We start from the raw sequence: 57,671 nt of genomic DNA on the forward strand, positions 1-57,671 counted from the left end.
TACCCTCTCTTTTAACAAGTTATCCATTATTTGCTTTAGTACCCTTGGTTCACGTAGTTCTTCATTATCAAATTTCACAAGGTCATTCACCTTAATCCATCTACTGTCTAAAATTTCATCTTCTTCAAGATTTAATGAACCACCATTAACCTCACCAGTAAAATGAAATAGAATAACTTGATTGTTTGTACTACTGATAAAATTATATACACCCGTTGTACCATTAAGTTTTACATCAAAGCCAGTTTCCTCTTTTACCTCCCTACGAGCTGAATAGAGAATGTCTTCACCATATTCAATGCGTCCACTCGGAAAGTTCCACTTATCAATAGCAGTTGGTTTATTTTCTCTAATTATTAAGACTTCATCATCTCTGAATATTGATACACTAACTACTAAAACTATCCCATTATGAGCCATTCTTTTCGCCTCAGTTATTTAATTTTATATTTATTGCTATCTTTTTCTCTACTTAACACCTGATTACCTTCTTCTACCACTAACCTGCCCCGTTAGTTGCATAAAGAAAAAGCTGCCTTAAAGACAGCTCCGATCTTTAGCTAACCCACCCGATAGTTCTTTAAGAAAAGCGATTCTTAATAAAAAATCTCGCCCTTTAACGGAAAGGTCTGTGGCTTATGGAATTATTTTTGAACAAGATGGAGGTAACTAAAAATTTTCTTTTCACATGTTCTTATTATCTAAAATTGTTTGTACAATTTCTTTTTGTTCCAATAAGTTCATTCTCATAATTACATTCTCCATAACCCCAATTGACACCATAAGCAGTAGCAGTGACGATCCTCCGTAACTTATAAAAGGCAGTGTTATCCCGGTAATAGGAAGAAGCCCGGTAGCGCCCCCGAGATTGATCACTACTTGAATACCAATCATCGAGGAAATACCAAACAATAGTAAGCTTCCAAAAGGATCCTTGCATTTAGCCGATAGTATTAAGCCCCTCAATACAATAAACCCGAGAGTACCCAGTACAAACAAAACTCCGAAAGTGCCAAGTTCCTCGGCGATGATGGCCATGATAAAGTCTGTGTGAGGTTCCGGAAGATAACCGTACTTTTGGACGCTGTCACCGAGCCCGACCCCAGTTATTCCTCCTGAACCTATTGCAAGCAACGAATTGGCTAGCTGATAACCTTCATCCCCATTGTCAAACGGATTGGAAAGTCCGGTAAAACGAGAAATTCGTTCCTCCGAAAAAACATTGGAGAAATTTCCTGTTACGACAATACCAATAAAGAAAATTCCGACCACCAGTAAAAATATCATCAATAATTTCCCCAAGCTTCTCAGGTTCATTCCTGAACAAAGGATAATGGAAGCCGCGATTAACAGAATGATAGCAGCACTTCCATAGTCAGGCTGGAGGACGATTAAAAAACAAATGCCCACCAAAAAGATGATGGGAGGTACGACGGCTTTATCGATATCATTGATGCGGTCCTGCTTTTTTCCGTACATCGCAGACAAATATATGATGATGGCCAGCTTGGAAAATTCAGCAGGCTGGAGGCTCCGTGTACCTATCTGAAACCAGCTTGTTGCATTATTGGCTGTGTGGCCAATGATAGACACAATTATAAGGAGGAGGGCGATCCCCCCCATCATGACCATTAGAAAGGTTTTATGTTTATATAGTTTATACGGCAATATCATTGCGATCACCATCATAATAAATGACAGGATCAGCGCACTTTTTTGATTTTGGAAGAAATAATCTATCGGATATCGGTAATGGGATACTGCCGTAATCATACTTGCACTGTAAACCATAACTAATCCAAATAGGGAAAGTAGTACAACAGCTATGAATATGGGAGAATCATAAGCTTTAAGTATTTTTTTCAAATGGAAAATCACCTCTAAGTAAATACCAAAATTTTCTATAAGACTTTCTTATATATAATAACGGAAAAACATCTCTAATGTAATAAGAATTTCTTTTAATCTAAACTGTTTATTTTAAAAAATTACCTATCAGGAACTTTTTAATATTTAAACAAATCTTAAATGAACTAACCTGCCCCGTTAGTTTCATAAAGAAAGAGCTGTCTTAAAGACAGCCCTGATCTTCACCTAACGCACCTGTTAGTTCATTAAGAAATTCAGTTTATAAGTCCTTTTAAATATGTTTTATGATATTTTTTTAAGAATCCCCAAACAATAATTAGAACCCCAAACACTACAAAGAACAAAATCGGCAGCTGAAAAATATCCATGTAATCTCCTAATGCCCATGAATTATTTGCTTCAATAACATTCTGGTAGGTATCCTTATATTCATATTGAACAATCCAATTATCCTTTGTACTCGCCACTGTTCCTAAATCATAATCATCGCTAACAATTCCTTCTTTATTAAAAATTTCATACGGATCTTCTATCATAAATGTTGCATACTGATATTCAATGGGGTAAGTGGTAGAAGGTTTTTGTGTTATATTAAATTCTTTCAACCAATCTTTTAATTGAGCGTTCTCTTCTGTGTTAAATATTGCAAGATAATTCAAATGATCCTTATGTTCGTCGAAAAGAGTTTGAATATCCTCTTTTTTGGAGTCAGAAATCACATCATCATCACCTACAATGGTTAACACATCGTTCATGATGATGCTTCTTTCTTCCTTGAAATTATATATCTCTAAGGAGGTATTTACAAAAATGATAGCTCCTAGCACAAGTGAAACCAATGAAAATAATAAGATATAACGAGCAAATCTCTTTTGAACACTAAAAAATTCTGATAATCCTTTAATCATGTGTTTTTTATCTCCAAAGTTTTCAATAGCCATTCTGCTCGCTTCTTCTTCTGATACTCCCTTTTCTTTTAACTCATGGGCAGCCTCTAATAAATGCGATTGCATTTCCTCTTTTAATTCCTGAATTTCTTCTTTATCTCCATCAACATTTCGGTAAACCGAATGAACGTATTCTTCAATTTGTTTCATTTTTTATCCCCTTTCCAATAAAACGGAAAAACAGATACCCTACAACATTTAATAAAGCAAAAGCAATAACCCAACCAGCATTCAATCGTCTATGATGATAAGCGTTAATGATTGCCCAAATTGCAAACAGTACCCAATAAATACATACACTTAGGAACAATGCAGTATATGCTGTTTCTACATAACCTTTTGATTCAACCATGACATCCCAATTTTCGTTACCTGTACCATCAGCACGATAAGTAATAAAGTGGTTAAATATTGGTTTTTCTCTAAAACTATATTCTGGTTCTTCGCTTACAGTAGTATAAAATGTCTCATTACCATAATTGGTAACCTCAACAGCACTAATGGTTACTCCTGTAATGTTTTCATTTTCTTGTACAATTTTTTGAATATCCGTTTTAGCTTGCTCGGTTATTGTATTACCTAAACTATCAAGGATTTGTGAACTAAATTGATAACTCTCATTTTGTTGATTCCTTTCAAGTGGAATAAGAATACCATATCCGATAAAACTAATTAAAAGGAATGTTAATGCTGTATAAAGTACCCATTTTGCAAATGTTCTTTGTGCTTTAAACAACTGACCAACAATAGAACGCATTTCTTTTTCTCCGCCGAAACGTTCAATGGAAATTTCAATTGCTTCTTGTTCAGACTTTCCTTCTAATTTCAACTCGTGAACAGCCTCTAATAAATGACCTTTCATTTCATCTTTTAATTCTTGTATTTCTTTTTTATTTCCGCCAACATTTTGATAAACCGAATCAACAAATGCTTCAATTTCTTTCATTTTTTCTCCCCCAATCCAAAAACGAATCAATCACATCTCTTACAAATTCCCATTCCAAACGCTTATCTTTAAATCCTTCTTCACCCATTGATGTAAGTTTGTAATATTTTCTTCTTCCTCCTGGTCCTTTCTCATCCCCCCAGTAAGAAGAAATCCATTCATTCTTTTCTAATCTCTTTAAAGACAGATAAAGCGTACCCTCTTTTAATTCAAATTGGTCATCACTCTTTTCTCGAACAATTTTGGCTAATTCATAGCCGTACATATCCCTCTTATGTAAAAGAGAAAGGATGAGAGTGTCTATATGCCCTTTTAAGACTTCTTTATTAATTTCCAAATTATCCACCTCTTGGTATAAATATATTTTATATTACTATATAATGCAAGGTATTCATCAAAAATTAAACGGGTAGTTCTTAATGAACTATCCTGCCCCTTTAGTTCCATAAGAAAAAGCCGCCTTAGAGACAGCTCCGATCTTCAGCTAACGCACCCGTTAGTTCATTAGCGAAATTTCTTTAAGAATCGCGCCCTTTAGTAGAAGTTACATGACATTCTCTATTTCTTTTTTCTTAAATATGCCTACCAGTAGCATAATAAGTCCTATGATGAAACCGATTGGGAACAAGTACCACATAACCAAAGTTGCCCAAGGATCCTCAACAATAAATGCGTATGATAAACCAATCGCAAAAGATAAGAATGGTGAAATTGCCAACATAAGAGCGATGCCCCAAACAATACATTTTCTTTTTTTCGACTTGCCTTTGCTAAGTTGATAAGCTACAAGTACTCCTATAAATGCAATTCCATACCCTATGGCAAATTCCATCTTTTGTTACTCCCCTTCCTAAATTTCACAGCTGATTTAGATTAATGTATACCCCCCCTTATTTTAACATAAATTCCCAAGCGTCTTTAAGAAGTATCTTTAACAAACTGGCCCAATTGTTGAATAAAAATCAACAGCACTCTTCAACTAAACTGCCCCGATAGTTGCATAAAGAAAAAGCTGCCTTATAGACAGCTCCGATCTTCAGCTAACGCACCCGTTAGTTCATTAAGAAAAAGGTTGCCGCAGCAACCTTTTGTTGAAAAGCACCTGTTAATTGAAGGTCTCATATTCTTGCTTAGTTTCTCAAATATACGACACTGTCGCTTCTTTCTACTTGAAAATTTAAATCATCCTTACTATTAAGCATATAACCAGCATCTTTGTAATTCTCAGATTCAAAAGATATACCATATCCATTATTCTCAGGATAACCATATAAATAGCAGACCACTTTTCTATCGTTCAAAAATACAATCTGATTCATTCCTTCATTTACAGTTTCGCTAATAGTATCCCATTTATAACCTACCGTTTCATATATATCATCTTTCGGAGTATATGGTCCAAAGGAATATACTACATCCCAGTCAAACGGTGTTACATCTAATAAATTTATTGTTTCAACGGAATGTCCAATTGATAACACTTCTTCTTTTAACAACTCTTCGTTCACATCCCATAATTCCTTCTTTAATAGATTTATAACGATAGCTATACATATTATACCGAAAGCAATAATCACTACTGTCTTTTTAGATTTTATATGTAACCAACTTGAACAGCAACCTTCCTAACGAAATTATCCCCTTCATTATAACAATAATTCCCAAAATAAGTATGAACTCTTAATGAACTAAACTGCCCCGTTAGTTCCGGAAGAAAAGGTTTACACAGCAACCTTAAATAAAGCGCTTGTTAGTTTAATATCTATCTCCAAGTAACTTGTTTAACACAGAATTTCAATGCTCAATCCTCCAGGCACTTCTACGTGGGGTCCTACCAACAATACGCTAAGAAAATTTAGACATACGAAAGCAGATTTTCCTGCTAAATCACTGAGTTAAAATTTCGTTAAATTCTTTCTTACAATTCTAGTGGAAAAATAATCTTACATTTGGTACCAAGTTGAGGTTTACTATCTATTTCAATATAACCATCATGAGCTATAACAATTTGTCTTGCAATTGCCATCCCTAAACCAGTACCTGAAATATTAGAGGAAGCACTTATTCCTCTAAAATAACGGTCGAATAAGCGTTCAACTGTTTCATGGTCCATTCCTACCCCATCGTCCTCAATTGTAAGTTGAATTTCTCTTTCAAGCGAATCCTCATGTAATATGATTCTAACTTTAGTATTTGGAGGGTTGTGTTTAATACTATTCGCAATTAAATTTTCAACAGCTCGCTTCAAATATCTTTCATCCATGTTAAAAAGAATTGTATTATTGTTAGGTTCAAAAAAGAAAATCTTATTTTCTGATTCTGGCAATCTTTTCAGTTGTTCCAAAACGTTGTTGATGACTTCTACTAAATTTTTTTCTTCACGTTGTATAGGAAGAGCCTCATTTTTTAATTGAAAAGTTAAGCTAAAGTCTTCAATCAGTTCCTCCATATACTCCACACGTTCTTCCATTGTTTTAGCAAAATGCCGTACTTTTTCTTGTTCCCAATCATATTCAGTTGAAGATAATAGTACAGAATATCCCTTAATAACAGATAGAGGAGTTTTTAAGTCGTGTGAGACACCTGTCATCCATTCTTCCCGTGTCTTTTCTAATAACTCTCTTTCTTCTGTGTTTTTCTGAAGGGTTGATGTAAGTTTAGAAAGAGCCTGCATCAATTCTCGATATGTTTTATATTCGGCTTTATTGAGTCGGCGTTTTTTTGAATGAAACTTCCAATAGTAAAAGGGTTCTTCATATTTTCCTTTAGATAGATTTTCAATCCAGGAAACCATATACAGTAAAGGAGCACCTAATTGTTTCCCGAAAAATAAGGCAATTAGAATTCCTATTACAATGATGGAAAAAATCCACAGATTATTCATCCAATAAAGAAAAGGATTATTGCTTTTCATTGGTTTCCCTAACACCCATGTTAAATCCTGATTGTTTTTGGTTTCATACCATGTAGATAATTGATAACCTTTTTTGGCAGGATATAGGTAATCTGATACTAGTTCCCCAGGAATATAATGATTCGGTATGGTTTTTGGTTTATTAAAGAAGAAAATCTCATTTCCCTGTTCATCTAATACCTGAACCCACATCTGGTTCTTTAATAAATCTTCCTTTGTTTTCGAGTTGATTGAAAGTTGTTGATCCATAACAACCGTATCGGCAACAATTTTGCTAATTGATAAGCGTGGAGTTTCGATTTTGTTATGCCCCAGAAAGAAGCTGAACAAAAGCGTACTAATCACGATGAGTGAACCCCAAATAAGCATGAGCCAAAAAAGTCGTGATACAAAGTAAAATGCCACTCGATTTCTTAATTTCACATTAAATCCTCGCTTGTTGCTGCTTCAAATATATATCCTAATCCCCGAACCGTTTTAATCCATTTAGGTCGGCTTGGATCTGCCTCTAGTTTTTCACGTAATCGGCGCACATGTACCATTACCGTGCTATCCCCGCCATAAAATCCCCCCCAAACATCCTTATAGAGTTGATGTTTGCTCAAAATTTGATTAGGGTGTTTACAAAAATAGAGCAAAAGTTTCATCTCTTGGGTAGGGCACTCTATCCTTTTTCCATTAACAATAAGTCTTCCCATATTGGGATCTATTTTGAAATAGCCATAATCAAACACCTGTTTTCGAGAAGAAGATGAGGAAATTTGAGGAGTTCGCTTTAATTGGGCTTTTACACGAGCTACAACCTCTAATGGGTTAAAGGGTTTCGTAATATAGTCATCTCCACCAAAACTAAACCCTTGCAATTTATCTAAATCTGTTGCTTTTGCTGTTAAAAACAGTATGGGTGCATTTGTATGCGAGCGAATTTTGCTGCATAGAGTAAAGCCATCAATGTCTGGCAGCATAACATCCAACAATATAATGTCCGGATTTTCTTGTGTTGTTTTTAAGAGGGCCTCGGTTCCTGTAATGGCTGTTAAGATATTATGAAACACTTCCTTCTCAAATACAGTTATTAATAAATCTAGGATATGCTGATCGTCATCAACCATCAGGATTTTATGCTCTTCGAGCTTTAAAGTCATATGTATCCTCCCCTTCTATCTTATTATTTTACATGAAAGGGTAGGTTGCAAAGCAGTAAAGAAAAGAATTAAAACTCTGTTTAATATTCTTAATATTCAGATTGTTTTTATCCTTGTGGTTATTGGGGCTCAACATATTAGATATAAATATTCCTAGAAAGTTGTTAAACAAATGTTTAGGAAGAGTTTCGTTCGTGTTTAAAAACTTTCGTTTACGATAGAAGTGAGGTGAGGAGCATATGAATGATCAAATCGTTGTTACGAACGAACTGACCAAAAAGTATAAGAAGCACAAATCCGTAGATGGGTTAAATTTAAGGGTCGAACGTGGGCAAATTTACGGCTTTCTCGGACCAAACGGTGCTGGAAAAACAACAACAATCCGAATGTTACTAGGTTTGATTAAACCAACAAAAGGAAGTATCGAAATCTTTGGCCAGAACCTAATCAAGAATCGTTTGCAAATTTTACAACGAATCGGGTCACTAGTTGAGTCTCCAACGTATTATGGCAACTTAACTGGTTATGAAAACTTAGATGCCGTTCGTAGGTTACGGGATATTCCCGAAAAACGAGTCAATGAAGTTCTGGAAATTGTCAGATTAACTAAAGTAGCTAACCGGCTAACAAAAGAGTATTCCCTTGGAATGAAGCAGCGTCTGGGGATTGCTGCAGCTCTGTTAAGCAGTCCAGATTTATTGATTTTGGATGAACCCACAAACGGTTTGGATCCGTCTGGCATCCAAGAAATGAGAGAGCTGATCAAAGAATTACCTAAGTCAGGAATGAGTGTTCTTGTATCCAGTCATTTGTTGAGTGAAATAGATCAAATGGCTACACAAGTAGGAATCATTAATAACGGAAAAATGATTTTCCAAGATTCGATAGAACGATTACGACAAAAACGTAAACCATTATTAAAAGTCGGGGTAAGCAACGTAATCGAAGCAAAGACAATATTAAAAGGGAAAGGATTAAAGGTTGATATGCAAAAAGACTTTTTGTGGTTGGCCCAAACAGAACCAGAGTTTGTTTCAGAGATCAACTCCATTCTTGTGCATTCGGGAGTATCTGTGTATCGGCTTGAAGAAGTGAAACGGTCGCTCGAAGATATTTTCTTGGAATTAACCGGAACCGAGGGAAGTCTATGAAAAAGATATTATGGGCGGATCAAATAAAGCTAAAACGATCTTCGTTATTTATTGTAGTCTTATTGGTCCCCTTACTGATCTTGGCATATGAATTGGTGAATCTCACATACCGAGTTGAGTATGTGGAAAAACAAGCTGAGATGTTCCATGCCGGCTCTATGTGGATGTATTTATTGTATGATAATAGTTTATTATTCGGCCTTGGTTTTCCGTTAGCCGCCACACTTGCTGCGTCAATAATAGCGAATATCGAACATCAGGCGAACGGTTGGAAACAAACGCTGTCATTACCCATTTCAAGAGTTCGAATTTATTTAAGTAAATTTGTTTGGTTAGTGGTTAGTTTATTCCTTTCCCTTACTATTTTTCTAGTTGGCATGGTGTTTTTAGGAAAGATGTTAGGGTTTGAAGGAAGTTTGCCATGGGTGCTGTTGCTCGGCGATTGTTACGGCATGTTGATTACAGTATTACCTATATTGGCTTTCCAGCTATGGCTATCCATGAATTTTAAAAACCAGGCATTCTCGATTCTTATAGGATCCGTATCAGCAATGATGGGCCTGTTTTTGGCTGCTTCTCAAACGACGAGATGGTTTCCACTTGCTTATCCTAGTCAGTCTTCAACGGTAATTTTACAGTATGAAGGCATAGCGTATAATACCGATTTTTCAGCCTACCTTGTCATCAGTCTTTTGGTAGGAACAATCATTTTGTTTATAGGATCTATTCATTTTGCTAAACGAGATGTTTTGTAAAAAGGGAGGGGAAATACTTGAAAAACATCTTATATGTTGAACGGTTAAAACTGAAGCGCTCAAAGTTATGGATACTTTATTTAATAGGCCCCTTACTAGGTGTTCTCCTAGCCTATACTAATTTCTTTAAAAACTATGATCTTTTTATGAGCCCTGGAGAAAACCCATGGGTAGAAGCTTGGACACAAGTTGCCATATTTATGGGCCCTTTTGTATTGCCAATTATGGTAGGCATTTATGCAGCACTTGTTTGTCGAGGAGAACATGCCGGAGGTGGATGGAAACAACTTTTAGCTTTACCGATCAAACACTCAGACATCTTTTTAGGGAAGTTTTTAACGGTGGTCCGCATGGTAGTCATTACGATGTTAATTTTAATTATCTTATTTGTTGGATTTGGTTATATGAAAGGAATGGAAGGTAGTCTTCCTATCTTTACAATATTGGGGTTCATGATCAGGGGGATTTTAGCTTGTTTGCCTTTGATCTTGCTGCAACTCATTATATCCATCCGAGCTAAAACATTTGGTATACCACTTGCTGTAAGCATTGTTTTTACGCTTCCTGCCATCATTATTGCCAGTACACCACTTGGACAGATATATCCATGGACGCAACCTATGTTAGCCATGTCACCGGAAGATGAATCGCCTATTCAATCTTATTTCTTATTTTACACACTTTTAATTGGATCCTTCATCGTTCTCCTACTTTACGGTGTGAAAAGTTTTACTAAACGTGACACAATTTAATTGTTTCTAGCCGATTTATTGAGATGTAGCTTTGAAATAAAGTTTAATCAAATTAATACTATTAACCTTGATAAACAAAAGAAAAGAGCATGTTTTGAGCAAAGATTAATCAAAACATGCCCTTATAATATTTAATTGGATTATTCTTTTATAAAAAAGATTGATCATTTTTGTGTTCCTTAATCAACTAACGCACCCGTTAGTTCATTAAGAAAAGATGGTAGTTAGGATTCAATAGTTGCCATTGATGTAATTCGTATATAATATCCATCTGGGTCAATTAATCTAAAATCCTCTAATCCCCACGATCTTTTTGTTATCTTAGTCTGTATAGAGTACCCTTTTTCAACTACTTTGTTATAAATATCGTTTATATCTTCAACTTCTAATACTATTTCAACCCCTAATCCTGTTTGTTGACTACTATTAGAAACTTTAAGAGGATGGCTTTCAGGTAAATTTTTCATTTCTCCCAACCCTAATGTAACACTTCCTTTTTTAACTGGAACGTAAGTATGTATAATCTCTTTTGGTGCATTAAATTCTAGTATATCTCTATAAAATCCCACTGATTTTTCTATACTTTCAACAAATAATTCAAGTCTTAAATTCACTTGTACATCTCTCCTTTTAAGAATTATTACATAGATAATTCTTGTTTCTTATTCAACTATCCTGCTCCTATAGTCCCATGCAAAAAGGCTGCCTTAAAGATTGCTCCAATCTTCAGCTAACACACTTGTTTGTTGAATAAACAGTTTAAAATCCATTACCCTGGAATACTATTCTCATTAATTCGACGGCTATAAAGTAAACGAAACCAACGAATATACTAAGACCTAAAGCAAATTTTCTCCAAAGTCCTTTCTCACTAAGAAAAGAAAAAGAGAAAGATATAATGATTCCAAATATCATTAATATACGAAAAGTTGTTACTCCAGGATCAATTACTCGTGTTATATTCGCAGCAAAGAAACAAATAACCAAGATAATTAAAGTAAACGAAATAATCCCTAAATATTTTTTCATGATTCCCCACCCTTCCCTCCAATCAATTTTACCAAAATATAGTAAATATGTATTTTTTATTTGGGTATCTTGTCCTTTAGACCCATAAGAAAAGGGCTGCCGAAGCAACCCCTGTTAATGAACTAAACCAGCTAATAGGATGTCAATATCTTTCTCTAAAATTTTCATTTCCCTTATGATATACTATTTTTGTTCATGACAAATAACCCTCCAAAACCCTTTTGGAAGGATTTTTCTCTGTTTCATAAAACCGTTAATCAGGATAAATCTAGGAATGCTTCTTTTCTCTTTAATAAAGCGTAAACCCAATGAAGAAGCTTATTCATACAGGCAACGATCGCCACTTTGGCTGGCTTTCCTTCCGTTTTTTTCTTATCAAAGAAAGCTTTAAGCTTTTTGTTCCTTGAACTCCTTATGCCGCATAGTACGGCAAGATACAGAGAATGACGTAGTCTGCTCGAACCTCTTTTAGTAATACGATTAATGGTTGCCGTAAACTTACCTGATGAGTGAACACTTGGATCTACTCCAGCGAAGGCAACTAGTTTTTTCGGGTGATTAAACCGATCGATTTCACCAATTTCAGAGATAATCGTGGCTGCGATTTTTTCTCCTATACCGGGAATCGATTGGATGATTTTATATTCTTCCATTTCATTTGCCAGGGACACTATACGATCTTCCAAATCAGAGAGGTGTCCCTGGTAATGAAAAAGCAACTCAATATACATACGAATATTGATTACGTGACTTTGATACACGTTTATTTGAAATGGATTTCGAGACGCGGAGTCCATTATTTTTTTTGCTTTTTCCCATGCCCATTGACCCGATCGGCTAGGACAGAACTCTATAACACTCTCTGCTAGTTTACTTTCCCCGGCTGCTAATACCGCCTCTGAAGTGGGATATTCCTTTAATATCAATAAAGAAACCCTTGAATATAGATCCCCAAAAACCTTTCGGTATTCAGGAAACACTTGATCTAAAATGGTGTGAAACTGAAGTTTAGCTTCCACATACATATTCGTTACGATTTCCTGTTGTCTGGACAAATTCCGAAGGTCTAATAGCTGAATTCCTCTAATTTTATGAGGTTCTAAATCCTCTTTGTAATACAGCACACACAACTGGTACGCATCGATAGCGTCCGTTTTCACCTTCCGTAAGCTGGACTTCTTTGCCTGATAAGAAATAATCGGATTTAGTAAGATATATGGAATCCCTTGTTCCTCCAGGTATTGAATAACAGGAGAATGGTAATGCCCTGTAGATTCTAAAATGACCATAGGCATTTGCCCTGTCACCTCTTCAATTTCTTTTAGAAATTCTAAAAAGTGATCTAACTCCTCTTTGATATGCTTCATTGAAAAGCTCTTCCCATACGGTTTAGATTGATCTAAAAATGCCTGAACTTGGCTCTCTCCTTTTGCCACATCCAGACCAACAACTGGATTCATTGTTTTTTCCTCCTCTACTTACTAACCAGTACCCCTAGTCCTCCATGTAGTGTCATAGCTTCGCTTGTTATACGAGATCTGTGTCCCAACCAGCCTCAAACATGTTTCTACAAGTAGGGGGCGGACAGTTTAGTTCACGGGATCAAGTCCCACGCACCCGTACGTCCTACCCTGGCTACTGATATAATAGATTCTATTAAAAAAAGGTCAACCAGTAAAAACTGGCTAACCTTATAATACGAACGCACCCGTTAGTTCATTAAAGAAAAGGATTGCCACAGCAACCCTCTTGTTAAACTCAAGAATCCGTTACTGAAGCAGAGCAGAATTAATTGTGAGCAGTATTTCTTCTATACCAATCCTCTAATGACATCTCTCCAAAGGATTCCTCAAAGTCCAATCTTAAAGGAGCAATCAATTCAAGAGAATTTCCGTCTGGGTCATTAAAATAAATAGCTGCGTGAGCTTGTGGATTGTTATCAAGAACTAAAGGTTGTTGTTCTTCAGTTAAGTCAAAGGTTGTACGAATTTCGATTCCTTTACTATTTAACCAATCCTTTGCTGATGTCATGTCCTCTATATCGATTTGAAAAGCAACATGTCGTATTGAAGGATGGTACGGAATTTCTACATGATTTGTTTCCCATAGACCAAGCCAACTTTTACCTTTCTCAATCCAGAAGAATGCTAATTTATCATTTTGATAGGCAATTTCTAAATCTAACTTTTTATAAAATTTTATGGAGTTTTCAAGATTACTTACAGGTAAATGTGCCTCATAAAGACCTTTTATCATTTCTCGTCCCACCTCGTTATAATTTCTATAAATTCCTTATATTTACTGTATCATACTAATATTTGGAATCTCCAGATGCTAGTATGAATTGCCACATTTATAATCGTAGTTTTTGAGTTAAATCAGAATTTTGTTGAACTAACCTGCCCCGTTAGTTCATTAAGGAACATTAAGACACTATATAATCGTACTTCCGACATTTTACCTTATTCCTCATATCCGTAACCTGGAAAATCCTTTATAATATCCCTAATTATCCAAAAATTAAAGGAGGATTATATGGAAGATAAATTTGAGAAGAATTTCAAAATTACTTTATTGGTACTTTTGGCAATAATTGCTGTAAGTTTTGTTTACATAGCCTATTGCATAACAATGGGTTTTTCTGAAATTTCAATGAAGTTATTTGAACTTAATGGAACACTAATCAATTTATTAGGAGGCTAATCGCCTCCCTTTTTCCAAACACAACCTATTTTTTAGATCTTCTTCTAAATCCTAAATACAGACACCCTACAATAAAAGCCATAATTAGAATGGCAATCCATGGGCTAAAGGCTGTGAATGGAGTTACATAATCGCTAGTTTCGGATATTCGTTTAACAACTTGGGAAGAACCTAGAATCATAGGTCTCAGCTCCTTAAGAGAAAGTAGATGTAGCTTTGAAACAACGTTTGGTCAAATTAATACAAGAAACCTTGATAAATAAATAGAAGGGAGTATGTCTTGAAAAAAGATTAATCCAACCTGCCCTTATAATATTTAATTGGATTATTCTTTTATAAAAAAGATTGATCATTTTTGTGGCCCTTAAAGAACTAACGCACCCGTTAGTTCTTTAAGAAAAAGCGATTCTTATTAAAGAATCGCTCCCTTATGTGGAATAAGAGATTGCTACTAATAGATTATTCAATATATGTATCCACTTTTTTCATTATTAATGATCGGTTGCGATTGTTTGCGAATAGCAAGTAGATAAATAAAGAAAAAACTAATGCTACAATTCCTCCTAATAATGATTGATTGCTAACGAACACATTGAGAACACTATTACAAAAAGCGTGTGTCATAATACAAAGAAATATACTTTTTGTTTTGTAATAAACAGTTGATAAAAGAAAGGAAAAGGAAATAACACTTATGGAGAATACAGGAATATTCAAATATTCATATTGATAAGTTCCAATTATGAAAAACAATGGCAAATGCCAAACAACCCAAACAATACTTACGAATAATGTGCTTGTTAAAGCAGGTATCTTTTTTGTCAATTCTCGAAGCATAAACCCCCGCCATCCAATTTCCTCTAAACCGCCAATTAAGATAAAAATAGGTATTTGTAAAAGTATATTTTGAACGGGTACAATTTGTTCTCCTCCGACTACGAAATACGGAAGTAAAGAAAAAACTAAAACGATCACGATAATAAATAAATACCAATTTAAATTTTTCGGTGGTTGATAACAACTCTTTAAAAACAGACTAAAATCTTCTTTTGAATCAGACCTTTTGCTAACAGTTATACCAGCGATTGCAGGCCCTATTACACCTAAAATATAAAGAATATATAAAGCAATTGATGAACCAAAAGGAATATTTTTAATTTGCGTAAAAACAGCAATCATTCCCCAAGAAAGAAAAGTGATTAAAAAAGTTGAAAATAGATATTTTTTTAATTTAGACAAATATTTCTCTTCCCCCAATCCTTTATTAATTTTCTATTAAGTTCGCAACAAACTTAATCACAAGAATTATCTTAACATAAAATCCACAATTGGATTAAACTGTAATTTTTTCGAAAAGAATTGCACCCCGAATCTTGAATAACCAAGATAAATTGATTTCCCATTAAGGGTTTAACTTTTATGAAGTTTCTTCAACAATATGGCCAAATGTTGAACAAAGGTCAAACAGCACTCTTCAACTAACCTCCCTCTATAAACATTGATGTATCAACGGTTTGCACCACTCGGTGTATTAGTGAAATTATTTTTTCATTCTGCTATTAAACAGAGTATTGAAATTCTGGCTTTTATTACTAAAATGAGCGTACGCTTCGCTAAAACTAATGGAAATCATTAGCTATTTTCTCCACTATGTGATGCACAATAGATCTCTGCGAAACTTATGATGACGTACCCTCCCATGTCTCTTAGCGTCATTTGCGCTTACATTCCTTCGTTCGGTCTATTCATAAGGCAGAGGCCTGCTAAGCTGCCCCGGGGACTCTTGGTCTTAGTTTAGTAAAGTTGCTGGCTTCTCCGTGTCATCCTTCTTGTTATAAATCGATAGTTTGAAATGCTTACGCTGCCTCTGAGAGGCAGTAGAGATCCTTCATCATATTCTGCTCATTAAAATGGACTTTCTTTTTACAAATACCATGCAATACTTTCAACAATTTACCACAGAGTACCACCATCGATTGCTTTCCACGTAAGGGATTTTGTTGGCGTGTTGTGTAATATTCATGAAGCTGTTTAAACCCCTCGTTGTGACGAATGAGTGGTACTATTACTTTGAAAAGAATATATCTAAGTCGATTTCTTCCTCGTTTGGAGATATGTTTTTGTCCCTTATGTTGACCAGATGAGTTTTCACGTAATGTTAATCCCGCTAGTTTAATCAATTGGCGTGGATTTTCATAAAGTGAAAAGCTTCCAACTTCTGAAAGCAAATCAACAATGGTTGCATCTCCTAATCCAGGAACTGAAGCCAGCAGCTCATATTCCATAGTTGTTTGGGCCATTTCGGATAATTGACTATTCACAGATTCAATTTCGTTTTCTAGTAAGCGATACTGACGCAGGAGCGTGGCAATTTCATGTCGGGCCATCTGTGTCCCTTCTGTCAGTCCAATTGAATTCGTCGCTGCTTCAATGAGTAGCTTTGCTTTTGGTAGCTGTGGGGCTCTCATTCCCTTTACCTTACGGTAAAGAAAGACAAGCTCCTCAGCACTTTTTCCATCGATATCCTGCGGCAACGGAGTCATTTCCAATGTAGCTAGAGCCATCTTTCCGAAAGCCGGAAAGACTGGAGTAAACTCGGGAAAATAACGATCAAGCCAACGAATGATTCGATTTTTAATACTCGCTAAATCTTCCGTTAACTTTGAACGAAGAGTAGATCCGATACGAAGTTCTGCCTCTACTTCTTTTAATAAACGTGGATAGCTAAAACGCCCATCTTTCAATAAACGAGCGATGACTAATGCATCTTTTTTATCGTTCTTTGTCGGTAAATTATCGTCCAGTTCCTTCGATCGTTTGACATGCATTGGATTCACCATGACTAGTGGTATGCCGTAATGATCTAAGAAATTCGCTAGGTTCATCCAGTAGTGGCCTGTTGGCTCAATTCCAACAATTACTTCTGTTTTCTTAGCTTCCTTCATCGTTTGACGAATCTTTTCATACAGGTGTTCAAAGCCCTCTTTTGATTGATGAACTGCGAAGGCTTTTATCACGCGCCCTCGTTCATCAACAAAACAAGCGTAATGAACACGCTTGGCAATATCCATACCAACAACGAGTGTATTTTCAGTAACTTGATTAATTTTTTCATTCCATTTAAACTGCATAGAGAAGTCCTCCTTGTTTGATGCTGGGTCAATGGTCGTTGACACTCATGCATCATACAAGAGGGCTCTTTTTCTTTCAAGACCTCGAACATCCTTCTAACAGGAATGCTGCCCCGTTAGTACCATAAGAAAAAGGCTGCCTCAGCAACCTTCCTTATTAAAGTAATGCACCTGTTAGAAGCTAAATTATTATTTTTGATTTTTTAATTTCCAAACCTCTTCTTCGAGATTACCTATTCTTTGTTGAAGTGCTTTCTTCGGTTCTGAAATCCTTCGAGCCAATATAACGAAGAAACCTATAATAGCAATAATTCCTCCACCAAAAGCAATAATAAATAACAATGCAACATCAAACATATAAACAACTCCTAATTTATCTAGGGATTTCAGGTTGAAATAAATCGTCCTCAGTATGTCACCAGAATCAGCTAAAATAAACAGTTAAAAGACTTTAAAAAGAACGGAGTTTGCCCAGTATGCCACTAGAATAATAATAATTGTAGTAACAATAACAAGCATTTTTTTACTGTGATTTCCAACTTCTTTCTTTTCCCCTATTTCCTCTCTGTATTTCATTTGTACCTTTTTCTTTTTATCATCTAATTTCATTGCAAGTAGACCCCTTAATGAAAATAATTTAAGTTTATTTTACCATAAAAATCCATACTCGTTCTTCAACTAACCTGCCCCGTTAGTGCCATAAGAAAAAGCTGCCTTAAAGACAGCCCCGATCTTCAGCTAAAGCACCCGTTAGTTCAACAAAGGACAACTGGAAAATTAAATACTTTTTAGTATCTTTGCTGGGTTTCCAGCCACTATTGTATTGGCAGGAACATCTTTTGTAACAACAGAGCCAGCAGCAACGATTGAATTATCTCCAATCGTGACTCCAGCCAGGATTATGCAACTTCCACCAATCCATACATCGTTTCCAATTATAATTGGTATTCCATATCCACTCTTGTTCCTATCCTTGGGTTCGATTGAATGACCAGCCGTATATATCCCTACATTGGGGCCTATCATACAGTTGTCACCAACCCTAACTTCTGCCATATCTAAAATAGTGCAGTTATAGCCAGCATAAAAATTATCGCCAACGTGGATATTGTAGCCCAAATCACAATGGAAATTGTGTTCAATACTAGGATCAACACCTACAGTACCAAACAAATTCTTTATTATTTCTTCTCTTTTTGAGAAATCTTCTATAGCACTATTGTTAAATTCTTGAACAAGTTTATGAGCACGAATATTTTTTAATTTTAGTTCCTCCGTTCCTCGTTCATAATAGATTTTCTCTTTATCGTTCATACCTAATTTCCCCCTTTCAGTTAGTACAAATGTTACCATAATCTTCAACTAACCTGCCCCGTTAGTGCCATAAGAAAAAGAGCTGCCTTAAAGACAGCTCCGATCTTCAGCTAACGCACCCGTTAGTTCAACAAGGATTAAAGTTTTTATGAAACCCTTTCAACTTAGAGAAAATATCCATGCTGCTATTACTAATATAAAAAAAATTATAGCAACAATCATCATTTCTAAATTAGTCTCTTTATTATTTGTTTCTTTTCTCATTTTTTTTCTATACTCATGCTGAATTTTATATGTATCTCTTTTATTTTTTTTGCGTCTATCCATATTTGCACCCACCTATTTGTTCCGTTTATTCGGACGGTGTTAAAAATAAGTCTTAATGAACTAAAGCACCCGTTTGTTTAAGAAGAACATCATTAATCAATTAAATGGTTCTTTTCAATTTTCTTTTCTTATTTGAATCCGTAATTATTATTAAAACTAAGATTATTAGGCTTATTCCAAGTATAATAGCACCTACCATACTTACTCCCATTCCTGCAAATCCCCTAATTAACTTCAAACCAACAAAATGCGTTATGATACCTAAATTCACAAGAACCAATGGAGAAATATATCTTTCTCTTGTTCTTGATTACCCAAAACAAACCCCAAATACTTAGTAATGAAATAGCAATAGGAAAATAGATAAATAGAACTGAAGTAAACAAGGCTAACCCTCCCAACATTTGTGAGTTTTATCTTATTATATGTATTATCTACTTACATATTTTAACATGAAATCACATTTCCTTAATGAACTAATCTGCCCCGTTAGTTGAACAAGTAAAAATCCATACTAGAGTTATTTATTGTTTTTATAACACAATGTTACAATAACACAAAAGCACGTTGTAAATTTTGAGTACACTCATAGTAGGCAATTAAAAATACTATTTTAAGTGGTTTTTGTTTGTAAATTTTAAGTTGTATAATAAATGAAGTAGATAAGTAGATTGAAAGTAAAAGTTGGTCGTGAGAAAAGGTAAAAAATCCAATTTACTGTGCAGGAGGAATATTTTCGATGAAAGTTTGCTGTGAAAATTGTTTTAACTATGAACCTTTTAAAAAACATATTCAAGAAAAAGGGATAATTAATAACTGTTCATTTTGTACATCTCAAAACGTTCGAACACTTGATGTTCAAGATATCTTTTTTGATGAAAATCTTCCTTTCACTTTTGCCGATAGATTTAACCCCAATGATTTAGGCTTCGAATTAGAAAGGTTCTTCACCAAACAAATCGACCTGTTGAGTGATTCTTTATCGCCTACATCTACGAAAGATCTATTATACAAATTATTTCGCGAATCCATAGGCAGAGAAAAACTTGATGGGAAATTTAGCGTCACGTTACAGGGAAATATAATCAACATTTGGAATGACTTCAAAGAAAATATTAAACATGGTAATCGGTTCGGTTTCGGAATTGACAATAAATTAAAGGAATCACTTATTGAAATACTCCAAACTAATGAAATGAATTTAAACGCAGGAGAAACTCTTTTTCGTGCGAGACTTGGAAAGGTTGAGAATAGCGACAGTTTACCATATGAAGACGACCAAATCATGAATCCTCCCAAACACTTAGCTTCTGAGGGAAGAATTAATCCAAAAGGAATTCCTTATCTATATTTAGCTGAAAACTTAGAAACTGCAATTGCAGAAGTAAGACCTTATAAAGGAAAGGAGGTTTCCGTTGCTAATGTGAAAATTGAAGACAATATCCGGATCTCTTCATTTAAAAATGCTACATTCCACGGCAAGACGCTTTTTAAGCAATTTGAGCTTTATTCGTTAACCAATAAAGTAAACATGGAACTCTCAAAGCCTGTGGAAGAGGAAACAAAGTATTTTAATTATTTACCTACACAATATGTTGCGGAGTTAGCAAAACATCTTAAATTTGAAGGTCTTGCATACAGTAGTGCATTAGAAAATGGGAAAAATTATTGTTTATTTAATCAAGATAAAGCTTCATGGGTAAGTAGCCGGTTGTATAGAACTAAACAAGTTCATATAGAGCACGAACCTGTAGATAGTGGGGATGACTTATCTAGTTGGAACTTTAACTTTAAATAGTAAAAAGCTAAATAGGGAGTAAATTAAGTAAATTAAGGACTCCCTATTTTAATTATCTTTCTAACGCTGCCCTACTTTTATTTTATTTCTTGCCTTTATCTTTCATTAGTATTACAGCATAATTTTTATCGAGTTATATAGATGGTAAACCCTACACCTTGATGTAATCAAGCTTTTTTATCTTTTATTGTTTTAATGGTATTCCATACTTTTTACTATTTGCAATCCCTTATTTTGCAAGAGCTTTCGTTGTAAGCCCATTTATCACCACGTTTATGGATGTGTGCCATACTTGAAAGTTTAAGAGCTAATTTACCTGATGATGTCTTATTACCTTATGATGAGGATGCTCGTTTTCTTGAATTCGTGAAGCATGACTATGAAAAGGAGCTACCTGAAAAGTCCAGAAAACTCATATATTTTAAAAGGGACAAGGAACGTGATTTTGCAATCTTATCTCTCTTCTTAGGAAGTGGCATCAGGGTGAATGAGTTATCCAACTTAAGGATAAGAGACTTGGATTTCGAGGAAAAACAAATACATGTTTTACGTAAGGGTGGAAAAAAGGATGTAGTGGCAGTCTCTCCTCCGTCTATGCAGGATATAAAAGATTACCTAGCAGTGCGAACTGAACGTTATAGGGGATCAAACGATGATACGGCCTATGTATTCTTGACTAGGGTGAATAATGGAGTCCCCCTCTTCCAACCGCGCCATCTAGGCTTTAGTAAAGAAATACACGAAAGCCTTTAAGTCCAATAATTCCAAGTCCCTACACTAAATTAGGCAAACCTATGGGACGAATATAATGGACCAATCAGGAGATATTCATTTGTTGATGACTCAACTTGGTCATAATTCAACCACAACGGCTGCACTATATACAAACCCTGGGCAGGAGAAGTCTAAAAAGGCCGCAAAACAGATGGGAGAGAGAAGAACAAATTATCGTGAAAAGAATTTAAAAAAGGAGAAGATTTCTAATCTTCGCCTTTTTAGTTTGAGAGCACATAACAATGCCAAGTAAAGTATAGTACTACCTTATAGAGACACCTACCATTCTTCATATTGGTATAATTAAGATGTCCTAACGACTATTATTATGCCCTCACTAAATCCAGTTATTTAATTAGGCCTCCATGGAAAGTTTATATTCACCTTGTAGTTTTACCATTACGAACGCTATACTTTACTCTTCAGCATATTAGGTTTATTTTTTCTCAGAAAATAACAGGGATTTAATCCGGATCCAGGGACGCTCATTCTCCCATTCTACTTTGACTGGGACACGAAAGGTCTTTTCCAATAATGATTCGGTTAATACGTCCCTTTTTTCTCCTTTATCCATAACGTTCCCCGAATTGATTAACATAGCATGGGTTATAGATGGTACGATTTCTTCAATATGATGTGTAACATATAAAATGGTTGGGCCGTTCGGTGCAGCAGTCATATCTTCAATAGATGCTAACAGCTCTTCTTTAGAGTAAATATCCAGTCCATTGCAAGGCTCATCTAAGATTAATAATTGCGGTGAAGACATGAGGGCTCTTGCAATCATTACTTTTCTTTTTTCACCTTGAGAGAGTGTGTGGATAGATTGGTTAGACAAAAGTTTGATTCTGAATTGGTCAAGTAATGCTTTTGCTTTCTTCACATCATCCTCTGTAAATTCCTCATATAATCCAATTGAAGCAAATTTTCCGCTTAAAACTACTTCAAGTGCTGTATCATTTGGGCGAGACTGATATTCCTGATCTAATGAGGAACTGACCCAGCCGATGGATTTCCGCAGTTCAGGAATATTCGTTTTCCCAAAAAGATTTCCTAAAACGGACACTTCACCACTATTCGGCCATTGATAACCTGTAATCATTTTTAAAAGAGATGTTTTCCCTGATCCATTTAGTCCTAGAAGTGCCCAATGTTCCCCTTTTTGGACCTCCCATGAAACCCCATTCAATAACAGCTTTCCATTTCGCTTCCAGGTAATATTTTTAAGTGAAATGATGCTTTTCGTTCGACTCACTTTTTCTCCTCCTTAAGGTATTAAAGCCTTTTACAAACGGTTTTCCCATGTCCAAAATTTTCAAAGTGTTTGCTTGGTCCCTTGCTATGTTAGTAGACAAGAACCAATGTCCCCTAGCAATCAAGGTTAGTGTAAAAACCAAATTAACTGAATAATGTAATTATATTAAAATTTTAACATTTTGTAATTTTTTCCTTAGCATTGTTTTGATTTTTTTTATTTTTTTGTTGATCCACTTCACCCAAGGGGTAAAACTAGTAGACATATATATCATGAATATCCCAACCTAGTCAGAAAGCAAAGACACGTAAATAGCTAAAAAAAAGAAAGAAATGGTGGTAAATGAAATACAAAACAATAAATGAAGATTTAATTCTTATATTTATTGGGGGCGCTTATGTTTGGTTATTGGAATTATGGCACCTTCTCACCGTAAAGATGAAATTCTGTCATGTCTGTGAAGCATTTTGATTTGGCATTGTTGCCTTAAGGCACGCTCGAGAATATTGGACGCTACGAAATTACCAAAACGTTCATTGATATAGTACGGACAAACTGACCCTTTTTTCTCCAAATCGATGTCTTTAAAAAAAACACCCTCTTAAGGCGTGATCCTCCGGCAAGTAAGTTTGCTCTTCCCGATTCTACCTTCAATAACAGATTGTTGAAGGAGTTGCAACAGACACTTTCATCCATACATTATAAAAAAAAGAAGTTGATTATCTACATAATAGTAGGTTATCAACTTCTAAATCTTATTTAAATAGACTTTATAACTGGTCGTAAACCGTCCCCTCGTTTACGGTTTTATGCCTTTATATCCCCCAAAGCGTTTCTTTTATCCTTAGATCGGTCAAACATACTGAAATATATTGCTACTATACTAATGAGAATTATTACTGCTATAGAGATAATTAAGGATGCATCTAATAATAAAATAAACCCTAATCCCGCTACAGAAGTAATAGTGGAAAGTATTGTCCATGTTGAAAACGTTTCCTTCATGCTTAACCCAAAATATTCTTTAATCATCCAAAATCCTGCATCATTAACATGCGAGCAAATTGAGCTGCCTGCCCCAGTTGCAAGAGTTACTAAGGCTAAATTAACATCGTATTGAGCCAACATTGGAATTACTAATCCTGCAGTGGACATAGCTGCAACTGTGGCTGATCCTAAAGATAACCGTAATATCGCAGCAACTAACCAAGCAAGTATGATCGGTGACATTGAAGTTTCTGTAAATAATTCTGCTACATAATCCCCTACACCACCATCAATTAGTACTTGCTTGAAAGCACCCCCACCTCCAATAATTAATAGCATCATACCAATTGCAGCAATTGATGACGTACAAGAATCCATCACTTCTTTTATTGAAGTATTTCTTGCTATTCCCATTGTATAGAATGCAAGAATTAAAGATATCAACATGGCAGAAGAAGGGTTTCCTATAAGTCGAACAATTTCTAATAATGTACTCCCTTCAAATCCAATTGATTTTTGAATCATATCAACAATTGTAGATATAGCCATTAATAAAACGGGGAACATTGCAGTCAATACACTTATACCGAAAGCTGGTGTTTCTTCAAGCTGGAATGTTTTTTGTTCGCCTAAAGAAGCTATATTACCTGTTTTGTTGAATGCATCAGGTACAATCTTTTTAGCCACCTTAGTATATAGAGGGCCTGCTAAAATGACGGTTGGTATTGCGACAATAATACCGTAAAGTAAAACTAATCCAATATCTGCACCATATTCACCAGCTATTACTGTTGGCCCTGGATGTGGAGGTAAGAAACTATGAGTTGCTAATAAGGCTGCAGCCATAGGAATACCTAGGTGCAAAATAGAAACTCTTAATTCTTTCGCAATTGAAAATACAATTGGAATTAATAAAACTAACCCTACTTCAAAAAATAGTGCTATACCCACAATAAACGAAGCAACTACAACAGCCCACTGAATTCTTTTTTCTCCAAATTTATTAATTAAGGTCATTGCAATACGCTGGGCTCCTCCTGCATCAGCAATTAACCTACCAAGCATTGCACCAAGTCCAAATATTAAAGCTATATGACCAAGTGTACCTCCTAATCCACCTTCAATCGATGCAACAACATTTTCAAGCGGCATTCCTAGTGCTAAAGATACAGTAAAAGATACAATAATTAATGAAACAAATGTATTTAATTTGAATCCAGTAATCAAAATTAGCAACAGGATAATCCCAATCGCTACGATAAGTAGTGGCATAATAAACCTCCAAAAAAATAATTAAAATATTTCTATTTGCTCAACTTAAAAAAGACCGAACCTATATTTTAATTAGTAAGTAACTCTAGGGTGCTTATGCTATTTTGTTTACTAGTCATAAAGTGTAGATATTTGAAAAAACGAAATATAGTAATCGCTTTCATTTGAAGCAATTACAAAATTTAGCGTGCACTACTATTTAATAAAATGGGATAATAAACGATTAAGTTTAAAAAGTAAGGTCTTAAATGTGCTTTAAAGTTGCGCAATTATAGATTAATTTTGAACTAGTGTTTTTTCTTCACCTAATGCTTTTACTCCCGCATTTAGAACTTCAATAATTCGATCTGTATCATAGATATTTCCGCGCCAGGTTCCTCCACTTACTGATTGAAGCGCAGCCCATAAACGAGTATCATCTGGAAGACCAGGATCCGGTTTGAGGTCTGGATGAAGGTCACGTTCTTTCAAGACTTTAGTTGCCTTTTCTAAAGAAAGTCTTTCATTCTCAGTTCCAACAAAATTAACGGAGCCCACTAACTGATTGCGGTCAACAATGATTTCAATAACGTCTCCATCACGCAATTTCCCAATTGCTCCCCCAGCCAATGCCTCAGGTCCAATATGTCCAATGCATGCGCCAGTAGAAACACCCGAAAAACGCGCATCTGTAATCAGGGAGACATGTTTGCCAAAAGACAAATGTTTTAATGCCGATGTTAGTTGATATGTTTCCTCCATCCCGGTTCCTGAAGGACCACCGCCCATAACAACCATTATATCTCCTGCTTCAATACCCCCTGTTTTAATAGCTTTTATAGCTGTCTTTTCTGAAGTGAAGACTTTAGCTTTTCCTGTATGTCGATACACTCCGTCTTCTCCTACTACAGATGAATCAATGGATGTTGATTTTATTACTGATCCTTCAGGAGCAATATTTCCTTTCGGGAATGTAACAGTAGAGGTTAGACCTTTTTCTTTTGCTTTGACTGGATCCATGATAACATCATCAGGATTAATTCCATCAATTTCCAATAATTGTTTTTTCATCATTGTACGTCTTTCTGATTTTTCCCACCAATCGAGGTTTGCACCAAGGCTTTCTCCAGTAACGGTTAGTACATCTTCATGCAACACACCTAATTTTCTTAGATGGAGCATAACCTCTGGAACCCCACCTGCTAGGAATACCTTAACGGTTGTGTGACCAACAGGACCATTTGGTAGTACATCGACCAAGCGAGGAACTTTCTTATTGATTCTAGTCCAATCTTCAACAGTGGGTATCTTACAATTAGCTGCATGAGCAATTGCTGGGATATGAAGTAATAAATTTGTTGAACCTCCGAAAGCTGCGTGAATCACCATAGCATTTTCTATCGCTTTATCCGTAATAATATCTTTGGTATAGATCTTTTTCTTCTCCAACTCTAAAGCTGCACGTGCTGATTGCCTAGCCATCTCCATCCATATTGGCTGACCTGAAGGTGCTAGTGCCGAGTGAGGTAAGGCCATTCCAATAGCTTCAGCAACTACTTGGGAGGTGCCAGCTGTACCAAGAAATTGACATCCTCCTCCCGGTGTAGCACAAGCACGACATCCGAGATCAGCAGCTTCTTGTAAAGTAATTTCGTTGTTTGCGTATCTTGCCCCAATTGTTTGAATCTTTCCTGCGTCTTCTCCATTTGTAGGTGGAAGAGTAACACCTCCAGGGACAATGATTGTTGGCAAGTTGTGCATTGACGCTAGAGCTACCATCATGGCTGGAAGACCTTTATCACACGTAGCTACCCCAATAATTGCACGACGCGTAGGCAATGATCGAATTAATCTTCGATAAACTATAGCTGCATCGTTTCGAAAAGGAAGGGAATCAAACATACCGGTAGTTCCTTGAGAACGACCATCACATGGATCACTTACGAATCCTGCAAAAGGAACCCCTCCTTGTCTACTAATCTCTTCAGCTGACGCCTTCATTAATAAACCTATTTCCCAATGGCCAGTATGATACCCTAACGCAATTGGAGTACCATCATGATTCCTAATTCCACCTTGAGTACCGAGGATTAGAACTTGTTTTCCAAGGAGGTTTGAAGGTGCCCATCCCATTCCAACATTTTGGGATAATCCAAAAAGGTCACCACTTGGTGAATCTAGCAACATTTCTGATGTAAGTGGGAGTGAACCATCTGCCCCTTTTGAATGAGTTTGAACTTTGTAAAAAGATACATCCTCTTCGCCAAATATCGATTGTAATGACATATGTATTCCTCCGTTAATAAGATTTTTTTATTTCAAAAAAAGAAATATAATTATGTTGCTCACATATTAACTGCTAATTTTTGACCTATATTTATAGCACTTACTATCATGCTTGCCTACTGCTATTTCGATTTTTATAATCTGAAATATTGAATATTCTTAGGACTGTTTATCTTGTATACTCTATAAAAACCTCTCCTTTAGTTTTATAATATAAAACACAGTTCATCTATATTGAACTTTGGTTGCCATTTAAAATAATCACATTTTTTCTGAAAAGTCAATCAACTTTCCGAAGCTAATTATAGAGTAGGATTTCATGTTATTTACAATAAACCTCTATATTTTACTCATATCTACGTAAGGAATCTAAAACAACAGAGGGTATAATTCTAAAAAAATACTAGTTTTTGTACAGATATTAACTCCTATAAATCTTACGTAGATAATTGTATGACTTAATAACTTCGCTTTGTAGAATGAGAATGATAAATGAATTCTTTATAATTTTTCTTTGGATAAAGGAAATCCATGTATTTAATTATGTTTCTTGACATTTTTAAAAAACTAGTATTATATTTGAATTGTAAGAATGTTTGTAATAATAAAAACAAGTTTTATAATTTAAAACAAGTAGGTGAAATCCATGCCTGTTATTCAATCGGTAGATCGTGCTCTTCGTATTCTTGATTTGTTTGACGAACATACAGCAGAATTGAAAATAACAGATATAAGTAATCAGTTAGGACTTCATAAGAGCACTGTTCATTCTTTATTGAAAACGCTTTTAAATCATGGCTATATCAGTCAAAATCCTGAGAATGGGAAGTATGGTTTGGGAATGAAGCTCTTTGAAAGAGGAAACTATGTTATTCAGTCTTTAGACGTTAGAGATTTATCAAAAAAATACTTAATGGATTTATCGGTAAAAACCGGACAGACTGCCCACTTGGTTATACTAGACGGCAAAGAGGGAGTTTATATTGATAAAGTTGAAGGCCCTATGGCTGTTATTCTTTATTCAAAAATAGGGAAAAGAATTCCACTTCACTGCTCCGCTGTTGGTAAAGCTTTAATAGCTTTTAAAGATCAGGAAGAAATTAAAAAAATTCTAAATGAATATGTCTATTTTAAACAAACTGAATATACCATTACAGGTGAATCTGAATTTTTGCGTGAGCTTCAACAAGTTCAATCTCAAGGGTACGCAGTTGATAATCAGGAAAACGAGCCAGGTGTTCGCTGTATTGCAGCACCTATTCGAAATCATGAGAATAAAGTTATTGCAGCTATTAGCCTTTCTACACTTATAGCTCGTATAGATGAGGCTCAGCTAGAAACTTTTATTGAACAACTGGAACAGGCGGCTTTCCAATTATCAGAACAAATGGGAAATGGGATACCAATTTCATAGAGATGGTTCCCTTCTCTTTTGTCTATATATGAAAACTCAGTTTTATAATATAAAACATTAGGAGGCTATTTTTATGCGTATTATCCGATATTTAAATGAGCATTCAAAAGCAACTCTAGCAGCTGTTACAAATGAGGGAAAAGTATACCCTCTTCCTCAAGAAGGATTGATTGAATTAATCCAACAGGCAAACGAACAAAATGTTTCTCCCCTCTCTTTTGTAGAATTTACTATTTCCAAGTCAAAGCCTATTCCATACTCTGTAGAAGATTTATCGTTACTTGTTCCTATTGAAGCTGAAGAAGTATGGGCTTCCGGTGTTACATATGAGCGTAGTCGCGATGCACGTAATTATGAAGCAACAGGTGGAAAGCTTGATGCAACTACTTTCTATGACAAGATATATGAGGCTGAACGGCCAGAAATTTTCTTTAAGTCTACGGCTGCTCGTACGGTTGGTCCAGGACAGGACGTTTACATACGTAGTGATTCTAATTGGCAAATTCCTGAGCCAGAAGTGGGCATTGTTATTAATCGAGATGGTGAAATCCTTGGATATACGATTGGAAATGATATGAGTTGTCGTGACATTGAAGGAGAGAACCCTCTTTATCTACCACAAGCAAAAATGTGGAAAAATTCTTGTTCCATTGGACCGGCAATTATCCTTGCAGAGTCCGTGGAAGATCCCTACAATTTTGACATCACATGTCGAATCTACCGCAATGACGAGCTTAAAGTAGGGGGAAAAGCGAATACTAGCCAGTTAAAAAGAAAATTTGATGAATTAATATCTTTCCTCATACGCGACAACGAAATTTTTGACGGTACTGTATTATTGACTGGTACATGTATAATTCCACCAAATGACTTTACCTTATTAGATGGCGATGAGATTGAAATTGAAGTCTCTAGTATTGGTGTCTTGAAAAATTGTGTAAAGTTACCAAAACACATATTAGTTTGAGCAAAACCGATAACACACTAATCATGCAGAAAAATACTCATTGAATTCTTGGAAAAACACTAGTTAACGAGAGTTCTCCAACTAAACCATAAAATTAACTACAATAAAGACTTTGGCATTCAATGTTTCAGGATTAAGCAAACTGTTTCAAGGAATATGGGGGTATATAAGGTGAACGTAAAAACTGACGTAAAAACGTATTTAAACTATATCAATGGTAAATGGGTAACTGCTTCTATTCAAAAGGTTGATACTAGTATCAATCCAGCCAATCGTCATGAAATCATCGGTTTTGTACAACAGTCTGAAAAAGAAGATTTAGATAACGCTGTTCTTGCTGCGAAGGATGCTCAAGTTTTCTGGGGGAAGCTATCTGGTGCTGCCCGTGGAGAGTATTTGTATAAGGTCGCAAATGCACTCGAGCAACGTATTGATGAAATTGCGGAAACGATGACTCGTGAAATGGGAAAAACATTTCTGGAAGCAAAAGGGGAAACAGCTAGAGGTGTCGCTATCCTTCGTTATTATGCAGGAGAAGGAATGAGAAAAATAGGTGATGTGATTCCCTCATCGGATTCTGAAGCACTGATGTTCACTACTCGTGCTCCCCTTGGAGTTGTAGGCGTTATCACACCTTGGAATTTCCCAGTGGCAATCCCCATCTGGAAAATAGCGCCTGCACTCATCTATGGAAATACTGTTATTCTTAAACCAGCTCAAGAAGCCGCAGTAACCGCAGCCAAAGTAATAGAATGCTTTGACGAGGCAGGGCTTCCAATGGGTACTATTAATATGGTGACAGGCCCTGGGTCTGTCATTGGTCAGGCGATTACTAACCACCCGGATATTAATGGAATTACATTCACAGGATCTGATGCGGTTGGTAAATTAATTGGGCTAGGAGCTCTAAAGCGTGGTGCAAAGTATCAGTTAGAAATGGGTGGGAAGAATCCTGTCATTGTAGCCAATGACGCCGATTTAGAAGAGGCAGTAGAAGCAACTATTAGTGGAGGCCTCCGTTCTACGGGACAGAAATGTACAGCTACAAGCCGTGTAATCGTACAAAGTGAAGTTTACGAGCAGTTCAAAAATAAACTTATTGAAAAGATAAAGGAAATAAAAATTGGGAATGGTTTAAAAGAAGATATATGGATGGGGCCATGTGCAAGTGAGAACCAGTTGAATACAGTACTTTCTTACGTAAAGAAAGGAATTGAAGAGGGCGCGACATTGATTTATGGCGGTAAACGTTTGGAGGAAGATGAATTAGTCAATGGATTCTTTATGGAACCTACTGTCTTTGAAAATGTAAGTAATAGAATGTCTATTGCCCAAGAGGAAATTTTCGGACCAGTGCTTGCCCTTATCAAGGTTGAGACTTTAGAAGAAGCATTACAAATTGCAAACGACGTGAAATTTGGACTAAGTGCTTCTATTTTCACTAAAAATATTGGTCACATGCTTTCTTTTATTAATGAGATGGATGCTGGTCTCGTACGTATTAATGCTGAATCTGCTGGAGTTGAACTCCAAGCCCCATTCGGGGGAATGAAACAATCTAGCTCCCACTCTCGTGAGCAAGGAGAAGCTGCAATTGAGTTTTTCACTTCTATTAAAACCGTATTTGTAAAGCCATAAATGGATTTTTCAGAAGAATATATACCAGATATGTTTTCTAATAATTATGTTCTCTTGAAATAAACCTTATAAGAACTAACCCTCAAAAACTTATAATTGATACTTAAAAAGTGCATAAAAGCTATTGCTTTTATGCACTTTTTATAGTACAGAACAAAGCTTGATAAATCAAGGATGAATAAAAACCTCCATAAATAAAAAAAATAAGGCGCATAAGTATTAATAAATTCATCCCCTTTATATTCATTCCCTTCCAATATTATTGAATTAATAGGATTATATGGTGTGAATTCAGAAAAAGAATATTCCTCTTCTTAGGCAGCGGCATCCGGGTGAATGAGTTATCCAATTTAAGGTTACGAAACTTGGATTTTGAGGAAAAACAGATACACGTTTTACGTAAGGGTGGTAAAAAGGATGTAGTGGCAGTCTCTCCTCCAAGGGATTGCCCTTTTCGTAGTTTACAATTTCAATAGTCAACATAAGATAAATTATAGGAAGTTATAAAAATACAAAATTCACTGTCTCAAAATGACAAGTAATCTTTTTGTAGTGAGACAGAATTAAAGTGTGCAAAAAAAGCACACATCTTAAACGTATCATTCCACAGAATATTCATACGTGTTCATTGTATAATATAGGTACCCCTTATTTGGATCTCTGAATACGATTGTCCAGGACCAGTCGCATTCAGAGAAAAAAACTTTGGGCTCATTTCCTTAGAGGTTTTTATCGTATCTCATTGCAACGAGAAATCTTATATTTTGAGACAAAATAAGAAATTTTACATTAATTGATATCCTTATTTTTGTATTTCTTCTTTTGATGGTGTATCCGCTTTATCTATTATAGTGATTTCTACTTTCTTCCTTGGTCATCGGTTCAGCTGCCTCAGTTATACACTGTCTTTATCGTCTTTAAATACAACAGCTATTTCAAATCTTTTCTTTCCTTTTAGCTTAGCGTTACCAGTCACTTTAATTTCTTCTATGTTGTCTTCAACATAGTTCTTCTCATTGATTAAGTATTTATGGACATCCCATTTTAATTGTTCAGAGTAGTCTATTTCTGCACTTGTGGGTTGTGTGGAAAAATAGAGAATACTTCCCCCTATAATTAAAACGGCCACAATCCCTAAGAATATTAAAATATTTTTCATTTCTTTATATACCTTGCTAATAAGTAAATTCCCCCTATTATTATTACTGCCCAAAACACTAAAGGAGTTATTTGCATTAAGTTTTCCATATTCATTCTCCTTTCTTCATAAAGGTTTTTCTTAAGCTCCTTATCTTTGGTTTAGCATTGCAACTAAAGCTTGAACAATTTCAGGTAACCAACGATATTGCTGATAAGCAATAACAAAGAGACTCCCCGCACAAACAACTAAAGCAACTACTTTGATTTGCTCCAGTACCGCGGGATCAATATTAAATTTCTTCAATAAAACCATCTCCTTATTTACTTTCTTTATACATTTTAGCAAATATTAGATAATTTAAGCAGTGCGTTAAAAAAGAGATTGGGGGGAGCATCCCGGCTTGCTTATGAATTCATAAATTATGGTAAAATCAACCTTGAGATAGGGCACGTCCTTATTAATAAAATAGTTTTATATAGCTCCTTATGATATGATTAAAAAGGAATATTTTTCATAAAAATAAGTAAATTATGACTATGTATAAGGAGCTATGAAAATGAAAAAAATGATTTCGCTTTTGGTAGGTGCTTGTTTGCTGATGTTATGTGTAGCATCCAACTCGGCTGAATCTCAAGCCCCAAGCTACGACAAATCTTATGCAAAAACAACTCTTACCGTAAAATCTTCACCTGGGACTTCGTATAAAACATTAGGGACAATTAAAGAAGGTACAATAGTAAATGTATATGGTGGTGTACCTATCGGTAAGGATCAGGGTAAATGGATTTCTGCTAAACAATATGGTTGGTCCAAAATCAAATACAAAGGCAAATATGCCTATGTAAAAACATACGAATTACACTTTGCTGATCCATATCAATGGTCACCAGGAGTATATACAAAAACTATTAATGAAATTAAGAAAAATTATGTAGGAAAAAAAGATAAAACAAAATTAGAAAAAGGCGGACTAGGCCAGTACATTATGTATATACAAATCAATGGAAAAGGCAAATGGCAACAGCTTGTAGCTATTGATAATAAAACAGGTTGGTATCACGGTTAATTAATAAGTTCAATAAATAAGAAAAGGGTCATATCTATTAGAAATATAATAGGTATGACCCTTTTCTCCTAATAGGTAGGTCACAGTTAATAAAGATAAATATACAATTTTTTCCAATACGGAATTCTAGTATTAAAAGCTTCTTTCAGAAGAGATACATTAACCTTTTTCAGGTATTTGTACTCGATATGTAACCGTGCGATAGGTATCAATTCTGATAAAACGACCAACATTGCTTCCATTGTCTTATTAACAATTATTAATTTAATTGCTATTAACGATATTATTCATTTTGTTTTCCGGCTTCATTCACCTAAGATGCCATCGTGGCGAAAATCATTCCAAAACCTATAGAAAAAGCCGAGGAGTTAACCTCGACTTGTGTATACACCATTTAATGTTTTACCACTGTAATCGTTCTCTTAGAACTAGTATTTCCTGCTCTTTCTTTTGCAGTTATGAAAGTGTCGTTCCTTTTTTCTGTGCTTTAATGTTAACTGAGTAGACCCCTTTAGAACTAGCTTTTGCTGAACCAATGGATTTACTTCCTACTTTAACAGTTACAGTTGAGTTTGCTTCAGCTTTCCCTTTTACAACTTTATCGTTATCATCTACTTTATTTACTGTTGGCTTGCTTGGGGCGACAACATCAGCAACAGTTACCGATACACTTGAACTCACATTGCCGGCACTATCTTTAACTGTGACTGTCAATTTAATTCCTGCTTTTTGAACAGGTATTTTAATAGAGAACGTACCTTTTGATGTTGCTTTTGCTGAACCTAACACCTTACTTCCATTTTTAACAGTAACAGTAGAACTAGCCTCTGCTTTTCCAGTTAATACTTTGTCATTATTATCAATCTTATAAACTGTTGGCTTAGATGGTTTAACATTGTCTACAAATCCAGTTCCGATAGCGTATATGTCTTCTGTTGTATTATCGTCATTATATTCGTTGTCAAGGTCTATGACACCACATAGTATGTGCCTTTCTTACTTGATACGCTTGCATCTCTGGATTTAGAACAACTAGATTGTTGTCATCACATACTAGTGAGTTTGAGCAATGCCGACATCCACGTGTTTGACGTGCAACTACTCTATTTGGAAACTCGTGACCTTTCTCTTTACACTTCCACCAAACTTTATGTCCGGAACCAAAAACAACATCGTAAGGAGTTAAATCACCGTTCTTAGTTGGATGCCATTCAGCTGCTAAACTAGGATTAACTACCGATAAATTATTAGTTTCACAAACTTTTCTATTCGTACAATAAGGACATCTTCTACCATCGTTTCTATCAGTAATGCGGGCTGGCCATTCGTGTTTTGGATGTTTGGAACAACGCCACCATACTTTTTTACCTGCACCAGGTACAACTTGTTCAGGAGTTAGTTCACCGTTCTTCGTCGGGTGCCATTCAGCTGCAAGTTCAGGATTCAAAACAGCAAGGTTATTTTCTTTGGATACCCGTTGATTTGTGCAAAAAGGGCATTTAGCTCCTTTGTTACGAAGTCTTATCTCAAGTGTCCATCGATGTTCGCTATTTTTAGAATAAATCCAATGAGCCTTATAATGAGAACCAGGGACATAATCTTTGGGCTCTTTTGCGTTTCTCTCATCCCATTCTTTTAAAATATCTGTATTCCAAGTTAAAGTATTCTTTTTCGTTATCGTCAACGTAATTTCTCCTTATATATTAAGTTTTGCAATTAATAATTGGAATGTACGTTCTTAATTATAAGTAACCATAAGTTTTTAGTCTATTTAGCAACAATCCTTGAGAAAACAGCCTATATGTAAAAAAGCAACCCGGAATTAAGGTTGCTTTGGATTTTTATCATTGCCCTCCGGCCATTTCTATATCGATATATATCTGACTAGCTTCTTCTTCGGTAATTCCAAATTTTTTACTAGCCAATTCAGCGATTTGGGGATCGTGTACTTCTGGAACATAAGTCTCCCCATAATTTGTTAACTCTTCATAGGTTGCTTTCATATATGCATAAACGGCATCGGTATCTATAGAGGGTGTTACTTCTGTTGCATCTTCTTCGGTTGTATCTTCCTCTGTGGATGTAGCCTCTTGTGTTTCTGTTTCTTCCTTTGGACGGACATCATCTAAACTGTATGAATCTCCGTTAATTGTAATGGTTTTCAGAAAATTATCTTGTGGACTTACTTCATAAATATCGTCATTGTATTGAAATGTGAATTTTCCTATTGTACATTGTGATTCATCTCCACAATCAAACTCACCATCATATTGATCAGATAAGGAGATTATGAAGTTATATTGTTCTTCCATTGATAAATTGTTGAAAAAATCATCATTTAGCTCTGCACCGACCGTATATATATAGCGGGTGTTTGATTCATTCTTTTCCTCATTGTCCTTAGTAATCGTTATGTCTCCTTTTATATAATCCTTAAAACCAGAATCATTAAGACTAGTCGTTACGTAAGTGTTTAATCTTTCAGCGGATTGTTTATCATCATTTGAACATCCAGCTAATAATAAAATTATGAGTGCGAACATCAGTGGTTTCAATCTATTCCCTCCAACATTAAGTTGGATTAATTTTATCATAATAAATACTTAAATTTACTGAAAAAGGAAAACAATACTTGGAATACTTTAAATATATTTATATCCGACCTTTCTGGTTAAGCATAGTTTTCTCAGCATCATTTTGTAAGCAAAATCGCACGATCACCAATGAGTTATTTTACTACCGTTTATCGAGTATTAAAGCAAAAAAGACAAGAAATGAGACCTTGTCTTTTTACATCTTACCATCATTCCATAACGGATATTTTAAAGGGAACGTTTAACATCATTTAAGATTTAATCATTTTTATATTATCAAGACCTAAATCTTAAAAAGTCATAAAAATTAAAAGGTGATACATATTAGTCATGTATAATATGTATCACTCTTTTAATTTTTGTTCAACAATCGCGTCCTTTAATGGAATAACTATAATAAGTTCTCAATCCTAAAATCACTTATTTCCTCTTTAATTAACGCTACCCGTTACTTTAAGTACAATAGTTCACATTCTCCCCTTGTAAATCAAAAAAATTTACACTGTTATTAATAAGTTTTTTATTTATTCCTTACCAGTAAATTGTCTAATTCCCCTTCCTATTTTGTCTGAATCCATATGAAGTATTTTATGAATTGTTTCGATATATCTATAAAAGGCGTATATTAGTTGTAACCCACCAATAATATTCCTATCCAACTTTTTCCGATTAAAAGCAAGCTCTTTTCTTATCGTTTCCTCGTCTATTTTCATTTTGTTCCGGTATTGGTTTACATTAGACATTTCGTCAAAACCATTTTTTGTAAACAGTAATTTCTCGTAATACTGTAATTCTTTAACTCGCCAAGTTATACTTCTAAATTCTCTTAACTCAAATCGATAATTTGCAAACCAGAAAGCAAACATCTCATTCTCCGAATTATTCATTTCTTCAAGGATTTTAATCAAATCATTTAATGCTGCAATATCCTCAAATAAAAAATCTTTATCATCAAAGTGTATTTCGAAATCTATGAACAATTTTTCATATTCTGCAGGAAGTGTGTTAAATTTTTTTAATGTCCAAAACTCATAAATTAAATCATAACAATTCAAAGCATAGTCTAGATTCTTTGACCCTTCAACAACAATATCAAGTACTGGTTTTTCAATTTTCCTAAATAATTGAACAACTTCTTCTAATTTCTTTTTATTTGCCTGAGCGATTGCCCTTCTTGTAACACCCTTACTACTCACAAAGTACCATAAAAAAATTATTAAAATAAATATAACAATTGCGGATAGTTTCGAAAATACGTTATTCCAAAGTGAAAAAAATAAATTATACCATTGGTATTTTATTGTTTCTATACCAACCTGTATGTAAGAGTAATCCAATGTGAAAATTGTCAAGACAGCTGCTAATATCGAACCAATAGATATAAAAAACAAGAAAAAGGTTTTTATCCACTCAGTTAATCTAGGAGCCGTAAGATAATGACAAAGATTGTGGTCATCCCTAAAAATTCCAGTCCGAATAGTACCTTTTCTAAGGTAATGATAAATCTTTTGAAAACCATAATAAAATCGTATTAACTTTATAAGTATCCTTTTTTTCCTAATAAACCGTACTGTTAACTCGGTATAAATAGAATATATAACTATATTGAGACTTGAGAGTACTAAGCTCCACAAAAGGGTAATGATAAAGATTTCAATTAAATATATTGCATACAGTCCAACCCATTTCTTTGACCATGGCAGGCTGGAATTAAACTCTTTAATTATAGAAGCAATTTCTGTCGGGGAATGAATAACAAACAGCCATATCAACACAAATAAGAATAGGCAAATTACAACAAGATTAAATATTAGCGTACCTTCTATTTTCCTCATAAACTTTTTTGACATCCTCTCATCTTAAAACAGTTAAATACATATTCTGTATATTTTCAGGAAATCCCTCCTGTGCTAAACTACCCCATTAGTTTAAGTACAGTTCTTCACAATCTCTATTTTCTTGTTCATCAATATGGCACTTAAATGATGATAAACGCTGTTCCTTGTTACAGAAAAGCGCCCGTTTGTTGAATAACATTTATTGAAGATATTATTAATTTTCTTCTTTGTACTTTTTGGATAACTGAAAATAATAGTTTTCAGTCCATTCCCAATGCATTTCAAAACCAGAGCTAAAAATATCCATAATAGTATTATATAAATCTTGCTCTTCAAGATAAGATTGAACGTCAATATCCTTTATTTCTCCATTAGCTCTTTTCCATTCAGTCTTAAAGTAGATTCTAAGAAAATCTTTTAATACATTAACCTGATCAATTAATTCAGGGATTTTATTATCGTCATAATAACCATCTTTATTCGTTATCCTACTAAGCAGATTGGAAACTAAATATAAAATAAAGTCATTATTTTTATTTGAGTCAGGACCAAAATATAAAATCAATAAAGTTCCATTTTTTTCAATTTCATTTTTTAACTTGGATACTTCTGCTTCATCACTTGTTGCTGAATCAGATTTGATAAATTCAAATAGTGAGTAACAAGCAGAAATAAAGTCAACACTTTTCTTTCTCACTTCTTGGATCCATTCTATTCTAGCTTTAGCCACCACGTTTCCTTTCAACGACTTTTTGGTGTTATGTACTGAAATCCAAGCACTAATGATACTACCAAAAAAAGCGACAAATGCTGCAATGCTAGCCCATTGAAAATTTCCATTTACATCAAAAAAAATATTTGCAAAATCCACCTTTGAAATCACTCCTTAACTAAATCTTAGCAAATAAAATACCGAAGGGTGTGATTTCTTTTCATTCACAAGTTAATCCACTTCCGCTTCCGCCTTTTCATATTGTGCTTCACTATGATGTGAATCTACAATTTTAAGAATTTTCTTCTGCTTTGCATAATGATAGACCGTTGCTTTGGAAATCCCTAGTAAATCGGCTACCTCATGTTGCGTATACCATTCCACTTTATCCACTCTTTCTACCTGGATTTCCTATTCATTTCATTCATCATTTACCCATGATTGTTACAGCATGATTTTCTCATGATACAAATCGGCTTCATCTTGTCCAAATCTTACGCGATATTGTAGATGTGGATAATCATATCCTTGAATGTGTTGACAATAATTGGATACTCGGTCCCCTTCTACCCTCTTGAAAGAGGCTTATTGACATATATATGTTTCGTGGTCAAAATGTGGTCAACAAAACTAATGGCACCCAACAATAAAAGTTGAGTGCCACTTTACTTAAAAATCCAACAAAGAAAGAAGCTTTTTAAATAAAATATGTTTCCAATAAAAATTGGCTTTTTGGTAAATGTGCTTTAGATTTTACATAATATGATTGATTTTATTCCTGGACAACATGGTAAATAAAGATGGCATCTTTTATATATAAATGGTCCTCTTTGTTGTCAAACCAGTAAATCTCACACTTAACATTTATACTAGGAATGATTTCACATTCTATTCTAAGCTTTTGCCATATGTTCGAAATCCTTATTCTTCCTGTTCCATATGATACTGGTCCTGAACCACCAGGATAATTCTTTTTTAAGTCCCAAACAACTACGTTTACCTCTCGTCCTATATCTTCGTTTGTTTTAACAAATGCCTCAAATATGACCTTATATTTTCTTATAGAGTTTGGCCAAATATATAAATGTTGGGATATACTTGGATCGCCGTGGGTGCCAGCTGCATCGTTAGCTTTAATATACTGTGTTTCCATATGTTCATCTGAAAGTACATGCATTAGATTTATATGACTACACCTACTCCTTTCCCATGCAATAGGATGAAGCATAGGTAATGTCTCAAGGGGCAGCTTATATTCTCTCTTACTAAAATCTATGGATGCTTTAGATACAAGCATGTCACTCTCGTCGTTATCGAACCAAAAAACTACGAAATCTAAAACCGAATTATCTTGTTTCTTATCTATTGATATATTAAGTTCAATCCAAGAATTTTGTAATGTAAATCGTTCACGTTTCTCGTTTACAACGGTATTGCTTATCTGGTCAGTTTCTATTATAGCGAGTTCAACTTCTCTGCTGGGGTTAAGGGTCTTTGCATTTACCCTAAATGTCATGGTGGTATTAGGATATAGCCCAGACACTCTTTTGTAAAAATTTGGATTATTTTCTGTACCATCCTTATTATTTACAGCTAAAACCTGTCTTCCGTTATCATCCTTTAAAGCACGATTAGTACATTTAATTGAATAACCGCCAAACTCTGTTTTCTCATCGTTAACATTGAATAAAAATTTTGAATTTAAATTTTTTAAATACAAATATCTATTTTGTTCAGTTTCCATCCGATATTTTTGTATGTTCTTAAAATCTTTTTGTTGCGGATGGTAAGGATGGGTTATATTTACAATCATACTAGGCGCTTGTGGGTGCGCAACAGGATTTAAGAATAAATACTTTTCTACACTAAAAGATGTTTCCATGTTAGAATTCAACAATTTAACGATTTCCTCATAAGCTAGATAATAATCAAATCTTGTTGCTCTTTGACTAAATACTGTAATAGCAAGCGCTATTGCATCACAGTAGATGGTGTAAGCACCAGTTGCTAATGTTACATCCTCTACTTTTGCATAGTTTTCTAATGTATAAATTAATGGTCTCAAGTTATCAGTTAGTTCTTCAAAGCTCTTCCGAAGGGCTTTGATTTGCTCTTCTCTATCGTTATTATCATTGCCGTAATAGATGCTCTCATCATGTTCTCGCATTTTTGTTTCAAGTTCTTGAGAAAAAGCTTTAAGATCGCCCTTTGCTTCAGCTAATGCTAAGCTTTCAATTATGTCCTCAATATGTTGCTGGAGTTGGTGACAAGCAGATATTATTTTGTTTGCAAGATCCTTTCTTGCTTGATCTTCTTTTTGTTTTTCCATATATTCATTAGCCCATCCAATCACGGCGGCCGCAATTTCAAACGGTTCCAAACCTGATAACACACCTTTCTGTTATGTACTATTTCTTGTGGTATTTTTTTATTTACAAAAAAGAAAATGAAATAATATAACGTTCTATATGTGATGTGGTCAAAATGTGGTCAAAAAAAGCAGTAGCACCTGACTAAAATAGTTGGTGCTATAACCATTTGCATTTTATCAATAAACCCCCTAGTCGTCTGCTTCTTTTCCATTACCCAAAAAACTGCTGAATGAAATTATAGACGCTGAGAATGCGGACTGAAGAAAAGTATGAAATCATAGATATTGTAATAAAAAGATAAGGTTAAAATCTTCTCCTTTTTTATTCAAATATTGCTAAAGAGATAACAGAATCTATTACTTAGGAAGATAATTAATGATTTTCTCAAAAACCGCAACATAATCTGAGAAAAATGACTTCAAGAATCCCTCAATAAGTTTATCTTTTTCTTTCTCAATCTTTTCCTGAATCATTTCTTGTAAACGCGCCTCTAATCTATCCTTATTAAATGTGAATTGTACATGTACATCAGGTATTTTTAGTTTAGTTATACTTTGCTTTAAGTCAGTTGTTAATACAGCTATAGCATTTGTGCCAGCATCTTTGTCTTTATCATCTAACAGTAAAAAATAAATATATACTTCTACTCTAATCTCGGTCGTTTGTAAATCTAACTTCACATCTGGTACTGCTGCTAATTGAATAGCTTCAACAAGAGGTTGAATTTTATTTGTCAGATATTCCTCACTTAGTTGTTCAGCCTTATCAAGCAGCTTTCGTTTCAAAGCATCAATATTAGCCAATTCAATTAAGTTCTGTATTTCATCTTGGATTTGTTTTACAAATTTCTGTCCTTCTTCAGTAAACTTTTCTACATCTCCAACTACTGAGTTGAGAGTCTGCTGAATTTGATCTTTTACAACAGCTTCTGCTTGTTTTTTAAGTTCATCTGCTGCTTTTTGGGCTGCTTCTATAGCTAAACGCGCTGCTTCTTCCTCTGCTGCTTTTATAGCTTCTGCTGCTTTTTTTGCTTCTTCTTCAACTTTTCTGGCCTGTTCAGCCAAAGCTTCAGCTTTTCTTTTTGCTTCTTCTTCAGCTTGACGAGCTAATTCTTCTGCTGCTTTCTGTGCTTCCTCAGCTTGTTTTCTTGCTTCTTCTGCTGCCTTTTCAGCAGCCTGTCTTGCTTGTTCCTCAGTCTTCTTCGCGGCTTCTCTTAAATGATCTACTGTACTTGATGCAGATCGAGTTATCCTTCTCATGGAAAGTGACATATGAATCAACCTTTCGTCTTTAATAATTTTGCTGTGTTTTAATTCTTTTAGCTTGTGATACATACGATTTTTCATACTGCTAAATTACGTTCTACTTTAGTTGTTGGGACATCCTTAGATCCATCATTGTTTAACAGAGCCTATAATAAAAGCCCCTCTCGGAGAAGAAGGGCAAATTAATTACGTTCTTTCATTTATATACCAAATATGAAGAAACTAGGAATAAAATAAAGGTTCTACTGGATTCTAAGGACTTTTTTATATTCATTTTAAATGATGATCGTTATGCCAATTAAAAAACTTCTCTGAATTGCTATTCCAATAAACACATCTGTTCCCTCTAATACTATTAATGTAATTTTCCAAATGAATACTAGAAATAGATCTATGCGAAACAACTAACCCATTTTGGACGGTTATATAACCTTTTTCATATAAATCATCACAACCGAATTTACACATTGGCATTACAATATTTTTAAAGTCTGCTTTTTCATCATCTGTGCATTCCGACCGCTTTTTGATATGTGCTGCAACAAGAAATTCCACAGGCATTTCTTTTAAACAAACCCCACAAGTTCCTAGTTTTTTATTAGCAAATAAATATTTCCTCAAAAAAGCTTGTTCTGTTCTTCTATACGTTACACTTTTAGTATCCAAAGGTTTCGATGTATCCAAAGGTTTCGATGTATCCAATTCTAAAATGGATTCTTTATATTCTTCCTTAGAAACCGATGGTTGATAAACTTCACTTTGAAAGTTAAATGTATCCAACAATATATTGTTTTTTCTCGTCATTTAAAACTGTAAATCCCATTACCGCCTTATTTGTAGAATAGCCTATTGCTTCATTCAACAGTTGAATAGGTACATTTCGTTCTTCAATTTCATCAAGGATATAGATATACTCCCATGTCACTCCTTCTTCTTTCCAACCCCATAGTTCCAGAGCAAGTTCCTGGCTATGAAACTTATGAGTTACTGTTCCAGATGCGAAAATTTTCATATTAGCTGTAAATAAGGCGATGTCACCTGTATGTATTCTATCCCACTTATTTCGGTTAGTATCACTTGCACCAGGGGTAACACCCCAGACAGGTACTAACCCATTTTCATAATAAGAGGAGACCGCTTGAACATCCTTCTCGTCCAAGAAAGGAATAATTTTTTCTAAAGGAACCGGACTTTTTATAGTATTATCAAAGTTAGCCTTCCCTGCTCCGCCTGAAGGTTGTAATATCACATGGTTCATTATTCTCTCTCCCTATTTATAACTCTGAATATTTTTTCTTCGAGTTAAAGACTTTATCTACCGGATACTTTAATCCATTTTTTTGATCTTTTGTAGTATTGCTTCTTTCGGATCAATCCCCAGTTCATTGGCTAACAATATGCTATAGATCATAACATCAGCTAATTCACCTTTAATATCACTCATTCGCTCTTCAATAGCCTCTTCACTAGTTTTCCATTGAAAATTCTCTAGTAATTCACTTGCTTCCAATGAAAGCGAAATAGCCAAGTCCTTTGGATTATGAAACTGTGACCCGTTCCTCTCATTACGAAACTGTAAAACCTTTTCTGTAAGTTCTTTCATCTTTAGGCACCTTCTTTCGATAACTTTCTCTTACTATGCAAAATTATTATCAAAATTCAACCTGATTCCTCAATACACCCATTAACTAGCCTTAACATAACCTTCATCTTATCAGTCTCTTTTCCCATAGAATCAATCGCTCTTAATAACAAAAACCAAAAGGCAACAAAAGTTATAGTACTTAAAAAAATGGTTGAATTTTTTAATGAGAAATTTATCATAGTAAGAATAGAAGGAATAATGATAGCTATTAATATTGTTTGTGTAGATTTAAATATTGCATTGAATTTAGAACTTTCATTTCTAGTTTCTAGATAGAATTTCAAACCTTTTAACTGATTATTAGTGGGGAAATATTCTTTGATTTTATTCTTTACCATCATATAGTTTTTATAAAAATCTTCATGATTAAACGTTTTTATATTTGATAAATCATCAAACAAGTCAAGGGATACATTAGTATCTCCTAGCCATGTAAGCAAAGAATAATTTTTTTGCCTTCTTTTCTCTAACCAATTATCTATTTTACGTTGTGCAAAACCAGCAATCCAAATCAACAAATTGATTAATAGTAGCACCATTATCAATGGTCTAATTAATTCCACGATACTCTCATTTTGTGACTTTGTTAGTAAGAAATTCAAAATTGACATTACAATCATTAGTAGATTTATTCCAATATATGATAATTCAGGCATAATAGTCTTCCTCCTAAAGTTCTTCCCCCTCATCAAACTTAACGCGTTTAATCTTCCCCTGATGAGTGACAATTTTCGTCTCCCCATGCAGTGCTCAGGCAACTGTGCAAGCTTTGCCTTGTCATCACAAACCACTATTGGACAAAGGAAAGAATATTAGAACACGCAAGAGTTATTGGGTTAAGGGAAGAAACTAAAATTCCGCATTTTAATGCTGCCAAATTCATTAGCATTACTTAAAATTACTTTTAGAAATAAGAATATCCCCTTTAACAAAAACAAAAGTAGCCATCTCTTATTGAATCATTGGCTACTTATTGTCTCCTAACCACTTTATGATTATTGGCTCTGTTCAAAAGCTATGCTGATAGTTCAAGAAGAAAAGCGAACCTTTTTTAAGAATCGCGCCCGTTTGTTTAAAAATGAAAATATAAATTATTGTTGGTTGCTTGCTACAAAACGTCAACTAGACTTCAATAAATTTAGGTTTAAAATAATTAATGATACGGTTCTCAGTGATATATCTAATTGGGTTATGTTTTTATAGAATACCAAAACTATGCATACGTAATTTCATATTTTATATGTTCCCTTTCTATATCACAACCGAATAAAGAAGGTAAATAATAAAATTTATTTGTAAGTGCAGTTTTTACAAAATAAATATATTCATTACATTCAGCATTAAAAATAAATTTGTCTTCTGTAAGACTGCTCCTAACTTTTATTTGAGCATGACCTTCTTTTATAAAACCAAATGACACACCAATATTTGGGGTTGGAAAACTATAATTATCAGTCAGTTTATTTGTATTTGTGTTATATAGAAAATAATTTGTAGTATTTTTGTGTAAGACTATATTTTGTGTTGCATTTACAAACAATTTTGCAATTTCAATAGCCTCTCTTACTTCCTCTTCATTCGGTAAAATATAATTATGTTCCATTTTATTTCTTATCTCACGTATTTTTGATATTAAAAATGTAGGAGCAATTTCTAAAGCTTGAATAAATCTTAATTTAAATGAGCAATTTATATATGGATTTAATTCAGCTTCGAATTCTTCGATTGCTTTCTTCAAATATGGATACTTTTCTTCTTTAAAATTCATATAATCATATCCTAGGTACGAAATAATCCAATCAACTTGACAATCAATTGCTCGTTTAGCGTTACTTAGCGCATCAATTAAACCATTTCTAGTCTTTTCTTTATACCTACTTTCAGAGAAAATTAAAAAATCATCTGATGTTATTTCAAAAATCCCATCATCTGTATAGGAATTACCATCTATACAAATCTCAAAAGAATTCCATTTAATCTCTTTCTTTAATTCAATCAACACTGTCCCTCCTTCTCATTCTTATTTTATATTTAGATTAGGAAACTAGTGATAAATAGCCGTAATAAGTTTTTTATATGAGTTACACCTAAATATCTTATTTGCTAAAACCTCAATTACTAATGGTACGGTTCTCCGAGCTTAATAGTACTCTTGTCCAAAAAACAAAATTACTCCAACCTTTATTCAAGGTGTTTACGTCCCCGCATGAGGATAAGCTTCTTGTAATCTAGCGATCTGCAAGCGTTCAGGGAACGGCTGCTGAACTTCTTTTTTACCCCGTTTGGCCACGTTTTAACGATGGTATCTATCACTTTTTGTTCGGTTTGAGATAGTTCCTTTTGCTTTTCCCTTTTATCCTTCAACCTTCTCCAGGCATCGAGATCAAACCCTGTTGTTTATTCATCAATTCCCTGAAATTATTGAACGAATAAATCAATCCTTCATGGAATTCGACGACATTCTCGAATGTATCGGACGAATATTTGTTGTTGATCGTGCCAGGCACCCGCGTCTTTTCCCATTGGAAATAGGAAAGAGCATTCGCTTAGGATCGAAAACATATAATTGGGCGAATAAGTTTTGTGAAAGGTGATTATACTCTTAAAATAGGGTATTGAAAAAATACTTACCAATAGGTTTTAAGAATGTGTATGAAACGTGTATAAAAATAGGTATTGAAAAAATGCTTACCAATATGTTTTAAAAATGTGTATGAAACGTCTATAAAAATAGGTATTGAAAAAATGCTTACCAATATGTTTTAAAAATGTGTATGAAACGTGTATAACTTTTTTGCGCTGAATGTTGAAAAAAATACTGAACTACGATATGATTGTCTAGAAAGTAAACATTAACATTAACATTAACATTAACATTTATTGATAAAACTCCCCCCCGATCCCTGCCAGGAACGAGAGGAAAAATCATCATTGAAAATTAAGCTTGTAGTTCTTCTTTTACTGTTTTAATAAATTTCTTCCAAAGAAGTCTGCCAACTTTTCTGGAAAGAATAAGCAACCCTGTGAATACTAAACCGATTACGGCCCAGTGCACAGTGAATCCAAAAAGGATTAAGATTGGGCTAAAATAAGCACCGACCACTAATCCGAGAAACAAATCAAATAGTCTGTTCATAGAGATTCAGTCTCCTTTCTAACTGAAAGAAGCTGTAAGAGTATTAAATTGAAACAAACATCCAATAAAACCAACTACCTTTCAATCGATTTTTTTAAACTTAACCATTTGGGTCAGTTGGTGTCAATACATATTTTTCTATATTAACAGTATTGACAATACTCACCCTGTAATTACAAAATACACAGCAAAAAAAAGCCATTGAAGGCTATTTTTTTGGCATTTTTCAATAATCCAAAAAATACCAACCCTTAAATAGGGTATATACCTAATTATCATAACATATTAGTAGAGTTACAGTCACCCCTTAAATCTATCCAAAACCACATTTTTTTACCGTTTTCGAGATAATAGTAAGAAAGCAAAAGCCCCCAGGGAACCACATTGGGGGCTTTTTGGTCTCTACTATGTATGTCTTTACTATCGTCTTTTGTAAACCTACATAAATGCAAGAAAGATGTCGTGGAAGAAGGAGAGGGTACAAAAACAAATGTTTACCAACAAATTCAATACGTATATTTTTACAAGTCGATTCATACTGTACATCGTCAGGAGAAAGGGAGGATTTGCAAACTGTACAGATTTACGAGATACATATCCAAACGGCGTTCCAGCTGGACATCCTGCTTATGTACCTCGTATGGACCGCGATAAAGACAACTATGCTTGTGAAAGGTAATAGGCTCTGTTTTATAGAGCCCAATTTTCCCAAAAAGGTTTCGGAAAGTTTTCATACCGAACCTTTTTGGATTTTTTAATGGATTTGAAGCGGATACATACCGCCATTTTCTAGACTAATGTCTTACAATTAAGTTGCTTTTCATCATAATTACCTTGTTGAATATAAAGTTTTGTTTTAGTTTCGATAATAAAATAATTTTTTTATAGTTATTTTATTATCGACGATAATTTGTTCTCAACCCATTTACTGATACTAATCCCTTCTTGTTCAGCTAAATCTGAAATTGTTTCTAACAATTCGATAGGTAATTCAAAACTAGTTTTTCTATTTGGACTACGTAATATCAAAGTATCATCTTCATGATGCATTTCTCCTTTGAATAAGAACGGCAAAATATCAGCAATACCAAACCCTCAGATATTAACGGCTTTTCCCCTGCCCTGATGAAGAGTAAAACTGAACTATCTTGTTCTCTCATTCTTATGTTTTCCACACCTCAGGTTTTATATAAATAGTCAATGAAAGGATAAAATACAACTTCATTTTTTGGCACCTGAAGCTCAACATAGCCTTTATAATCCAAAGTAGGTTGGTGGTTCGAATATGATGGCTTTAAAGTATAAATTTTATTTCCTTCTTCATACGTCAACCACTTTTGGATATTGGGTAGGTAGAAACCAAATACATTTTCTTCATTACGAACCACACGTGCCTCTGGTATTTTAGATGAATGAAATCTTTGATACAAAGCAATGTCATTTTTCGAATCATAATATTCATATTTTTTTGGTCGCTGTATTTCAGATGGTTTGAGTGATTTCTCAGCTTCATGATAGGCTGTTTCCGAAATTACATAAGTAATTCTTTCATCACCATAAGGGAAGGCATCAGCTTTTATTGAACCATCTTGTATATACTTATAAACACTTTGAACAGATAACCCCAATCTCCTTGCAACATCATTTGGACTCATACCAGTAGGGAAAGATTGCTTTTCATATACTAGTCGATCCACTTCCGCTTTTTCATAACGGGCCTCTTTATGTAATCGATGGGGGTCCCGAATTTTAATGATTTTCTTCTGCTTTCCATAATGGTAGACCGTTGCCTTGGATACGCCTAATAAATCAGCTACTTCCTTGTGTATACCATTCCACTTTGTCCCCCTCCCATCCTTCTTGATTATCCGTTCCTGTTATTGGAACATTCCGTTGGTTCCCATTCGTCAATTCCTCATGATACAAGATTGCTTCCGCCTGGCCAAATTTTACACGATATTGGAGACGTGGGTGATCGATCACTTCCAAAATCACGCCTTCTTTTTTTCAAATTGTTTAAAGAATGGCGCGCTCTTAAATGAACCAGTTTTGTGGTTAAAGATTAAGGATTTGAAAAATAGTCCAGATTTAATAAAAGATAATATTACACCTACATTTAATTCATGATGTTTTCTTCTTTTTATAAAGAAAATGATAAAAGAGGGAGAACAAATCTTCTGGATGACTTCTTCCCCCTCTTTTTTAGAATCCCTTAGAAAGGCATGACGAAGGAATGAAAGGACAGGTGAGGGAATGCCTCAAAGGGCGGCGTTGGTAAATGTTCATAACATAGTAAAAAATAAAGTTATTTCACGATGCTTTAATGTCCCTAACTTACTTCGTTTATTCGTAACATACATCAAAATGAAACCTATGGAAAATCGGGTATTGGCGAGAAACTGAGGAAGTTCAATAAGGTGAGGAGCCTGGCGACGAAAATAGGAGATATAGTTTAAAAAGAATCACAAGTAGATGAAATCTATATTGTGATTCTTTTTAAGTTAAAAAACTCATATTCAAATATTTAATTCTTCTCCCCGAACTCTTTTCCTGCTGATTTTTGATCCTTTATTTTAAAAGAAATGAGGAAGCTAATTAACGAAAGTACAGCGATGACAATAAATGAGATTTGCGCGCCATACATATCAGGATGGACTATCTCGGGACGCTGCTGAGCATTTTCGGTAGCTGATGTCATCACAGTAACAAGTATTGCCGTACCTACAGATGCGGCAATCATTTTCATCGTATTATCCATTGCTGCACCATGGGCGATTAACCGTTTAGGCAGCTGGTTTAAGGCGGCCGTTGAAACAGGCATCATAACCATGGCTAATCCGAACATCCGAATACTGTACATGACCATAATAAATGTAAAACTTGTCGATGGACCAACATCGATAAAAGTAAAGGAGGAAGCGGTTATGAGGAGTAATCCGCCAATAACCAGCCACCTGGCCCCAACCCGGTCAAAAATACGTCCAATGAACGGGGACATTATTCCGGTAATAAGTGCTCCAGGAAGTATCGCTAATCCAGCTTCAAACGCAGTAAATCCTCGCATGTTTTGCATAAATAGCGGGATGAGCGTTTCGGCGCCGATCAGACCCATAAATGTAATGGCTCCAATAATGATAGCAATCGGGAATAATGAATACGTGAACACACGGAACTCCAGCATTGGATGCTTCAATCGCAATTGCCTGTTTATGAACCAAACAAGTGAAATTGTTCCAATGCCTAGGGATATGATGGTACTCCCGTCTGTCCAGCCATAATTACCTGCAGCTGTAAATCCATACAATAATCCACCGAAACCTACGGAAGATAAAACAATCGAAAGCACATCCACTTTAGGCCGTGTAACTTCTGTTACATTTTTTAAAGCGAAGAACGCAACTATGATATCAATAATAGCAATTGGAAGAATGATAAAGAATAACACCCTCCATGAGTAGGTCTCCGTAACCCAGCCAGATAAAGCGGGACCAATAGCCGGCGCGAAGGAAATGACCAGCCCGACCAGTCCCATCGCTGCACCCCGTTTATGAACAGGGAAAATCATTAGGAAGACTGTTTGCATTAACGGGAGCATGATTCCTGCTCCGCTCGACTGAATCATCCTTCCTAGCAGCAGCATTCCAAAATTTGGAGCCAGCCCCGCTACCAATGTACCAATAGCAAATATCCCCATCGCGGAAAGGAAAAGCTGTCTGGTGGTAAAGCGCTCCAGTAAAAACGCGCTAACAGGGATCATGATCCCATTAACCAGCATAAAAACGGTTGTTAGCCACTGTGCACTATTTGCCGTAACATTCATCTCCTCCATTACAGGAGGAATGGCGGTAATCATTAAAGTTTGATTCAAGATCGCAATGAATGTACCCGCAAGCAAAAGAGCAACAATTGTTGTCTGTTTACGATTTGTTGAACTCAATTATGGTCCCCCTTTACGATTTGGAAAAAAACATACTTTTGTAGATTACACGACTTTACATCAGATTTCCAGTAATTTGCTGTTAAAAATAAAAGCAATAAAGTCGGCATTAAATCATTACTTCCCCTACAACTAAAATGGGATTTCGTTTGATGAACAGGTTGCGATTGATGCGTATTAGCCTAGTCAAAGGGTAGCTGTTGAGCCAAACACGGAAGCACCTTCAAAAGTCACTCCCCTATAAGAGCGGATCAAATAGCTGCAGCAGAAATCAAAACAATCTTATTAAGTGATAGAGCTTATACAATAATCACCATTGCAATTACGTTGCCGATATTTAGTATATTTCCGCGTTTTGATACCATGGTCCCTATGATCTAAAAGCGAATGATACTTTTTTGTTTTTTATAAATAATATAGAGGAAAGTCGTCATTTTCAGGGTAGTTTTGCTGTATTTTGGATTCTATTGAATGGAGGTCACTTAAAAGATCCATAAATGGTTTAAAATTAAAGATATGAAAAGTAGTCCAGATTTATAGATATTTCCACACCTAATCCTGCAAATATAAAAAGCACCCAATTTAATGGATGCTTAGATTTCCTTTCTTTCGTAATCTTATTTCAAATTTATCACTGAAAAATTCATTTGCATTAAAAATAGTACTAATGTCTGAAATATCACCTATGTTCACAATTAAGGCTTCATCAACTTCTTGATCTGTGAGAACTATGCGATATTCATATTGATTTTCAAAGTATCTATCTTTCCAAAAATAAATATCAGTCCCTTGATTTTTATAAGAGCTCATCCTTGCTGAGGAATTGATGTTATAATCATCGTATTTTACCAAGCCCCCTCTGTAAGCATAACCTTTTTCATTGAGTGTTCTAGTAATTCTGTCAATAAATTGCGAAGGGGTAACAAAAATCAAGCTGTCTCCGAACTCCCTGATCATTTTATCGATTTGTTCATTAGGTAAATCAAATTTGGTATAGTAATATTTTTCATCCTCGTTAACCACTTTTAACATATCGCCAATAATTGCAAACATACAATATAATGGTCTTTTTTCATTTATATTTTTTCTGAAATTCAATTTTTTAGTTCGCCCCGACATTATTAATTCATTGGTATCTTGAGTAAAGAAATTCATGGTTAATTCCGTAAAAACATGTGCTGCTTCAAATTTGTCTCCTACACCTTTTTCTCCTGAAGCACTTTCTATATCAATATACTTTTTGAAATTATTCATATATAAATCTCCAGACAAAAAACTTTCCACAAAAGGTGTGAACTTTATAAATCCAAAAACTTGACCTTTAAATCCAACGTCTGACATTTTCATACGCTTCATTCCCTCCTATTTAACTACTAAATTCACAAAAGGGACTATTCACCGGTATTTATTCCAAGACTATTATGAACGTTTACTGTTAGTGAACATGTAAAAATGTATGCCTAGTTTACAAAGAATATACTTCAGTAAAAAACGCTTATCCAATGGTATACAGTCTTTCTTCTTTACAGTCTTCTCTTTAGCCTCTCCTGAATTAATCTCTCCCCAAAAAAGCAACCAATTTATCACGTGCATTTTATCAAAAAAATCCTTGTAGAGACGAATCAAAATTAATGTTTAGAAATAACGCTTTCCATTTTATTGTTGGGTCCAATATTCTTTTTTTAAAGCAGGAATCGTGAATATACCGAATATCCTGGGACAGCGGTACTGTATAATGGAAGTATAAGTTTACTTATTTTTAATGCTGATTAATTGGCGTTCAGCTTATTAACTAATCTATCGGCAGAAAGGTTGGTAACTATTTTGAGTATAAATCCAAATATGGTGGAGATAGCCTCCCTCCTTGGGGAAACGTCACGTGCAACAATACTTGCAAGTCTCCTGGATGGGCGTTTTCATACGGCAGGTGAATTAGCGTTGATGGCTGCAATAACCCCTCAAACTGCCAGCTTTCACCTTTCTAAGTTAGTGGAAGGAAACCTTGTTATTGTTGAAAAACAGGGACGACATCGCTATTATCAGCTAGCAAATGGAGAAATTGCGCACATTTTGGAATCGCTTCTTGCCATTTCCCCACCTCCTGAAGTTCGGTCGTTAAAACAATCAAGTCAGGTCAAAATGCTTCAGGAAGCCAGAACTTGCTATGATCATTTGGCAGGAAAACTAGGCGTCCAATTAACTGAATCGATGTTGAAAGCCGGATATTTGAAAAAAGAAGAGAGAGAGTTTACAGTTACACCCAAAGGAGATCATTTTTTTTCAGAATTCGGCGTCGATTTACTTGATTTAAGAAGAAAACGCCGTTCATTTTCCCACTCATGTTTAGACTGGAGTGAACGTCACCATCATCTTGGCGGAGCTTTAGGAAATGGGCTTCTTACACATTTATTTGATTTAGGCTGGATAGTCCGTGTTCCATCTATTCGCGCAGTAAAAGTCACACCGAAAGGGAAAGAAGGATTTAAAGAAGTTTTTTGCATAGAGGTATAATTTAATCCCTCATGATGAAAAAGAAAGATTCTTTTTCACCATGAGGGAATTTCTGTCTTTAGCGGCTTAGATCTACGATTACTATAAAGCTCTTTTAACTAATTTATTTTCCTTTTGGAAATTGCTATTTACAAGATAGATGCCAATGATGATAAACAGTCCGCCAATCAAGAGTGTAGTGTATATCTGTTCACCTAATAGTGCCCACCCTGATAATACACCGAAGAAAGGTGCCAAAAATAAAAAGGCACTTGTTTTTCCGGGATCACTCTTTTGTAAAAGGTAATACCAAACAGCAAATTGCACGATCGATGACATGATACTTAACCATAATAAAATGAACAACGAATTGCCATTCAGTATGAAAAATGGTTTTTCAAGAATAAAGCTGCCAAGTAAAAGCAGTAAACCGCCAAAAAGCATCTGATAGGCAGATAATACCCATGTATCGGAAATCGCCCCCCATTTTTTCGCCAATAAAGTGGAAATCGCCCAGAAAACAGAAGAAAGAATGCCGAAAAGAATACCAACCTTGAATTCAAGTTGCGCGCCCATCGTTATAATTACTCCGACTAATCCTAATAAAACACCAATCCATTGATATAGTTTATAGCGTGTTTGTGAAAAAATCGTACCGAAAACAACAACAAGCAACGGGTTCGTGAATGTAAGAATGGAGGATTCACTTGCTGTAATCGTGCGTAAACTCAGGAAAATGCACCCCATTACTCCGGCTGTTTGAAAAGTGCCGATAATGAGCATTTTTATCCAATCCCCTTTAGAGTTTGGGTGCGGTCTTTTTAAAAAGATTACGATTATCGCCATTATGAGTCCGGCAAGTGTGAAGCGTAATGCTGCTAATAATAATGGGGATGAATACGGTAGACCAATTTTAACTACTGCAAAAGAAGAACCCATCAAAAATGTCGTTAAAAGTATCAACACTGTAAATTTGTAAACATTCATTTTTTTATCTCCTGACATATTTAAATGATCAATCTACAGATAGTATAGCCGGTGATTATTTCAGCTCTCATCGAAATATGGAATACAAGTTGATCAAACTTAATGGTATCGACATATCATAGGGAATCTTCATAGTTTAATTGATATAAGTAACCTCTTTAAATCATCGTATTCATCTTTGAAATCAACTTAAGAAATAGAGGTAACCTCATCCTATTTTTCATATATTTCAAGAGGCAAATCATCCGGATCACTAAAAAAAGTGAACCTTTTTCCTGTTAACTCATCAACACGGATTGGTTCGACTGGAATGTTTTCTTTTTCTAAATCTTCAATCGCTTGATTAATATCTTCCACTTCAAAAGCAAGATGTCTAAGCCCCCTAGCTTCAGGATAACTAGGACGATGCGGGGGATCAGGAAATGAGAACAATTCCAGCTGATATTCCCCTCCAACGATTAAGTCCAATTTATAAGATTTCCTTTCTGACCGATATGTTTCCTTCTCGATATCACACCCTAAAATATTTACATAGAAGTTCTTTGACTTTTCATAATCAGAACAAATTATTGCAACATGATGTATTTTATTTACTTTCATTTGCTTCCTCCCTAAAAACATTGGTTATTTTCAATCTGTTTTTACCAAATTTATACATTAATAAAAACTTAGAATTTTAGTGCTTCCCTCGGACTCTACTGAACGATACTGGTATATTCATTTCCCTTTCACAGGTCCACCACTTAGATTAATTGCAGACATTAGAAAAGTTATATATTCATCATGGAAAATGCCAGGGCCATACTGTTTGATTAATATTATTGCTAATGGCGTATAAAAAAATAAAAAGCCCTGTTAGCTGAAATTCAGTAACATCAGGCTTTCAAGATCTAACCGGTAGAGTTTTTGCACTATCTATATATGATTTCGAACAAACTTTTATAAATCATACCCACTTTTTCCTGCATTGTTTTCAAACTATTTTACAGCAGGAATTGTTTGTGGATGTTCAGTCATGAAATTTTCCTTACCCGATTTCAAGGTCATGAAAGCGATAAAACAAACGACTCCGAATGAAACCAATAACCAAGCAGCTCCATTAAACGATCCATCGAAAGCGTCTATGACAAAACCAATCGTTAAAGGAGCGATGAAGCCAGCCAGCCAATTGCATCTCTAAATTGACCACCCCCACTGCAACCTCCATTGGGGTGCAGTTCACTTCACGTATGCTTTTCTTTACCAGTTATCCGTTTTATCTAATAATTGATCAATATCAAATGCATCGAGATGAAATGGAATTGACTCTTCGGCAAGTTCTTCAGTAGCAAAAAGCAATTGGTCAATATCTATTATAGTCAAAAACAATTCCCCTCCTTTTTAATCACTTTACCCTCAAACATTACTTTAGTAGTTAATTCTTTTGAGGGCATCTTTATTCAGGAATTTTTAGGATCCTTTTTAATTCTAGAATTTGAAGAATGAATAGCTCTCTAAATGTAAATATTCATACACCAGAATACATTTCTAATAATTTCCATTATATCGCAAATGAAACCGTATAATTTTACAATTGTATAACAATTATCGTGAAAACCTCATGGGACTTTTTATTTTTGTAAGAATGCTAATAATATAATTCTATAAGTAAAGCGATTCTCAATAAAAGATCGCTCCCTATTGCGGAACATTAACCGGTTGAAATAAAGCTAATTTCAGGAAATTCAAACCATATTCTTTTTCGGTATTTACTGGTATAATATGGATGATTTTGTTAGTGAGAGGGGAGAAAACATGAATCAACTTGTATTTAAGCAATTTGAGATGACGAGAGAATACTTCATCAAGAATGTAGAGTCCATTTCTAAGGAACTAAACGATGTGCAGCCAGATGGCTTTAATAACACAATTCATTGGCATACTGGTCACGTTTTGACAATTACAGAACAAACTATGTTTGGTTTCCCGAATGCAACAACCCATCTTCCCACGAATTATATAAAGTTATTTGGGAATGGCACAAAACCAGCCGATTGGACAGGGAATATACCTGCTATGGATCAGCTGGTTGTACAGTTGAAAGATCAAATAACTCGTTTAAAGCAAATTCCTCCTGAACAGCTAGATCAAGATTTGGATACACCATTCCTAGGATGTAAGACTGTTGGAGAACTTGCAGGTTTAACATTAATGCATGAAGCGACTCATATGGGGCAAATTCAGGCAATGAAGCGTATGATTGAGCATGTAAGTCTCAAAAACCGAATTTAACAAAGTGTTATATTAAGATGAAAAAGCCAGTCTAATAAAACTGGTTTTTTCTTTTGTTTGTTATATTTTATACATCATTATTCTACATAACACTCTCTATTTTCATTACTCCACAAACTATTCCTTCTTGAACACACTTAATCTACCTATTTTTATTAAGCTATTCTGCCCTTAGCCATAATTTATCTAAATAAGGTTTTCTATTATGTCAAAAAACAATCAACAGCAAAAAAAAATGGACACTCAACTATCTGTAGCAACCTTTACTGGTATTGAATTAGGACAAGAGCTTGCAAATATTCATCAAGAAGTTTCTCAATTAATTTAATTCGTATCTCCATTTCAAAATTCCCCACAAGGTGGCCCAGCAAATCTAGCTTCAAACTCATTAAAAAAACAGATAGTATCATATAGTTCTCAAGCTCAACAACAAATGAAGAAAGCAGATCAACAAGAAGAAACTCCAATAGAAAAACACAATATATGAGATTATGTAGGGCATGGGAAGATGACAGTCTTTAATAAAGTGCATTTTCCTTTAATTCTTTTTACTCTTTTCCTTTCACTAAAAAGGAGATGCCGATCAGCTCCTGATAATGAAGTAAAGCACCTGTCAGCCATATCCATTAAGCGCAAAAATCAACGCTCCACCACAGAGAATGAAAATCGTGGAAAATCGTCCATACTCATTCTATGGCTGGGTGAGTAAGCGATGAACTATGGTGTCAATAGAGCCCATTCGTTAGTCTGACTCCAACGGCCTCGGTGCATCACAGACTGTCGCTCCCTTAAGGGGGTGACAATAAATAATGGATGATAACAATACCACCAGGCTCGGACCTTTTTTGGTGGATCTCATTAACT

Annotated in this window: 60 protein-coding genes and 3 pseudogenes (1 of these 63 cut by a window edge); 16 read left to right on the plus strand and 47 right to left on the minus strand. The window is 34.9% G+C overall.

Annotation, left to right across the window (positions count from 1 at the left end):
• The 9 genes from ACFX4H_RS22285 to ACFX4H_RS22325 form a co-directional block, all read right to left on the minus strand.
• A protein-coding gene (locus tag ACFX4H_RS22285; RefSeq protein ID WP_377436243.1) for an NUDIX hydrolase crosses the window boundary here: on the minus strand, positions 1-420 show its 5' portion. It extends 39 nt beyond the left edge of the window; 420 of the gene's 459 nt are visible here — the first part of the coding sequence; the start codon lies at positions 418-420; its stop codon lies off the left edge, out of view.
• A gap of 264 nt (positions 421-684) precedes the next feature.
• Positions 685-1,866 (minus strand): FtsW/RodA/SpoVE family cell cycle protein, encoded by a 1,182-nt coding sequence (locus tag ACFX4H_RS22290; protein ID WP_377436244.1) that lies wholly within the window; start codon positions 1,864-1,866, stop codon positions 685-687.
• Between the two features lie 257 nt (positions 1,867-2,123).
• Positions 2,124-2,966 carry a permease prefix domain 1-containing protein gene (locus ACFX4H_RS22295; RefSeq protein ID WP_106028698.1) on the minus strand — a complete coding sequence of 281 codons (843 nt, stop codon included), beginning with the start codon at positions 2,964-2,966 and terminating at the stop codon, positions 2,124-2,126.
• Positions 2,953-3,762: a permease prefix domain 1-containing protein gene (locus ACFX4H_RS22300; RefSeq protein WP_063574951.1), complete on the minus strand. Its 810-nt coding sequence runs from the start codon at positions 3,760-3,762 to the stop codon at positions 2,953-2,955. Before ACFX4H_RS22300 ends, ACFX4H_RS22295 begins: the two co-directional genes overlap by 14 nt.
• A complete protein-coding gene (locus tag ACFX4H_RS22305) occupies positions 3,749-4,099 on the minus strand; it encodes a PadR family transcriptional regulator (protein WP_377436245.1) in 351 nt (116 codons plus the stop codon). Before ACFX4H_RS22305 ends, ACFX4H_RS22300 begins: the two co-directional genes overlap by 14 nt.
• A 207-nt stretch (positions 4,100-4,306) precedes the next feature.
• Complete coding sequence (locus tag ACFX4H_RS22310; protein WP_377436246.1) at positions 4,307-4,594, minus strand: hypothetical protein; 288 nt, start codon at positions 4,592-4,594, stop codon at positions 4,307-4,309.
• 298 nt (positions 4,595-4,892) lie between these two features.
• Positions 4,893-5,270, minus strand: coding sequence for a hypothetical protein (locus tag ACFX4H_RS22315; RefSeq protein WP_377436247.1), 378 nt, complete (start codon positions 5,268-5,270; stop codon positions 4,893-4,895).
• Between the two features lie 410 nt (positions 5,271-5,680).
• Positions 5,681-7,099: a sensor histidine kinase gene (locus ACFX4H_RS22320; protein WP_377436248.1), complete on the minus strand. Its 1,419-nt coding sequence runs from the start codon at positions 7,097-7,099 to the stop codon at positions 5,681-5,683.
• On the minus strand, positions 7,096-7,821 hold the full coding sequence (locus ACFX4H_RS22325) for a response regulator transcription factor (RefSeq protein ID WP_377436249.1): 726 nt from the start codon (positions 7,819-7,821) through the stop codon (positions 7,096-7,098). Before ACFX4H_RS22325 ends, ACFX4H_RS22320 begins: the two co-directional genes overlap by 4 nt.
• Before the next feature lie 239 nt (positions 7,822-8,060).
• Here ACFX4H_RS22325 and ACFX4H_RS22330 point away from each other — a divergent pair, with 239 nt between their 5' ends.
• The 3 genes from ACFX4H_RS22330 to ACFX4H_RS22340 are packed head-to-tail and all read left to right on the plus strand — an operon-like array spanning position 8,061 to position 10,479.
• Complete coding sequence (locus ACFX4H_RS22330; protein WP_377436250.1) at positions 8,061-8,972, plus strand: ABC transporter ATP-binding protein; 912 nt, start codon at positions 8,061-8,063, stop codon at positions 8,970-8,972.
• A complete protein-coding gene (locus ACFX4H_RS22335; protein ID WP_377436251.1) occupies positions 8,969-9,727 on the plus strand; it encodes an ABC transporter permease in 759 nt (252 codons plus the stop codon). The genes ACFX4H_RS22330 and ACFX4H_RS22335 overlap by 4 nt, the downstream gene beginning before the upstream one ends.
• Before the next feature lie 17 nt (positions 9,728-9,744).
• A complete protein-coding gene (locus ACFX4H_RS22340) occupies positions 9,745-10,479 on the plus strand; it encodes an ABC transporter permease (RefSeq protein WP_377436252.1) in 735 nt (244 codons plus the stop codon).
• A gap of 224 nt (positions 10,480-10,703) precedes the next feature.
• On the opposite strand, the gene ACFX4H_RS22345 is transcribed toward ACFX4H_RS22340, so the two are convergent.
• From ACFX4H_RS22345 to ACFX4H_RS22360, 4 genes are all read right to left on the minus strand, one after another.
• On the minus strand, positions 10,704-11,093 hold the full coding sequence (locus tag ACFX4H_RS22345) for a VOC family protein (RefSeq protein ID WP_377436253.1): 390 nt from the start codon (positions 11,091-11,093) through the stop codon (positions 10,704-10,706).
• A 145-nt stretch (positions 11,094-11,238) separates the two neighbouring features.
• Entirely contained in the window at positions 11,239-11,508 is a 270-nt protein-coding gene (locus tag ACFX4H_RS22350; RefSeq protein WP_275732744.1) for a hypothetical protein, read from the minus strand.
• Positions 11,509-11,765: 257 nt separating this feature from the next.
• Complete coding sequence (locus tag ACFX4H_RS22355; RefSeq protein ID WP_377436254.1) at positions 11,766-12,968, minus strand: IS110 family RNA-guided transposase; 1,203 nt, start codon at positions 12,966-12,968, stop codon at positions 11,766-11,768.
• Positions 12,969-13,296: 328 nt separating this feature from the next.
• Positions 13,297-13,764 carry a VOC family protein gene (locus ACFX4H_RS22360; protein ID WP_377436255.1) on the minus strand — a complete coding sequence of 156 codons (468 nt, stop codon included), beginning with the start codon at positions 13,762-13,764 and terminating at the stop codon, positions 13,297-13,299.
• Positions 13,765-14,043: 279 nt separating this feature from the next.
• On the opposite strand from ACFX4H_RS22360, the gene ACFX4H_RS22365 reads away from it, so the two are divergent.
• Positions 14,044-14,211, plus strand: coding sequence for a hypothetical protein (locus tag ACFX4H_RS22365; protein WP_377436256.1), 168 nt, complete (start codon positions 14,044-14,046; stop codon positions 14,209-14,211).
• Between the two features lie 459 nt (positions 14,212-14,670).
• On the opposite strand, the gene ACFX4H_RS22370 is transcribed toward ACFX4H_RS22365, so the two are convergent.
• The 6 genes from ACFX4H_RS22370 to ACFX4H_RS22395 all read right to left on the minus strand — a co-directional run bounded on the left by ACFX4H_RS22370 (position 14,671) and on the right by ACFX4H_RS22395 (position 18,983).
• Complete coding sequence (locus ACFX4H_RS22370; protein WP_377436257.1) at positions 14,671-15,450, minus strand: CPBP family intramembrane glutamic endopeptidase; 780 nt, start codon at positions 15,448-15,450, stop codon at positions 14,671-14,673.
• A gap of 617 nt (positions 15,451-16,067) precedes the next feature.
• Positions 16,068-17,342, minus strand: a complete 1,275-nt coding sequence (locus ACFX4H_RS22375) for an IS110 family RNA-guided transposase (protein WP_377436258.1) — start codon at positions 17,340-17,342, stop codon at positions 16,068-16,070.
• 189 nt (positions 17,343-17,531) lie between these two features.
• Positions 17,532-17,699: a hypothetical protein gene (locus ACFX4H_RS22380; RefSeq protein WP_377436259.1), complete on the minus strand. Its 168-nt coding sequence runs from the start codon at positions 17,697-17,699 to the stop codon at positions 17,532-17,534.
• 84 nt (positions 17,700-17,783) lie between these two features.
• Positions 17,784-17,951 carry a hypothetical protein gene (locus ACFX4H_RS22385; protein WP_264896849.1) on the minus strand — a complete coding sequence of 56 codons (168 nt, stop codon included), beginning with the start codon at positions 17,949-17,951 and terminating at the stop codon, positions 17,784-17,786.
• 168 nt (positions 17,952-18,119) lie between these two features.
• Positions 18,120-18,656, minus strand: a complete 537-nt coding sequence (locus ACFX4H_RS22390) for a sugar O-acetyltransferase (protein WP_137024809.1) — start codon at positions 18,654-18,656, stop codon at positions 18,120-18,122.
• A gap of 159 nt (positions 18,657-18,815) precedes the next feature.
• Complete coding sequence (locus ACFX4H_RS22395; protein WP_377436260.1) at positions 18,816-18,983, minus strand: hypothetical protein; 168 nt, start codon at positions 18,981-18,983, stop codon at positions 18,816-18,818.
• Between the two features lie 739 nt (positions 18,984-19,722).
• Between ACFX4H_RS22395 and ACFX4H_RS22400 the strand changes: the two genes are divergently transcribed.
• The 3 genes from ACFX4H_RS22400 (at position 19,723) to ACFX4H_RS22410 (ending at position 21,808) form a co-directional block, all read left to right on the plus strand.
• Positions 19,723-20,781: an RES family NAD+ phosphorylase gene (locus ACFX4H_RS22400; protein WP_377436261.1), complete on the plus strand. Its 1,059-nt coding sequence runs from the start codon at positions 19,723-19,725 to the stop codon at positions 20,779-20,781.
• 279 nt (positions 20,782-21,060) lie between these two features.
• The gene (locus ACFX4H_RS22405; RefSeq protein WP_377436262.1) at positions 21,061-21,534 is read left to right on the plus strand and encodes a tyrosine-type recombinase/integrase; all 474 of its coding nucleotides are present in this window, start codon (positions 21,061-21,063) and stop codon (positions 21,532-21,534) included.
• Between the two features lie 55 nt (positions 21,535-21,589).
• Positions 21,590-21,808 (plus strand): hypothetical protein, encoded by a 219-nt coding sequence (locus ACFX4H_RS22410; RefSeq protein WP_377436263.1) that lies wholly within the window; start codon positions 21,590-21,592, stop codon positions 21,806-21,808.
• A 183-nt stretch (positions 21,809-21,991) separates the two neighbouring features.
• On the opposite strand, the gene ACFX4H_RS22415 is transcribed toward ACFX4H_RS22410, so the two are convergent.
• The 3 genes from ACFX4H_RS22415 to ACFX4H_RS22425 form a co-directional block, all read right to left on the minus strand.
• Positions 21,992-22,810 carry an ABC transporter ATP-binding protein gene (locus ACFX4H_RS22415; RefSeq protein WP_377436264.1) on the minus strand — a complete coding sequence of 273 codons (819 nt, stop codon included), beginning with the start codon at positions 22,808-22,810 and terminating at the stop codon, positions 21,992-21,994.
• An 807-nt stretch (positions 22,811-23,617) separates the two neighbouring features.
• Positions 23,618-25,069: a GntP family permease gene (locus ACFX4H_RS22420; RefSeq protein ID WP_377436265.1), complete on the minus strand. Its 1,452-nt coding sequence runs from the start codon at positions 25,067-25,069 to the stop codon at positions 23,618-23,620.
• 276 nt (positions 25,070-25,345) lie between these two features.
• Positions 25,346-27,334 (minus strand): YjhG/YagF family D-xylonate dehydratase, encoded by a 1,989-nt coding sequence (locus tag ACFX4H_RS22425; protein ID WP_377436266.1) that lies wholly within the window; start codon positions 27,332-27,334, stop codon positions 25,346-25,348.
• Between the two features lie 646 nt (positions 27,335-27,980).
• On the opposite strand from ACFX4H_RS22425, the gene ACFX4H_RS22430 reads away from it, so the two are divergent.
• The 3 genes from ACFX4H_RS22430 (at position 27,981) to gucD (ending at position 31,353) form a co-directional block, all read left to right on the plus strand.
• Positions 27,981-28,748 carry an IclR family transcriptional regulator gene (locus ACFX4H_RS22430; RefSeq protein ID WP_106027858.1) on the plus strand — a complete coding sequence of 256 codons (768 nt, stop codon included), beginning with the start codon at positions 27,981-27,983 and terminating at the stop codon, positions 28,746-28,748.
• 73 nt (positions 28,749-28,821) lie between these two features.
• Positions 28,822-29,715 carry a fumarylacetoacetate hydrolase family protein gene (locus ACFX4H_RS22435; protein WP_377436267.1) on the plus strand — a complete coding sequence of 298 codons (894 nt, stop codon included), beginning with the start codon at positions 28,822-28,824 and terminating at the stop codon, positions 29,713-29,715.
• A gap of 171 nt (positions 29,716-29,886) precedes the next feature.
• Positions 29,887-31,353, plus strand: a complete 1,467-nt coding sequence (gucD, locus tag ACFX4H_RS22440) for an alpha-ketoglutaric semialdehyde dehydrogenase GucD (RefSeq protein ID WP_377436268.1) — start codon at positions 29,887-29,889, stop codon at positions 31,351-31,353.
• An 895-nt stretch (positions 31,354-32,248) separates the two neighbouring features.
• Here gucD and ACFX4H_RS22445 read toward each other — a convergent pair.
• Together ACFX4H_RS22445 and ACFX4H_RS22450 are read right to left on the minus strand one after the other, a co-directional pair.
• Complete coding sequence (locus ACFX4H_RS22445; protein ID WP_377436269.1) at positions 32,249-32,512, minus strand: hypothetical protein; 264 nt, start codon at positions 32,510-32,512, stop codon at positions 32,249-32,251.
• Between the two features lie 129 nt (positions 32,513-32,641).
• Positions 32,642-32,797, minus strand: coding sequence for a hypothetical protein (locus ACFX4H_RS22450; protein WP_377436270.1), 156 nt, complete (start codon positions 32,795-32,797; stop codon positions 32,642-32,644).
• A gap of 253 nt (positions 32,798-33,050) precedes the next feature.
• On the opposite strand from ACFX4H_RS22450, the gene ACFX4H_RS22455 reads away from it, so the two are divergent.
• Positions 33,051-33,560, plus strand: a complete 510-nt coding sequence (locus ACFX4H_RS22455) for an SH3 domain-containing protein (protein ID WP_377436271.1) — start codon at positions 33,051-33,053, stop codon at positions 33,558-33,560.
• Positions 33,561-34,016: 456 nt separating this feature from the next.
• On the opposite strand, the gene ACFX4H_RS22460 is transcribed toward ACFX4H_RS22455, so the two are convergent.
• From ACFX4H_RS22460 to ACFX4H_RS22535, 16 genes and pseudogenes are all read right to left on the minus strand, one after another.
• Positions 34,017-34,547 carry an Ig-like domain-containing protein gene (locus tag ACFX4H_RS22460; RefSeq protein WP_377436295.1) on the minus strand — a complete coding sequence of 177 codons (531 nt, stop codon included), beginning with the start codon at positions 34,545-34,547 and terminating at the stop codon, positions 34,017-34,019.
• On the minus strand, positions 34,522-35,244 hold the full coding sequence (locus ACFX4H_RS22465; protein WP_377436272.1) for a zinc-ribbon domain-containing protein: 723 nt from the start codon (positions 35,242-35,244) through the stop codon (positions 34,522-34,524). Before ACFX4H_RS22465 ends, ACFX4H_RS22460 begins: the two co-directional genes overlap by 26 nt.
• A 160-nt stretch (positions 35,245-35,404) precedes the next feature.
• Positions 35,405-36,115: a hypothetical protein gene (locus ACFX4H_RS22470; RefSeq protein ID WP_377436273.1), complete on the minus strand. Its 711-nt coding sequence runs from the start codon at positions 36,113-36,115 to the stop codon at positions 35,405-35,407.
• Positions 36,116-36,678: 563 nt separating this feature from the next.
• Positions 36,679-37,989 (minus strand): hypothetical protein, encoded by a 1,311-nt coding sequence (locus ACFX4H_RS22475; RefSeq protein ID WP_377436274.1) that lies wholly within the window; start codon positions 37,987-37,989, stop codon positions 36,679-36,681.
• A 217-nt stretch (positions 37,990-38,206) separates the two neighbouring features.
• Complete coding sequence (locus tag ACFX4H_RS22480) at positions 38,207-38,863, minus strand: hypothetical protein (RefSeq protein ID WP_377436275.1); 657 nt, start codon at positions 38,861-38,863, stop codon at positions 38,207-38,209.
• A gap of 72 nt (positions 38,864-38,935) precedes the next feature.
• Positions 38,936-39,088, minus strand: a complete 153-nt coding sequence (locus ACFX4H_RS22485) for a helix-turn-helix domain-containing protein (protein ID WP_377436276.1) — start codon at positions 39,086-39,088, stop codon at positions 38,936-38,938.
• Positions 39,089-39,476: 388 nt separating this feature from the next.
• Positions 39,477-41,084 (minus strand): hypothetical protein, encoded by a 1,608-nt coding sequence (locus ACFX4H_RS22490; protein ID WP_377436277.1) that lies wholly within the window; start codon positions 41,082-41,084, stop codon positions 39,477-39,479.
• 348 nt (positions 41,085-41,432) lie between these two features.
• Complete coding sequence (locus ACFX4H_RS22495; protein ID WP_377436278.1) at positions 41,433-42,422, minus strand: hypothetical protein; 990 nt, start codon at positions 42,420-42,422, stop codon at positions 41,433-41,435.
• A gap of 189 nt (positions 42,423-42,611) precedes the next feature.
• Positions 42,612-43,145 carry a hypothetical protein gene (locus ACFX4H_RS22500; protein ID WP_377436279.1) on the minus strand — a complete coding sequence of 178 codons (534 nt, stop codon included), beginning with the start codon at positions 43,143-43,145 and terminating at the stop codon, positions 42,612-42,614.
• Entirely contained in the window at positions 43,108-43,599 is a 492-nt protein-coding gene (locus ACFX4H_RS22505) for a hypothetical protein (RefSeq protein ID WP_377436280.1), read from the minus strand. The genes ACFX4H_RS22500 and ACFX4H_RS22505 overlap by 38 nt, the downstream gene beginning before the upstream one ends.
• Before the next feature lie 16 nt (positions 43,600-43,615).
• A pseudogene (locus ACFX4H_RS22510) lies at positions 43,616-43,944 on the minus strand (nucleotide pyrophosphohydrolase).
• 56 nt (positions 43,945-44,000) lie between these two features.
• Positions 44,001-44,642, minus strand: coding sequence for a hypothetical protein (locus ACFX4H_RS22515; protein WP_377436281.1), 642 nt, complete (start codon positions 44,640-44,642; stop codon positions 44,001-44,003).
• Positions 44,643-44,655: 13 nt separating this feature from the next.
• A pseudogene (locus ACFX4H_RS22520) lies at positions 44,656-44,780 on the minus strand (XtrA/YqaO family protein); the annotation flags it as partial.
• A 419-nt stretch (positions 44,781-45,199) separates the two neighbouring features.
• Complete coding sequence (locus tag ACFX4H_RS22525; protein ID WP_377436282.1) at positions 45,200-45,985, minus strand: hypothetical protein; 786 nt, start codon at positions 45,983-45,985, stop codon at positions 45,200-45,202.
• A gap of 361 nt (positions 45,986-46,346) precedes the next feature.
• Positions 46,347-46,493: a hypothetical protein gene (locus ACFX4H_RS22530; RefSeq protein ID WP_377436283.1), complete on the minus strand. Its 147-nt coding sequence runs from the start codon at positions 46,491-46,493 to the stop codon at positions 46,347-46,349.
• Positions 46,494-46,924: 431 nt separating this feature from the next.
• Positions 46,925-47,122, minus strand: a complete 198-nt coding sequence (locus ACFX4H_RS22535; RefSeq protein ID WP_377436284.1) for a hypothetical protein — start codon at positions 47,120-47,122, stop codon at positions 46,925-46,927.
• A gap of 565 nt (positions 47,123-47,687) precedes the next feature.
• On the opposite strand from ACFX4H_RS22535, the pseudogene ACFX4H_RS22540 reads away from it, so the two are divergent.
• Positions 47,688-47,801 (plus strand): annotated as a pseudogene (locus ACFX4H_RS22540) (excalibur calcium-binding domain-containing protein); the annotation flags it as partial.
• Positions 47,802-48,300: 499 nt separating this feature from the next.
• On the opposite strand, the gene ACFX4H_RS22545 reads toward ACFX4H_RS22540, so the two are convergent.
• The 4 genes from ACFX4H_RS22545 to ACFX4H_RS22560 form a co-directional block, all read right to left on the minus strand.
• Positions 48,301-48,819: a helix-turn-helix domain-containing protein gene (locus ACFX4H_RS22545; protein WP_377436285.1), complete on the minus strand. Its 519-nt coding sequence runs from the start codon at positions 48,817-48,819 to the stop codon at positions 48,301-48,303.
• A gap of 112 nt (positions 48,820-48,931) precedes the next feature.
• Positions 48,932-49,111, minus strand: coding sequence for a hypothetical protein (locus ACFX4H_RS22550; protein WP_328136861.1), 180 nt, complete (start codon positions 49,109-49,111; stop codon positions 48,932-48,934).
• A gap of 535 nt (positions 49,112-49,646) precedes the next feature.
• Entirely contained in the window at positions 49,647-51,059 is a 1,413-nt protein-coding gene (locus tag ACFX4H_RS22555) for a DHA2 family efflux MFS transporter permease subunit (RefSeq protein ID WP_377436286.1), read from the minus strand.
• 582 nt (positions 51,060-51,641) lie between these two features.
• A complete protein-coding gene (locus tag ACFX4H_RS22560) occupies positions 51,642-52,406 on the minus strand; it encodes a hypothetical protein (RefSeq protein WP_072272786.1) in 765 nt (254 codons plus the stop codon).
• Between the two features lie 477 nt (positions 52,407-52,883).
• On the opposite strand from ACFX4H_RS22560, the gene ACFX4H_RS22565 reads away from it, so the two are divergent.
• The gene (locus tag ACFX4H_RS22565) at positions 52,884-53,570 is read left to right on the plus strand and encodes a transcriptional regulator (protein ID WP_377436287.1); all 687 of its coding nucleotides are present in this window, start codon (positions 52,884-52,886) and stop codon (positions 53,568-53,570) included.
• Between the two features lie 81 nt (positions 53,571-53,651).
• Here the strand turns inward: ACFX4H_RS22565 and ACFX4H_RS22570 are convergent, their stop codons facing one another.
• Both ACFX4H_RS22570 and gloA2 read right to left on the minus strand, forming a co-directional pair.
• On the minus strand, positions 53,652-54,536 hold the full coding sequence (locus ACFX4H_RS22570) for a DMT family transporter (RefSeq protein ID WP_377436288.1): 885 nt from the start codon (positions 54,534-54,536) through the stop codon (positions 53,652-53,654).
• A gap of 213 nt (positions 54,537-54,749) precedes the next feature.
• Positions 54,750-55,136 carry an SMU1112c/YaeR family gloxylase I-like metalloprotein gene (gene gloA2 / locus ACFX4H_RS22575; RefSeq protein ID WP_063576747.1) on the minus strand — a complete coding sequence of 129 codons (387 nt, stop codon included), beginning with the start codon at positions 55,134-55,136 and terminating at the stop codon, positions 54,750-54,752.
• Positions 55,137-55,551: 415 nt separating this feature from the next.
• Here gloA2 and ACFX4H_RS22580 point away from each other — a divergent pair, with 415 nt between their 5' ends.
• Entirely contained in the window at positions 55,552-55,716 is a 165-nt protein-coding gene (locus ACFX4H_RS22580) for a hypothetical protein (protein WP_377436289.1), read from the plus strand.
• A 59-nt stretch (positions 55,717-55,775) separates the two neighbouring features.
• On the opposite strand, the gene ACFX4H_RS22585 is transcribed toward ACFX4H_RS22580, so the two are convergent.
• The gene (locus tag ACFX4H_RS22585; RefSeq protein WP_262869108.1) at positions 55,776-55,898 is read right to left on the minus strand and encodes a hypothetical protein; all 123 of its coding nucleotides are present in this window, start codon (positions 55,896-55,898) and stop codon (positions 55,776-55,778) included.
• A gap of 432 nt (positions 55,899-56,330) precedes the next feature.
• Here ACFX4H_RS22585 and ACFX4H_RS22590 point away from each other — a divergent pair, with 432 nt between their 5' ends.
• Both ACFX4H_RS22590 and ACFX4H_RS22595 read left to right on the plus strand, forming a co-directional pair.
• Positions 56,331-56,807, plus strand: coding sequence for a DinB family protein (locus ACFX4H_RS22590; protein ID WP_034313103.1), 477 nt, complete (start codon positions 56,331-56,333; stop codon positions 56,805-56,807).
• 205 nt (positions 56,808-57,012) lie between these two features.
• Complete coding sequence (locus ACFX4H_RS22595) at positions 57,013-57,135, plus strand: hypothetical protein (RefSeq protein WP_367409885.1); 123 nt, start codon at positions 57,013-57,015, stop codon at positions 57,133-57,135.
• Positions 57,136-57,671 lie beyond the last annotated feature (536 nt).

The sequence above is a fragment of the Peribacillus sp. YIM B13477 genome, from assembly GCF_042787955.1.
GTDB lineage: Bacteria > Bacillota > Bacilli > Bacillales > DSM-1321 > Peribacillus > Peribacillus frigoritolerans.

Bases quoted from the DNA above. Each gene is read 5' to 3' on its own strand.
- ACFX4H_RS22295 (WP_106028698.1), bottom strand. From the start codon at position 2,966: ATGAAACAAATTGAAGAATACGTTCATTCGGTTTACCGAAATGTTGAT.
- ACFX4H_RS22300 (WP_063574951.1), bottom strand. From the start codon at position 3,762: ATGAAAGAAATTGAAGCATTTGTTGATTCGGTTTATCAAAATGTTGGC.
- ACFX4H_RS22310 (WP_377436246.1), bottom strand. From the start codon at position 4,594: ATGGAATTTGCCATAGGGTATGGAATTGCATTTATAGGAGTACTTGTA.
- ACFX4H_RS22325 (WP_377436249.1), bottom strand. From the start codon at position 7,821: ATGACTTTAAAGCTCGAAGAGCATAAAATCCTGATGGTTGATGACGAT.
- ACFX4H_RS22330 (WP_377436250.1), top strand. From the start codon at position 8,061: ATGAATGATCAAATCGTTGTTACGAACGAACTGACCAAAAAGTATAAG.
- ACFX4H_RS22335 (WP_377436251.1), top strand. From the start codon at position 8,969: ATGAAAAAGATATTATGGGCGGATCAAATAAAGCTAAAACGATCTTCG.
- ACFX4H_RS22350 (WP_275732744.1), bottom strand. From the start codon at position 11,508: ATGAAAAAATATTTAGGGATTATTTCGTTTACTTTAATTATCTTGGTT.
- ACFX4H_RS22355 (WP_377436254.1), bottom strand. From the start codon at position 12,968: ATGAATCCAGTTGTTGGTCTGGATGTGGCAAAAGGAGAGAGCCAAGTT.
- ACFX4H_RS22360 (WP_377436255.1), bottom strand. From the start codon at position 13,764: ATGATAAAAGGTCTTTATGAGGCACATTTACCTGTAAGTAATCTTGAA.
- ACFX4H_RS22365 (WP_377436256.1), top strand. From the start codon at position 14,044: ATGGAAGATAAATTTGAGAAGAATTTCAAAATTACTTTATTGGTACTT.
- ACFX4H_RS22375 (WP_377436258.1), bottom strand. From the start codon at position 17,342: ATGCAGTTTAAATGGAATGAAAAAATTAATCAAGTTACTGAAAATACA.
- ACFX4H_RS22380 (WP_377436259.1), bottom strand. From the start codon at position 17,699: ATGTTTGATGTTGCATTGTTATTTATTATTGCTTTTGGTGGAGGAATT.
- ACFX4H_RS22385 (WP_264896849.1), bottom strand. From the start codon at position 17,951: ATGAAATTAGATGATAAAAAGAAAAAGGTACAAATGAAATACAGAGAG.
- ACFX4H_RS22390 (WP_137024809.1), bottom strand. From the start codon at position 18,656: ATGAACGATAAAGAGAAAATCTATTATGAACGAGGAACGGAGGAACTA.
- ACFX4H_RS22395 (WP_377436260.1), bottom strand. From the start codon at position 18,983: ATGGATAGACGCAAAAAAAATAAAAGAGATACATATAAAATTCAGCAT.
- ACFX4H_RS22400 (WP_377436261.1), top strand. From the start codon at position 19,723: ATGAAAGTTTGCTGTGAAAATTGTTTTAACTATGAACCTTTTAAAAAA.
- ACFX4H_RS22405 (WP_377436262.1), top strand. From the start codon at position 21,061: ATGTGTGCCATACTTGAAAGTTTAAGAGCTAATTTACCTGATGATGTC.
- ACFX4H_RS22410 (WP_377436263.1), top strand. From the start codon at position 21,590: ATGGACCAATCAGGAGATATTCATTTGTTGATGACTCAACTTGGTCAT.
- ACFX4H_RS22420 (WP_377436265.1), bottom strand. From the start codon at position 25,069: ATGCCACTACTTATCGTAGCGATTGGGATTATCCTGTTGCTAATTTTG.
- ACFX4H_RS22425 (WP_377436266.1), bottom strand. From the start codon at position 27,334: ATGTCATTACAATCGATATTTGGCGAAGAGGATGTATCTTTTTACAAA.
- ACFX4H_RS22430 (WP_106027858.1), top strand. From the start codon at position 27,981: ATGCCTGTTATTCAATCGGTAGATCGTGCTCTTCGTATTCTTGATTTG.
- ACFX4H_RS22435 (WP_377436267.1), top strand. From the start codon at position 28,822: ATGCGTATTATCCGATATTTAAATGAGCATTCAAAAGCAACTCTAGCA.
- ACFX4H_RS22445 (WP_377436269.1), bottom strand. From the start codon at position 32,512: ATGAAAAATATTTTAATATTCTTAGGGATTGTGGCCGTTTTAATTATA.
- ACFX4H_RS22455 (WP_377436271.1), top strand. From the start codon at position 33,051: ATGAAAAAAATGATTTCGCTTTTGGTAGGTGCTTGTTTGCTGATGTTA.
- ACFX4H_RS22475 (WP_377436274.1), bottom strand. From the start codon at position 37,989: ATGAGGAAAATAGAAGGTACGCTAATATTTAATCTTGTTGTAATTTGC.
- ACFX4H_RS22495 (WP_377436278.1), bottom strand. From the start codon at position 42,422: ATGAAAAATCGTATGTATCACAAGCTAAAAGAATTAAAACACAGCAAA.
- ACFX4H_RS22500 (WP_377436279.1), bottom strand. From the start codon at position 43,145: ATGACGAGAAAAAACAATATATTGTTGGATACATTTAACTTTCAAAGT.
- ACFX4H_RS22505 (WP_377436280.1), bottom strand. From the start codon at position 43,599: ATGAACCATGTGATATTACAACCTTCAGGCGGAGCAGGGAAGGCTAAC.
- ACFX4H_RS22515 (WP_377436281.1), bottom strand. From the start codon at position 44,642: ATGCCTGAATTATCATATATTGGAATAAATCTACTAATGATTGTAATG.
- ACFX4H_RS22535 (WP_377436284.1), bottom strand. From the start codon at position 47,122: ATGAACAGACTATTTGATTTGTTTCTCGGATTAGTGGTCGGTGCTTAT.
- ACFX4H_RS22560 (WP_072272786.1), bottom strand. From the start codon at position 52,406: ATGAAAATGTCAGACGTTGGATTTAAAGGTCAAGTTTTTGGATTTATA.
- ACFX4H_RS22570 (WP_377436288.1), bottom strand. From the start codon at position 54,536: ATGAATGTTTACAAATTTACAGTGTTGATACTTTTAACGACATTTTTG.
- gloA2 (WP_063576747.1), bottom strand. From the start codon at position 55,136: ATGAAAGTAAATAAAATACATCATGTTGCAATAATTTGTTCTGATTAT.
- ACFX4H_RS22580 (WP_377436289.1), top strand. From the start codon at position 55,552: ATGAAATTTTCCTTACCCGATTTCAAGGTCATGAAAGCGATAAAACAA.
- ACFX4H_RS22590 (WP_034313103.1), top strand. From the start codon at position 56,331: ATGAATCAACTTGTATTTAAGCAATTTGAGATGACGAGAGAATACTTC.
- ACFX4H_RS22595 (WP_367409885.1), top strand. From the start codon at position 57,013: ATGTCAAAAAACAATCAACAGCAAAAAAAAATGGACACTCAACTATCT.